The sequence below is a fragment of the Marinobacter sp. L-13 genome, from assembly GCF_056857715.1.
The window spans coordinates 57,304-99,127 of record NZ_JBSXNQ010000047.1 but is presented as its reverse complement, the minus strand read 5'-3'; the positions used below and the strand labels follow the sequence as shown (position 1 = coordinate 99,127).

At 57.5% G+C, this 41,824-nt stretch carries 34 protein-coding genes, 2 tRNA genes and 3 rRNA genes (1 of these 39 cut by a window edge); 27 read left to right on the top strand and 12 right to left on the bottom strand.

Features of this window, described 5'->3' with window-relative positions; translation table 11 throughout:
* From AC13DD_RS07045 to rrf, 6 genes are all read left to right on the top strand, one after another.
* The coding region (locus AC13DD_RS07045; protein ID WP_482931026.1) for a hypothetical protein at nucleotides 1–223 on the top strand (223 nt) is incomplete at its 5' end.
* Between the two features lie 122 nt (nucleotides 224–345).
* Nucleotides 346–1,885: ribosomal RNA gene (locus AC13DD_RS07040) — 16S ribosomal RNA — on the top strand.
* 91 nt (nucleotides 1,886–1,976) lie between these two features.
* Nucleotides 1,977–2,053 (top strand) — tRNA-Ile (locus tag AC13DD_RS07035).
* 122 nt (nucleotides 2,054–2,175) lie between these two features.
* A tRNA-Ala gene (locus AC13DD_RS07030) sits at nucleotides 2,176–2,251 on the top strand.
* 333 nt (nucleotides 2,252–2,584) lie between these two features.
* Nucleotides 2,585–5,476 (top strand): 23S ribosomal RNA (locus AC13DD_RS07025).
* A gap of 99 nt (nucleotides 5,477–5,575) precedes the next feature.
* A 5S ribosomal RNA gene (gene rrf, locus AC13DD_RS07020) occupies nucleotides 5,576–5,690 on the top strand.
* The 16S, 23S and 5S rRNA genes sit together here with 2 tRNA genes alongside, the layout of an rRNA operon.
* 67 nt (nucleotides 5,691–5,757) lie before the next feature.
* Here rrf and AC13DD_RS07015 read toward each other — a convergent pair.
* The 8 genes from AC13DD_RS07015 to AC13DD_RS06980 form a co-directional block, all read right to left on the bottom strand.
* Nucleotides 5,758–6,438 carry a sensor histidine kinase gene (locus AC13DD_RS07015; protein ID WP_008172928.1) on the bottom strand — a complete coding sequence of 227 codons (681 nt, stop codon included), beginning with the start codon at nucleotides 6,436–6,438 and terminating at the stop codon, nucleotides 5,758–5,760.
* Nucleotides 6,435–8,072 (bottom strand): tetratricopeptide repeat-containing response regulator, encoded by a 1,638-nt coding sequence (locus AC13DD_RS07010; protein ID WP_053114897.1) that lies wholly within the window; start codon nucleotides 8,070–8,072, stop codon nucleotides 6,435–6,437. The genes AC13DD_RS07015 and AC13DD_RS07010 overlap by 4 nt, the downstream gene beginning before the upstream one ends.
* A complete protein-coding gene (locus tag AC13DD_RS07005) occupies nucleotides 8,069–11,587 on the bottom strand; it encodes a hybrid sensor histidine kinase/response regulator (protein WP_008172926.1) in 3,519 nt (1,172 codons plus the stop codon). The genes AC13DD_RS07010 and AC13DD_RS07005 overlap by 4 nt, the downstream gene beginning before the upstream one ends.
* 53 nt (nucleotides 11,588–11,640) lie before the next feature.
* Nucleotides 11,641–12,147, bottom strand: a complete 507-nt coding sequence (locus tag AC13DD_RS07000) for a hypothetical protein (RefSeq protein WP_014576695.1) — start codon at nucleotides 12,145–12,147, stop codon at nucleotides 11,641–11,643.
* Between the two features lie 97 nt (nucleotides 12,148–12,244).
* Nucleotides 12,245–14,011 carry a sodium:solute symporter family protein gene (locus AC13DD_RS06995; protein ID WP_092031935.1) on the bottom strand — a complete coding sequence of 589 codons (1,767 nt, stop codon included), beginning with the start codon at nucleotides 14,009–14,011 and terminating at the stop codon, nucleotides 12,245–12,247.
* 6 nt (nucleotides 14,012–14,017) lie between these two features.
* A complete protein-coding gene (locus AC13DD_RS06990; RefSeq protein WP_008172923.1) occupies nucleotides 14,018–14,284 on the bottom strand; it encodes a DUF4212 domain-containing protein in 267 nt (88 codons plus the stop codon).
* A 213-nt stretch (nucleotides 14,285–14,497) separates the two neighbouring features.
* Entirely contained in the window at nucleotides 14,498–15,205 is a 708-nt protein-coding gene (locus AC13DD_RS06985; protein WP_008172922.1) for a 3'-5' exonuclease, read from the bottom strand.
* A 16-nt stretch (nucleotides 15,206–15,221) separates the two neighbouring features.
* Nucleotides 15,222–17,138, bottom strand: coding sequence for a putative nucleotidyltransferase substrate binding domain-containing protein (locus AC13DD_RS06980; RefSeq protein ID WP_482931025.1), 1,917 nt, complete (start codon nucleotides 17,136–17,138; stop codon nucleotides 15,222–15,224).
* 170 nt (nucleotides 17,139–17,308) lie between these two features.
* On the opposite strand from AC13DD_RS06980, the gene smrA reads away from it, so the two are divergent.
* From smrA to AC13DD_RS06935, 9 genes are all read left to right on the top strand, one after another.
* Nucleotides 17,309–17,890: a DNA endonuclease SmrA gene (gene smrA / locus AC13DD_RS06975; protein WP_008172920.1), complete on the top strand. Its 582-nt coding sequence runs from the start codon at nucleotides 17,309–17,311 to the stop codon at nucleotides 17,888–17,890.
* Between the two features lie 63 nt (nucleotides 17,891–17,953).
* Nucleotides 17,954–18,145, top strand: a complete 192-nt coding sequence (locus tag AC13DD_RS06970) for a membrane lipoprotein lipid attachment site-containing protein (protein WP_008172919.1) — start codon at nucleotides 17,954–17,956, stop codon at nucleotides 18,143–18,145.
* A gap of 80 nt (nucleotides 18,146–18,225) precedes the next feature.
* Nucleotides 18,226–18,711 (top strand): (2Fe-2S)-binding protein, encoded by a 486-nt coding sequence (locus tag AC13DD_RS06965; RefSeq protein WP_053114899.1) that lies wholly within the window; start codon nucleotides 18,226–18,228, stop codon nucleotides 18,709–18,711.
* A 1-nt stretch (nucleotide 18,712) separates the two neighbouring features.
* On the top strand, nucleotides 18,713–20,917 hold the full coding sequence (locus tag AC13DD_RS06960; protein ID WP_053114900.1) for a xanthine dehydrogenase family protein molybdopterin-binding subunit: 2,205 nt from the start codon (nucleotides 18,713–18,715) through the stop codon (nucleotides 20,915–20,917).
* Nucleotides 20,910–21,905, top strand: coding sequence for an XdhC family protein (locus AC13DD_RS06955; protein ID WP_227507745.1), 996 nt, complete (start codon nucleotides 20,910–20,912; stop codon nucleotides 21,903–21,905). Before AC13DD_RS06960 ends, AC13DD_RS06955 begins: the two co-directional genes overlap by 8 nt.
* 49 nt (nucleotides 21,906–21,954) lie before the next feature.
* Complete coding sequence (locus tag AC13DD_RS06950; protein ID WP_053114901.1) at nucleotides 21,955–22,581, top strand: methylthioribulose 1-phosphate dehydratase; 627 nt, start codon at nucleotides 21,955–21,957, stop codon at nucleotides 22,579–22,581.
* A complete protein-coding gene (locus AC13DD_RS06945; RefSeq protein ID WP_008172914.1) occupies nucleotides 22,578–23,138 on the top strand; it encodes a 1,2-dihydroxy-3-keto-5-methylthiopentene dioxygenase in 561 nt (186 codons plus the stop codon). Before AC13DD_RS06950 ends, AC13DD_RS06945 begins: the two co-directional genes overlap by 4 nt.
* Nucleotides 23,135–23,827, top strand: a complete 693-nt coding sequence (gene mtnC, locus AC13DD_RS06940; protein WP_053114902.1) for an acireductone synthase — start codon at nucleotides 23,135–23,137, stop codon at nucleotides 23,825–23,827. Before AC13DD_RS06945 ends, mtnC begins: the two co-directional genes overlap by 4 nt.
* 36 nt (nucleotides 23,828–23,863) lie before the next feature.
* Nucleotides 23,864–24,919, top strand: a complete 1,056-nt coding sequence (locus AC13DD_RS06935) for a DUF3080 domain-containing protein (protein WP_482931024.1) — start codon at nucleotides 23,864–23,866, stop codon at nucleotides 24,917–24,919.
* A gap of 7 nt (nucleotides 24,920–24,926) precedes the next feature.
* On the opposite strand, the gene tfpB is transcribed toward AC13DD_RS06935, so the two are convergent.
* From tfpB to arsC, 4 genes are read right to left on the bottom strand one after another with little or no spacing between them, the layout of a single operon-like run.
* Nucleotides 24,927–26,744, bottom strand: a complete 1,818-nt coding sequence (tfpB, locus tag AC13DD_RS06930) for a type IV pilus assembly ATPase TfpB (protein WP_288365776.1) — start codon at nucleotides 26,742–26,744, stop codon at nucleotides 24,927–24,929.
* A gap of 20 nt (nucleotides 26,745–26,764) precedes the next feature.
* Nucleotides 26,765–27,136, bottom strand: a complete 372-nt coding sequence (locus tag AC13DD_RS06925) for a DUF2069 domain-containing protein (protein WP_008172908.1) — start codon at nucleotides 27,134–27,136, stop codon at nucleotides 26,765–26,767.
* 57 nt (nucleotides 27,137–27,193) lie between these two features.
* Nucleotides 27,194–27,799 carry an NAD(P)H:quinone oxidoreductase gene (gene wrbA / locus AC13DD_RS06920; protein WP_008172906.1) on the bottom strand — a complete coding sequence of 202 codons (606 nt, stop codon included), beginning with the start codon at nucleotides 27,797–27,799 and terminating at the stop codon, nucleotides 27,194–27,196.
* A 43-nt stretch (nucleotides 27,800–27,842) separates the two neighbouring features.
* Nucleotides 27,843–28,196 (bottom strand): arsenate reductase (glutaredoxin), encoded by a 354-nt coding sequence (arsC, locus tag AC13DD_RS06915; RefSeq protein ID WP_008172904.1) that lies wholly within the window; start codon nucleotides 28,194–28,196, stop codon nucleotides 27,843–27,845.
* Between the two features lie 68 nt (nucleotides 28,197–28,264).
* Between arsC and AC13DD_RS06910 the strand changes: the two genes are divergently transcribed.
* From AC13DD_RS06910 to surE, 12 genes are all read left to right on the top strand, one after another.
* Entirely contained in the window at nucleotides 28,265–28,732 is a 468-nt protein-coding gene (locus AC13DD_RS06910; RefSeq protein WP_008172901.1) for a TlpA family protein disulfide reductase, read from the top strand.
* A 45-nt stretch (nucleotides 28,733–28,777) separates the two neighbouring features.
* Entirely contained in the window at nucleotides 28,778–32,260 is a 3,483-nt protein-coding gene (dnaE, locus tag AC13DD_RS06905) for a DNA polymerase III subunit alpha (protein WP_459420948.1), read from the top strand.
* Nucleotides 32,261–32,399: 139 nt separating this feature from the next.
* Nucleotides 32,400–33,353 (top strand): acetyl-CoA carboxylase carboxyl transferase subunit alpha, encoded by a 954-nt coding sequence (gene accA / locus AC13DD_RS06900; protein WP_008172897.1) that lies wholly within the window; start codon nucleotides 32,400–32,402, stop codon nucleotides 33,351–33,353.
* Nucleotides 33,337–34,686 (top strand): tRNA lysidine(34) synthetase TilS, encoded by a 1,350-nt coding sequence (gene tilS, locus AC13DD_RS06895; protein WP_482931023.1) that lies wholly within the window; start codon nucleotides 33,337–33,339, stop codon nucleotides 34,684–34,686. Before accA ends, tilS begins: the two co-directional genes overlap by 17 nt.
* 87 nt (nucleotides 34,687–34,773) lie before the next feature.
* Complete coding sequence (locus tag AC13DD_RS06890; RefSeq protein WP_273017868.1) at nucleotides 34,774–36,402, top strand: CTP synthase; 1,629 nt, start codon at nucleotides 34,774–34,776, stop codon at nucleotides 36,400–36,402.
* A gap of 2 nt (nucleotides 36,403–36,404) precedes the next feature.
* Nucleotides 36,405–37,250 (top strand): 3-deoxy-8-phosphooctulonate synthase, encoded by an 846-nt coding sequence (kdsA, locus tag AC13DD_RS06885; RefSeq protein ID WP_482931022.1) that lies wholly within the window; start codon nucleotides 36,405–36,407, stop codon nucleotides 37,248–37,250.
* A 124-nt stretch (nucleotides 37,251–37,374) separates the two neighbouring features.
* A complete protein-coding gene (eno, locus tag AC13DD_RS06880) occupies nucleotides 37,375–38,670 on the top strand; it encodes a phosphopyruvate hydratase (RefSeq protein ID WP_482931021.1) in 1,296 nt (431 codons plus the stop codon).
* Between the two features lie 205 nt (nucleotides 38,671–38,875).
* Nucleotides 38,876–39,148: a septum formation initiator family protein gene (locus tag AC13DD_RS06875; protein ID WP_008172887.1), complete on the top strand. Its 273-nt coding sequence runs from the start codon at nucleotides 38,876–38,878 to the stop codon at nucleotides 39,146–39,148.
* 6 nt (nucleotides 39,149–39,154) lie between these two features.
* Nucleotides 39,155–39,856 carry a 2-C-methyl-D-erythritol 4-phosphate cytidylyltransferase gene (ispD, locus tag AC13DD_RS06870; protein WP_482931020.1) on the top strand — a complete coding sequence of 234 codons (702 nt, stop codon included), beginning with the start codon at nucleotides 39,155–39,157 and terminating at the stop codon, nucleotides 39,854–39,856.
* A gap of 26 nt (nucleotides 39,857–39,882) precedes the next feature.
* Nucleotides 39,883–40,362: a 2-C-methyl-D-erythritol 2,4-cyclodiphosphate synthase gene (gene ispF / locus AC13DD_RS06865; protein WP_482931019.1), complete on the top strand. Its 480-nt coding sequence runs from the start codon at nucleotides 39,883–39,885 to the stop codon at nucleotides 40,360–40,362.
* Complete coding sequence (gene truD, locus AC13DD_RS06860; protein ID WP_482931018.1) at nucleotides 40,359–41,408, top strand: tRNA pseudouridine(13) synthase TruD; 1,050 nt, start codon at nucleotides 40,359–40,361, stop codon at nucleotides 41,406–41,408. Before ispF ends, truD begins: the two co-directional genes overlap by 4 nt.
* 11 nt (nucleotides 41,409–41,419) lie before the next feature.
* Nucleotides 41,420–41,824, top strand: partial view of a 5'/3'-nucleotidase SurE gene (gene surE, locus AC13DD_RS06855; protein ID WP_482931017.1) — the 5' portion only. 366 nt of this gene lie beyond the right edge of the window; only the first 405 of its 771 coding nucleotides appear in the window; its start codon is at nucleotides 41,420–41,422; its stop codon lies beyond the right edge, outside the window.

Here is a 41,824-nt window from a genome sequence, read left to right as displayed (position 1 = left end):
GAAAGCGCTGAAGAAAATGAGTTTCAAAATTCTTCAGAAAGCAGTTGACAGGCAAGCGATTCACTGTAGAATGCGCGCCTCGAAACAAGCAGTAAGCCGGGTCATTTTTCGGCGCTTTCCGGAGACGGAAAACATCGAAAATAAACGGTTGACAAGGCGGCGCTACGATGTAGAATACGCGGCCTTGATTGAGCAACAGCTCAAACGCTCTTTAAAAAGTTGACCAAGTAATTCGTGTGGGCGCTGGCCGAGGTATTTCGGATATGAAATATCAGGACAGTGACTCGTCGAAATTGAGTTTTGTCTTGAGCAAGAATAGAGAATCTTCGGATTCTTGTATGATTTAAACTGAAGAGTTTGATCATGGCTCAGATTGAACGCTGGCGGCAGGCTTAACACATGCAAGTCGAGCGGTAACAGGGGGTGCTTGCACCCCGCTGACGAGCGGCGGACGGGTGAGTAATGCATAGGAAACTGCCCAGTAGTGGGGGATAGCCCGGGGAAACCCGGATTAATACCGCGTACGCCCTTCGGGGGAAAGCAGGGGATCTTCGGACCTTGCGCTATTGGATGTGCCTATGTCGGATTAGCTAGTTGGTGGGGTAAAGGCCTACCAAGGCGACGATCCGTAGCTGGTCTGAGAGGATGATCAGCCACATCGGGACTGAGACACGGCCCGAACTCCTACGGGAGGCAGCAGTGGGGAATATTGGACAATGGGGGCAACCCTGATCCAGCCATGCCGCGTGTGTGAAGAAGGCTTTCGGGTTGTAAAGCACTTTCAGTGAGGAGGAAAACTCTGCGACTAATACTCGTAGGGCTTGACGTTACTCACAGAAGAAGCACCGGCTAACTCCGTGCCAGCAGCCGCGGTAATACGGAGGGTGCAAGCGTTAATCGGAATTACTGGGCGTAAAGCGCGCGTAGGTGGTTTGGTAAGCGAGATGTGAAAGCCCCGGGCTTAACCTGGGAACGGCATTTCGAACTGTCAGGCTAGAGTATGGTAGAGGGTAGTGGAATTTCCTGTGTAGCGGTGAAATGCGTAGATATAGGAAGGAACACCAGTGGCGAAGGCGGCTACCTGGACCAATACTGACACTGAGGTGCGAAAGCGTGGGGAGCAAACAGGATTAGATACCCTGGTAGTCCACGCCGTAAACGATGTCTACTAGCCGTTGGGACTCTTGAAGTCTTAGTGGCGCAGCTAACGCACTAAGTAGACCGCCTGGGGAGTACGGCCGCAAGGTTAAAACTCAAATGAATTGACGGGGGCCCGCACAAGCGGTGGAGCATGTGGTTTAATTCGACGCAACGCGAAGAACCTTACCTGGCCTTGACATGCAGAGAACTTTCCAGAGATGGATTGGTGCCTTCGGGAACTCTGACACAGGTGCTGCATGGCCGTCGTCAGCTCGTGTCGTGAGATGTTGGGTTAAGTCCCGTAACGAGCGCAACCCCTATCCCTAGTTGCTAGCAGTTCGGCTGAGAACTCTAGGGAGACTGCCGGTGACAAACCGGAGGAAGGTGGGGATGACGTCAGGTCATCATGGCCCTTACGGCCAGGGCTACACACGTGCTACAATGGTGCGCACAGAGGGCTGCAAACCCGCGAGGGGGAGCCAATCTCACAAAACGCATCGTAGTCCGGATCGCAGTCTGCAACTCGACTGCGTGAAGTCGGAATCGCTAGTAATCGTGAATCAGAATGTCACGGTGAATACGTTCCCGGGCCTTGTACACACCGCCCGTCACACCATGGGAGTGGATTGCACCAGAAGTGGTTAGTCTAACCTTCGGGAGGACGATCACCACGGTGTGGTTCATGACTGGGGTGAAGTCGTAACAAGGTAGCCGTAGGGGAACCTGCGGCTGGATCACCTCCTTAAACGAAGCCGAACGCTTCGGTCAGAGTCCACACGAATTACTTGGTTAGCTGAATAAAGAGAGCAGATGGGTCGTTGCAGGCCCGTGTTTTTGGGTCTGTAGCTCAGGTGGTTAGAGCGCACCCCTGATAAGGGTGAGGTCGGTGGTTCAAGTCCACCCAGACCCACCAGAATTGCGTGGCTCGTCGTTGCTTCCAAGCTCACGTGCGACTCGCACGCTACGCTTGCAAGCGCCTAGATCCACACAATTCTATAGCTAAGGTTAAACGACCTGGCTTGTGTGGAAGATCGAGGGGCCATAGCTCAGCTGGGAGAGCGCCTGCCTTGCACGCAGGAGGTCGGCGGTTCGATCCCGCCTGGCTCCACCAAAAGCCTGAACGATCGATGCTTACATAACTGACTAACTCCGGTTAGCAGTGTGCAGAAACAAGTGTTTCAACTTGATGAAAAAGTTCGAAGCCCTTCTTTCTGATCACTGGGTCAGATTTGCTCTTTAACAAATTGGACGAGATAGAACACGATTGATGGATTCCATTATCTCCGGAATTCATTGATCAGAGTGATAACGATTTCAAGCGTTATCCGGTGTTGTCGTTGAAGTGGTTGTTCTATTGCTTCAAGTGGCTGTCTCGAAGAAACCCCTGAATCAGGCTTGCCTGGTGAGGAGTGTGGATTCGTGATCAGTTGTCTTGGGGTTATATAGTCAAGCAACTAAGCGCATACGGTGGATGCCTTGGCAGTCAGAGGCGATGAAAGACGTGGAAGCCTGCGATAAGGTTCGGGGAGCTGGCAAACAAGCTGTGATCCGGGCATTTCTGAATGGGGAAACCCACCGACTTTCGGGTCGGTATCTTGCACTGAATACATAGGTGTAAGAGGCGAACCGGGGGAACTGAAACATCTAAGTACCCCGAGGAAAAGAAATCAACCGAGATTCCCTAAGTAGCGGCGAGCGAACGGGGACTAGCCCTTAAGCTAGACAACTGGTAGGAGAAGGCTCTGGAAAGTGCCGCCATAGTGGGTGATAGCCCCGTATCCGAAACCTGAGTCTGGTGAAATCGAGTAGGACGGGACACGTGATATCCTGTCTGAACATGGGGGGACCATCCTCCAAGGCTAAATACTCCTGACTGACCGATAGTGAACCAGTACCGTGAGGGAAAGGCGAAAAGAACCCCTGTGAGGGGAGTGAAATAGATCCTGAAACCGTATGCGTACAAGCAGTCGGAGCGGACTTGTTCCGTGACGGCGTACCTTTTGTATAATGGGTCAGCGACTTATGTTCAGTGGCGAGGTTAACCGTTTAGGGGAGCCGTAGGGAAACCGAGTCTGAATAGGGCGATTTAGTCGCTGGGCATAGACCCGAAACCGGGCGATCTATCCATGAGCAGGTTGAAGGTGCCGTAACAGGCACTGGAGGACCGAACCCACTGTCGTTGAAAAGCCAGGGGATGACTTGTGGATCGGAGTGAAAGGCTAATCAAGCCCGGAGATAGCTGGTTCTCCCCGAAAGCTATTTAGGTAGCGCCTCGGACGAATACCACAGGGGGTAGAGCACTGTTTCGGCTAGGGGGTCATCCCGACTTACCAACCCGATGCAAACTCCGAATACCTGTGAGTACTATCCGGGAGACACACGGCGGGTGCTAACGTCCGTCGTGAAGAGGGAAACAACCCAGACCGCCAGCTAAGGTCCCCAAGTACCAGTTAAGTGGGAAACGATGTGGGAAGGCTCAGACAGCTAGGAGGTTGGCTTAGAAGCAGCCATCCTTTAAAGAAAGCGTAATAGCTCACTAGTCGAGTCGGCCTGCGCGGAAGATGTAACGGGGCTCAAACTGGTCACCGAAGCTGCGGCTGCATACTTTGTATGCGGGGTAGGGGAGCGTTCTGTAAGCCTGCGAAGGTGTGTTGAGAAGCATGCTGGAGGTATCAGAAGTGCGAATGCTGACATGAGTAACGACAATGCGGGTGAAAAACCCGCACGCCGGAAGACCAAGGGTTCCTGCGCAACGCTAATCGGCGCAGGGTGAGTCGGCCCCTAAGGCGAGACCGAAAGGTGTAGTCGATGGGAAACGGGTTAATATTCCCGTACCTTGGATAGCTGCGATGGAGAGACGGAGAAGGCTAGGTGAGCCGGGCGACGGTTGTCCCGGTTTAAGCGAGTAGGGAGTGGACTTAGGCAAATCCGGGTCCACAATCTCGAGACGCGACGACGACTGCTCTTAGAGCGGGAAGTCATTGATGCCCTGCTTCCAGGAAAATCTTCTAAGCTTCAGGCTATTCGAGACCGTACCCCAAACCGACACAGGTGGTCAGGTAGAGAATACCAAGGCGCTTGAGAGAACTCGGGTAAAGGAACTAGGCAAAATGGTGCCGTAACTTCGGGAGAAGGCACGCTGGTGGTAAGTGAAATCCCTGCGGGTGGAGCTGAAGCCAGTCGAAGATACCAGGCCCCTGCGACTGTTTATTAAAAACACAGCACTGTGCAAACACGAAAGTGGACGTATACGGTGTGACGCCTGCCCGGTGCCGGAAGGTTAATTGATGGGGTTAGCGCTTGCGCGAAGCTCTTGATCGAAGCCCCGGTAAACGGCGGCCGTAACTATAACGGTCCTAAGGTAGCGAAATTCCTTGTCGGGTAAGTTCCGACCTGCACGAATGGCGTAACGATGGGGGCGCTGTCTCTACCCGAGACTCAGTGAAATTGAAATCGCCGTGAAGATGCGGTGTATCCGCGGCTAGACGGAAAGACCCCGTGAACCTTTACTATAGCTTCACAGTGAACTTTGAGCATGTTTGTGTAGGATAGCTGGGAGGCTTTGAAGTGGGAACGCCAGTTCTCATGGAGCCAACCTTGAAATACCAGCCTGACATGTTTGAGGTTCTAACTTGGTCCCCTTATCGGGGATGAGGACACTGTGTGGTGGGTAGTTTGACTGGGGCGGTCTCCTCCCAAAGCGTAACGGAGGAGCACAAAGGTGGGCTAAGCATGGTCGGACATCATGCGGTTAGTGTAATGGCACAAGCCCGCTTAACTGCGAGACAGACACGTCGAGCAGGTACGAAAGTAGGTCATAGTGATCCGGTGGTTCTGTATGGAAGGGCCATCGCTCAACGGATAAAAGGTACTCCGGGGATAACAGGCTGATACCGCCCAAGAGTTCACATCGACGGCGGTGTTTGGCACCTCGATGTCGGCTCATCACATCCTGGGGCTGAAGCCGGTCCCAAGGGTATGGCTGTTCGCCATTTAAAGTGGTACGCGAGCTGGGTTTAGAACGTCGTGAGACAGTTCGGTCCCTATCTGCCGTGGACGTTGGAGATTTGAGGAAAGCTGCTCCTAGTACGAGAGGACCGGAGTGGACGAACCTCTGGTGTTCGGGTTGTGACGCCAGTCGCATTGCCCGGTAGCTATGTTCGGACAGGATAACCGCTGAAAGCATCTAAGCGGGAAGCCCCTTCCAAGATGAGATCTCCCTGGACCCTCGAGGTCCCTGAAGAGCCGTTCAAGACCAGGACGTTGATAGGTCGGGTGTGTAAGCGCTGCGAGGCGTTGAGCTAACCGATACTAATTGCTCGTGCGGCTTGACTATATAACACCCAAGACAATTGCGGATAACGCAGAGCCTAACCGCTCAAACGAAATCAACATCACTCAGTTCCTTCTCGTCCCCCAGTGATCAACCGTTTTGCCTGACGACCATAGCGGTCTGGAACCACCTGATCCCATCCCGAACTCAGAAGTGAAACAGACCAGCGCCGATGGTAGTGTGGCGTTGCCCATGTGAGAGTAGGTCATCGTCAGGCTCCTAATACCGAAAACCCCAGCATCCTCGATGCTGGGGTTTTTTATTGCCTTCAGAAAAGACCTGGATCAGGGCAGCCAGATCTCAAACACACCACCACCGAGGCTTCCACCGTTGTGGAGTTTTATCGACCCACTTCGCTTTCCCTCACTGTGCAGTCTGGCAACGGATGAGGCGAAGAACAGCCCGAGGCTGGTACTGCCACTCTTGAAATCAAGGGATTTGAAGTTGAGTGTTCCCGTGTGCTGCATGCTGTCGGGATAGCCCTTGCCATCGTCTTCAACACCGATCACCAGATAACCGTCTCTCTCACCAGCGGTAAGCCGGATTCTGCTGCGGGTATAGCGGATGGCATTGTTGATGGTGTTATTGAGTACACCGGTCAACAGATCCTCGTCGAAAAAGCCGTTTATGTCCTCAGCGTCCACGGAAACATCAATGCCGAGCCCTTGCAGAAGAGGGTTGTGTCTGGCCAGGTGTTCCGAGAGGAAATCCGGCACAAAGTGCTCCTCAATGTGTGCCGAGAGGTTGTTCTCGCCAAGCCGGTAGATACCAAGGAGTTGCACCAGATCGTTGTGCATCCGTTCGGCTTCGTACTGCAAGGTATTGAAGCGGGAAGATTCCCCGAGGCTTTCCTCGTGCTCGCTGCGAAGCTCGTCGAGGGAATTAAGGAGCATGCCAAGCGAGTTCTTCATATCGTGAACGGCTGAGGCAAGCACCATGGAAAAATCGATATTCTGGTCTTTCATACCATCAGCCCCTTCAGTTTTCGTTGTAAGGCGATATAGCGCCGATGTTGGCGGTGTTGCTCCGGCAGTCCTGCAAGGCGATCCAGGCAAGTCTGGCAGCGTTTGAGGAGCTCAGCGTTACCGGGACTGTTGTCATTCTCCTTCATCAGCACCTGAACCAGGTTAAGGTTCAGGGCAGCGTGGTCCGGGACGATTTCCAGAGCCTTTGAAAAGATCTCCACGGCTTCTTGCAGGTTCCCGGCTTCGAACGCTTTTATGCCATCCCGGTTGAGGGTTCGGGCTTTGATTTTCTGCCGGAACCCTACGGGCTCATCAAGGAGGCTTTCAATCTTCTGAAGTATGTCAGGCTCGTTGCTGAACCGCTCTGACATCTCTCGTAATAGCGCTTTGGCGTCGCTTTCATGTCCGAGTCGAAACAGGGTCTTGGCGTAATCAAGACCCGTTGCGGCATCCAGGGCTGCGGCATTGTCGAGTTTCGGTCTGATCCTCTCGAGGATTTCGGTCGCCTCTTTATCCTGACTCTGTCCCGCATAAACCCGGCACTGGACGATCTGGCTCCGCAAACTGATACCTTCCTCGGCCTCGAATCGTTTTTCCATCTTCTTGAGAACGGTCAGTGCTTCCCTGGCTTTTTCTTTGCCTTCTTCTTCAAGATTGCCCTCGCTGAGGTCGGAAAGTGCCTGGCCCAAGGCGAGGTAATGCTCTGAATTGTCGTGAATCGAGTGGGTGCCAAGCTCTATTGTGCGCTGCCAGGCCTCGGATGATGTTTCGAGATCTTGGTTGGAGCCGGCCAGCTGTGCAAGATGCTTTTGCCGAAGTAGGGCATTGGGGGAATGCTCTATGGCTTTCTCCAGTACCTGCTGTGCCTGTGTCGGCCGGCCCTGCCGTTCGAACCCCTCTGCCAGAAGGTCATAGGCCTCCATGTAGTCCGGATGATTTGCAATAAGCTCTCGCAGGCCTTCAACAGCCTGGTCGAAGCTTCGATTGGCGAGCAGGACTTTGCAGCGTCCGAGCCTTGCCCAGGACAATTCCCGTTGTGCAAGAACGTCATCGAAGGTTTTGAGCGCGTGCGCCAGGTCCCCGAGCTGGAAATACAGGTCGCCCAGGGTTTTCATTAACCAGGTCTTGTAACGTGGCTGCCGGGGCAGCATTTGGAGACAGAGCGAAATGGCTTCCGGGTAGTTTTCCCGGTCGATTTCCCGATTGATGGGCATGAGTGTGTTGCGCTGGCTGATCAGGGCGCTAAGACGTTTCTCGAGTACAGCCCGGTTGATGGGCTTGGTCAGATAGGCATCGGGCTGGTACTCCCTCGCCCCCATGACCATTTCCTTGGAAGTCTCCGCTGTTACCATGAGGAACAGGGATGAGCGCTTCAGTAATTTTTTATACCGGAGGTCCTCGAGGATATGCTGGCCATTCTTGCCCTCTCCCAGGTTGAAGTCGCACAACACGACATCCACGTGATTGTAGGTACAGTGCTGGATGGCCTGACTGGCATTGGAGACCAGCTCGATAGAGTCAGCGCCACAACTGCGCAACATCTGGCGAATGGACAACCGGAAATTTTCGAAGTCATCGATCACGAGATAGTTGAGTTTGCCGAAAGGATTGGCGTCCGCTTTGGTGTCGGTCATGAGCGCTTCTGTTTCAGTAGCTTGTTAACCAGTGCCCTCAGTGCAGCCGGTTTCACCGGTTTGTAGAGAATCTGGTAGCCCCGGTTGATGGCATCCTCCCGAACTTCAGGCGCCATATAACCGGTGATGAGTATGCCCGGGATGTTGGCATTAAGAGCACCGCGAATGCTGTCCATGGCATCGAGGCCGTTCTTGTTATCATCTAGCTGATAATCGGCAAGTATAATATCAGGCCGATTCCCTTCCAGTTTTTCCATGGCGTCTTCCAGGCTTTCGGCGGCCGTTACGTCACATTTCCAGTTCCCAAGCAACGCGACCATGCCCTGCAGGATAGCCGGATCGTTATCGATGCACAGGAAATGCAGGCCTCCGAGGTTGGATACCCTGCGTGAGCCCGATGCGGGCTTGGCAGCGGTGGTCTCGTTCTGTTCCGGAGCCGCTGTTGGCACGGTGATACCGAAGACACTGCCTCGGCCCTGGACGGAATGGACGCTGACCGGGTGGTTCAGCATGCCGCTGATACGGTCAACGATGGCGAGACCGAGCCCCAGGCCCTTTTTATCCCGGCCATGCTGAAACCGACGAAATTCCTCGAAAATGTGTGCCAGCTGGTCCTCGGGTATACCGGGACCGGTATCCCAGACTTCTATACGAATATAGCCTTTCAGACGCCGGCACCCGAGCAGAATCTTGCCTTCCGGCGTGTAACGTATGGCGTTGGACAGGAAATTCTGGACCACACGACGCAGCAATTTGGAATCGGATCGGATCCAGGCCGTGCTGGGCACAACGTGCAGCTCCAGGTTCTGGTCCTTGGCGATTGCTGAAAAGTCGGTTGCCAGGTGGCGCATGATCTCGTTCACGGGGAAGACCCCGATATCGGGCTCCAACGCACCCGCGTCCAGCTTTGAAATATCCAGCAGGGTGCTGATGATTTCCTCGGCAGCCCCGAGAGAGCTGTCGATGTGGTCCACGAGATCTTTCATCTCGCCGTCATCTGCTTTCCCGGCGAGAGCAGAGGTAAACAGTCTGGCTGCGTTCAGGGGCTGGAGAAGGTCGTGGCTGGCAGAGGCTAGGAAGCGTGTCTTGCTCTGGTTCGCCTGTTCTGCCACCGATTTGGCCTTCAGCATCTGCTCATTGATGACCTGAAGCTCCTGGGTGCGCTCCTTGACCCGCTGCTCGAGGTAGATGTTGGTCTCCTTGAGGGCCTGCTCGGTTCTGCGCATGGCCGTGATGTCCTGGAACGTGGTGACATAGCCACCACCAGGTATCGGGCTGCCATCGATGCGTAACACCGTACCATCCGGTCTCTGGCGCTCGTAGGACATCGGCCGTCCCTCCCGCATGCTCGTGCAGCGATCGACGACGATCTCATCAATCCGGCGGGCAGATAGATTGGCATTGGTAAGGTTATAGCGCATCAGATCTTCAACAGGCCGACCGACCCTGACGAAGCCCTTCGGGTAGGTGAACAGTTCCAGATATCGGTGGTTCCAGACCACCAGTTGCTGCTGGTGGTTAACCACAGACACGCCCAGACTGATATTTTCAATCGCTGACTGGAGCAACTCCCGGCTGAAGGTCATGGCCTGGGACGCTTCGTCGACGATGCTGACCACATCCTCGATCTGCATGTCCCGGCCGGTGAGGGTCGATTCCAGGACCACCCTGGCGGTGGAGGCGCCGATCACCGAGGCCAGTTGGCGCTCGATGTATTTCATCAGGTGCGCCGATGCCGGGCGGTGCGGGTGCAAACGGATGGCGTTGCGGCGTTCGTAATTCCGGAAAATGGTTTCCGAGCGTTCTTCACCCATGAACCGGTCGGTTAGCGCCTGGAGGTCGGATGTCAGTATTTCGCCCTGCCAGCTCTGATGCTGCGCGGTCTCCGCTTTGGGCTGCGGATCGTGGAAGAAGGAGGCAATCTGGATCTTCTCTCGGACACGTTGACGGGTCAGCATCGAAAGTACGATGTACACCAAAGTGTTGATGCCGAGGCTCCAGATAATGCCGTGACTGGTCTGGTCCAGCTCGGACCCGAACAGGGCAGTGGGGCGCGTCCAGTTCAGTCCCCAGATTCCCTGCTCAATCAGTGTGTCGTTGACCCAACCGGTGGTGGCCAGTGCCGGCAGTAGCAGGGTGTAACACCACATCAGGAAACCAAGGCCAAGGCCCCAGACGGCGCCCATGTAATTGCCCCGGCGCCAGATAATGCCGCCTACCAGCGCCGGCCCGAACTGCGCCGCTGCCGCAAATGACAGCAGGCCGAAGGCCGTCAGGCTGTAGTCTTCGCCGGCCATCCGATAAAAACCATAGGCGGTGAGCAGCACCACAAAGATAGCGACCCGGCGGATACTCAGGAGCAGGTAGCTGAGGTCCGTGCGCCGGTTCATGCCTGGTCGGAAAAATTTCAGCAGGGCCGGCATGATGATCTCGTTGCTGACCATGGTGGCAATCGCCACTGAGCACACGATTACCATGGCTGCAGCCGCTGACCCGCCACCGAGGAACGCCAGTATGGCCAGCCATTCCTCGCCTGCCATGATCGGCAGCTGCAGTATCAGGATGTCAGGATTTCCAGCAGAGGCCTCGGGCGACAGCAGGCCCGCAGCGGCAATAGGAAGCACAAAGGCGCTGGCTACGATCAGGTAGATCGGCATAGCCCAGCGGGCAATCTCGAAGTCCCGATGATCGGTATTTTCAACCACCATGACATGAAATTGCCGGGGCAGGCAGATGATCGCGAGCATGGCAATGAGTGTCTGGGTAATGAATGCCGGCGCTTCGATACCATCGGTGGTCAGGGTGCCGATCAGGTCGGCGTCCCGAGCCCGTTCAAACAGATCGCCAAACCCGCCATAGAGCCCGTAGCCAACGAACAGCCCCACAGCGACGAAAGCCACGAGCTTGATCAGTGATTCGAAGGCCACGGCCTGGATCATGCCCCGATGATGCTCGGTGGATTCCAGGTGTCGGGTACCGAACAGAACGGTAAAGACCGCCAGGGCAAGGGTGATGTACCACGCGGAGTCACTCCAGGCCGCCGTGCTCAGCTCTTCATAGCCTGTTCCGGTAGCCGAGAGCACGTTGAAGCCCATTGCAATGGCTTTCAGTTGCAACGCAATGTAGGGAACACTGCCGATCAGGGCAAAGGTTGCAATCATTGCGGCCAGGAGCTGGGATTTGCCATACCGGGAGGCGATGAAGTCGGCAATGGAGGTACTGTTATTGCGCTTGCTGATATAGATGATCCGGCGCAGCAAGGGCGCACCGAACACGAAGACCAGCAAGGGCCCGAGGTAGATGGGGAGAAACCCCAGACCCTCCTGGGTGGCGCGTCCAACGGCGCCGTAGAAAGTCCAGGAGGTGAAGTAGACTGCCAGGGAGAGTGCGTATATGTGCGTGCGTGCCAGGCGCCTGCGATATAACCCGGGGTGTTTGTCGCCGGCCCAGGCGATCACGAACAGGATCGAGATGTAGGTGATGGAAATGAGGACCAGCAGCCAGGCACTAATCATGGTTACGCGTTCCCGACAGTATCAGCAGGTTGGTGCATCACGCTAACGAGTTATCACTCGGCGCAGACGGTTTCATACAGGGGGTCTCCGGGCTCGAGCAGTTTAAGGTTATCCACTCGCGGGCTTCCGTCAGATCCCAGAGGTACCAGTTCCCGGGTCGCACAGTTAATGATGTGAACGCGATGAGAAACCGCGTCTGTCATCTTCTGCTCGAAGCGATAGAGGGTAAACCGGACGATGTCTTCGCTGCTGGTATCACGGCTGATACTTTTGGTGTCGACCGTGGAAAATGCGGTGACGTAAGGGAGCACGAAGGTCCATGGGCGCCACAGGATGCCGTCGGATTCGGTGCTCACAACCACCGCTTCGTCCGGCAGACGTGCTTCTTTCTGGTCGAACCAGGTGTATTCCATGTAAATGAGATAGCCGAGCATGCCCGCGCCGGCAAAAACGGGGATGATCCACTTCGGGGCTTTGTTTCGAGTGGCGGCGCGAATACCCAGTGCAATACCGGCAGCGCCAAGGCCGCAAACTACAGTAGCGACAAATGTCCAGAACATATTATGACTTCCTCAAAAAAGAACGGGCTTCCTCATTGAGGAAGCCCGTTCAGTATCAACCTGTCAGTTCATCGAACAAATCAGGCTGAGATGTTGCTTAGTGGTCTTGAGCCTGACCGGCACCACGTGGGTAACGGACGCTTTCAACCAGTTCCTGAATCTCAACGGGCGGTTCTTCAGTTGCGTTGGATACAATGAAGGCTACCGCAAAGTTGACGATTGCACCAACCGCGCCGATTGACAGGGGGGAGATGCCCAGCACCCAGTTTTCAGGAGTGTCTGGCAGGTTAGCTGTACCCGGGATGAACAGCCAGCCCTTGTACACGAAGATGTATACCAGGGTGAACGTCAGACCGCTCAGCATACCAGCGATGGCACCGGTATTGTTCACGCGCTTGGAGAAGATGCCCATCATCAGCGCCGGGAACAGGGATGCTGCCGCGATACCGAAGGCCAGGGCAACGACCTGTGCCGCAAAGCCTGGAGGGTTCGCCCCAAGGTAGGTGGCAACAACGATCGCAACGGCCATCGATATCCGTGCTGCGAGCAGCTCGCCTTTCTCCGAAATCGCCGGATTAATGGAACCCTTGATCAGGTCGTGACTGACCGCCGAGGAGATCGCCAGCAACAGACCGGCCGCTGTGGACAGTGCTGCTGCGAGACCACCCGCTGCGATCAGACCGATGACCCAGCCTGGCAGGTTGGCGATTTCCGGGTTGGCCAGTACCAGGATATCCCGGTTAACGACCAGCTCATTGCCGTTCCAGCCGCGGGCTTCAGCCGTAGGCGCGAAGGCTTCGCTGTCGTTGTAAAGCTGGATACGGCCGTCTTCGTTCTTGTCGGTGAACTGGATAAGACCAGTTACTTCCCACTCCTTGATCCAGTTCGGACGCTCATCGTACTGGATGGGCTCCGCTGAGGTGCCGTCCGGGTAGATGGTGGTCATCAGGTTCAAGCGAGCCATGGAAGCAACCGCCGGCGCAGTCAGGTACAGCAGGGCGATGAATACCAGAGCCCAGCCTGCGGACCAGCGTGCGTCAGCCACCTTGGGTACGGTGAAGAAGCGGATGATAACGTGTGGCAGGCCTGCAGTACCGATCATCAGCGACAGGGTAAACAGAACCATGTTCAGTTTGTTGTCGATATCGGCGGTGTACTCATTGAAGCCGAGGTCGGTGATAACCTGGTTCAGCTTGCTGAGGATCGGCATGCCGGAATCCACGTGAGTCGAGAACAGACCCAGACCTGGAATCGGGTTACCGGTCAGCTGCAGAGAGATGAACACAGCAGGAATGGTGTAGGCAATGATCAGCACGCAGTACTGTGCCACCTGGGTGTAGGTGATACCCTTCATGCCACCCATAACTGCGTAGATGAAGACCACGACAGCCGCGATCATGAGGCCAACGGTGGAATCAACTTCCAGGAAGCGGGAGAAGGCAACACCAGCACCAGCCATCTGGCCGATAACGTAGGTAACAGACGCTACGATCAGGCAGATAACCGCTACGAGGCGGGCGTTCTTGCTGTAGAAACGGTCGCCGATAAACTCGGGAACCGTAAACTTGCCAAACTTCCGCAGGTACGGAGCCAGCAGCATGGCCAGCAGAACGTAACCGCCAGTCCAGCCCATGAGGAAGGTGGAGTTGGCGTAGCCACCGGCAGCAATCAGACCTGCCATGGAGATAAACGATGCCGCGGACATCCAGTCGGCGCCGATTGCTGCGCCGTTGGTGATCGGATGAACACCGCCGCCGGCAACGTAGAAGTCACTCGTGCTTCCGGCCTTGGCCCAGATAGCAATTGCGATGTAGAGGAGGAATGAGCCCCCTACGAAAATGATGTTAATGGCAAATTGGCTCATTCGTTCTTACTCCTCGTGCACGCCGAATTTTTCATCGATCTTGTTCATGCGCCACGCGTAGTGGAAGATCAGAGCGATGAACGTGAGGATGGAACCTTGCTGGGCAAACCAGAAGCCCAGATCAGTACCACCAATCGGAATACCGGCAAGCATCGGACGGAGCAGAATTGCAAAGCCGTAAGATACCAGGGCCCAGACTATCAGGCTCCCGAATATCAGGCGCAGATTCGCCTTCCAGTACGCTTCAGCATCGTAGCTATGACCTGCTGACATAGGATCACTCCTGTTTTGTTGTTGTGGAGGTTGGGTGGGTTTTTGGTGAGGCACTTCTGTTAGAGAATTTATTATTCATATAAGTACTTCTCCGACTAGTTGTCCCTACTGACTTTACTGGTCAAGCGATTTATAGATATTGGCAAAAGGTCTAATTCTCAGTAATTTGGCGTGACGTCGGTCTATAAATGCGATGTTCCGCCAGGCATCGATTCAGAAACGATGCATGTTTTGCAGGCGCCGATGGTAATGGAGCTTGTCGTAAAGCCCTTTGAGAGTTTTTACCCCTTCCGACCGCGCCTTATTAAGTGCGACCAGGGTAAGTTCGGCTGTAGCGAGAGCATCGGAAGCGGCGTGGTGACGTTCGCTGACTTCAAGGCCGAAATAATCGGCCCAGTTGTCGAGTCCTTTGCCACCGGTCTTGGTGTTTGGAAAAAATGCAGGCATCAAGTCGGCCACGTCCATCCAGGTATGAGGCTGGGTATAGCCAAGCTGCGCCTTCAGGGTCTTTTCCAGAAATTTTTGATCGAACGCCGAGTGGTAGGCCAGGATAGGGTCGCCGTTCATCCACTCAAGAAGATAAAGAAGGGCATCCTCGATTTCGTGCCCCTGGGTCAGCGCCTCGGGCCCGATCCCGTGAATGAGCACGGTTTCGCGGATGTCGAGCTCCGGACGCCTGAGGATCAGGTCGAACTGGTCGCCCAGATGGATAATGCCGCCGCGGATGGCGACGGCCCCGATAGCGATCACCTCGTCCTTGGAGGGGTTCAGTCCCGTGGTTTCAAGATCCAGCACGATCAGACGGCAGTCCGTAAGCAACTGTTCTCCTGGCGTTTTCGGGTTGGGCAGATTGCCAGGATCGTGGCTGCCGATTTTTCCGCCCCGGCGATGCTCAATCCATTGTTTGATCTGTTCCAGCATGTCTCGCGCCTGAAGGTCAGAGTTGGTAGGTAACTTCGAGTTTTTGTTGCAACCGCTGCGCCTGCCTGAAAGATTCCCGCAGGATTCGACGGTCGAGTGGGTTCAGATCGTCGGGATCGATGTAGTTGGTGAGCTCCTCTCCCTTTGCCAGCATTTCCTGGTGGGCCCGCATGCGGATCGCCTGGATCAGGCTATAACCTTCCTTCCAGGCGTTGGCATCTTTCGGATCGAAGACGCCCTTTTTCGCCAGCTCATCCATGCGCTCCAGCGTGTTCGCTGTCTCAACGCCATTCGCCAGGGCGAAAACCCGCATTGCCTCAACAAACGGCGCCAGGCCCTGACGCTTGAGGTCCAGTGAGTGCTTGTTGCCCTCGGATATATAGCGGAAATTGCGGAACATGGTGAGCGGCGGCTTCCGCTGGAACGCATTCCCGGCAAGCATTTTCTGGAACAGGGCGTTTTTCCGGATCCGCGTGAGGATCTTGTCCAGAAGATCGTTCAGCGGCTCGGTTGGACCGTAGATAGCCCTCATATCAAGAAAAATTGAGGAATACACCAGGTTCTGGGGTGTGGAGGCATCAATGAACCGGATAAACCAGTCGTCCCACTCCTTGTCGCTCAGGCAGAGTTTCGGGTTACTGGCCATGATGTTGCCCTTGCACAGGGTGAAGCCACATTCGGCCAGTTCGTCGTTTACCTTTCGCGCAAAGGGCAACAGCTTTTCCCGGACCTGTTCGGCGGTCATCCCTTCCGGCGTCTGGAACAGTATGCCGTTGTCCTGGTCGGTCAGCAGGGTCTGCTCCTGGCGGCCCTCGCTGCCAAACGTCAGCCAGGTGAAGGGAATGCCCGGGTCGTTCTTCTTGATGTTCAGTTCCAGGACCCGTCTGACGGTTACATCATTGAGCGTGGTGATGATCTTGACCACCTGCCCGGAGTCGGCGCCGTGGGCGAGCATCGCATCCACCAGGCGTGATACGTCTGTTCGCAGGCTGACCAGGGTGCGCAGGTGGGTGGCCGTGCCAATGGTGCGGGCAAGGTTTACCAGGTCCACGCGCTGCAGGGAGAACAGGTCTCGTTCCGAAACCACGCCAATCAGTTTACGATCATCGTCGATGACGCAAAGATGCGCAAAATGATGCTCCGCCATCAGCATGGCAGCTTCGAACGCATCCGCATGGGAGGGAAGGCAGCAGGGATTCTTGGTCATTACCTGCTGTATGGGCGTATCCAGGGGGCCGGTGCCCTCGGCGATCATGGTGCGAAGGTCCCGCAGTGTGAAAATGCCGGTCGGGATACGGTTTTCATCGGTAACGATAATGCTGCCGACGTTGTTTTCGTGCATTCGGGCCACGGCTTTACGCACCGGCAGATCGGGCGAGCAGACAATCGGATTGCGCAGGGCATAGCGTTCAAGTGGCGTATCGAGGGACGTGCTGGACCCGATTGAGGCCATGGCACTTGACTGTATGCGCCGGTTCACCTGATCGAGCAGGCTGCTGACGCCCCGCAGGCAAAAATCCCGGAACGGTTCGCTTTCAGCGAAGAGTGTAACGAACGCTGTCTGCCCGATGCTGAGGCAGAAGGTGTCGCCGTCTGCCCGATGCAGGGTTCTGGTTGGCCGTTCGCCGATCATGGCGGCGAGGGGAAAGCACTCGCCCTGGCTGATTTCGAAGGTCGTTTCCGTGCGGTCTTCTTTGTCGTTGTGGCGTTCGCCACGAATCCGCCCCTGTTTGACCACGTAGAATCGTTTAACGACATCCTGATCCGGAGACAGCACGATATCGCCATCGGCGTAGAACTGGATGGAGGCGTTCTCCGCGAAATGCGCAAGATGGGAGTCATCCATGCTGGAGAAAGGCGCGTGTTCCCGCAAAAACGTCATGATGGCGCGGATGTTCTGCGGGCGGTCATTTTCCTGGTGCGCTGAGGCCATGTCCGTCGTCACTCGCTGGTTATTATTGTCCGTCTGAAGTGTAGTGTAGCCAAAGCATCTGTTGCCCTACGATTTTGGTCGCAATAAGTCTGACATAGATCAGTTTTCTTTAAGGCCGGTTACCCAGGTGGTAAAGTCGGTCTCTGAAACAGGTCATTAATTGTAACGCCATGACTACCAAAGAAGAGCGCCTCAGCTTCCTTGAGGAAATGAAAGACGTCCGGCGTATCCGCAAGCCCAACCGGGCCGAGGTGACAACGCCCCGGGAACTGACGCCAGGTCATCTGGAACGTCAGCGGGCGGCTGTTGAAAAGCCCGCGCGGGACACCAATCCCCTGACTTCCGACATGGTAGAGCCGCTTACGGCCCACGATATCCTGAGCTGGCAGCGGCCAGGCATCCAGCACGGCGTATTTCGAAAGCTCCGGCTGGGCCAGTATCCGATCGAAGCGCGCCTTGATCTGCACCGTATGACCGTTGAGCAGTCCCGTCGCGAAGTCTTCAGGTTCATCGGTGATTGCGTGCGCTATGGCCTGCGGTCGGTCATCATTCTTCATGGCAAGGGCGAGCGTAATCCTGATGGTATCGCCCAGTTGAAAAGCTACCTCGCCAAATGGTTGCCGGAGCTGGACGATGTCCTGGCCTTTCATTCGGCCCAGAAACACCATGGTGGTACGGGGGCTGTTTATGTCATGGTGCGAAAGAGTGACCGGGATAAGCAGCATAATCGTGAACTCCACGGCAGCCGTTAGGGCTGCCAATCCCAGGTATTCCTTAACACGAGCCGCGGTGGCGGCTGAACGGAGGTTATCGTCGTGAAAAAAGCTGTATTGGTTGTATTCGCCGTACTGGCACTGGCGGGCTGTAAGGATCGAGTTATCTGGAACGACAACGGCAAGGTTGAAGAGGCCACAACGGATCGGGAGGTCTGGGACTCAAACGGCAAGATGGAGTCCGGCGAACGCAAGATCTGGGTTAACAAGGATGGCGAAGAAGTCGTCAGATAGGACTCTGGTATCTGCCATAGGGGTAGCGACAATAATAAATCCGGAAACAACACCGGAGACAGGTAAAGGAGAGGGTTGGGATGGCCGTGAGCCTGACAGTCAATGGCGACGAGCGGTCGCTGAACATTGAAGGGGATACGCCTCTTCTATGGGTATTGCGTGATGAGCTGGGGCTCAAGGGAACTAAATTCGGTTGCGGCGCGGGCCTCTGTGGTGCCTGCACAGTTCACCTGAACGGGCAGCCTGTGCGCTCCTGCTCGACACCGGTCGAAATGGCCGCGGGTGGTGATGTGGTTACGATTGAAGGCCTGGGGGAGGGAAGTCGTCTTCATGCACTGCAGGATGCCTGGATAGAACACGGCGTTCCTCAATGCGGCTACTGCCAGTCGGGCCAGATCATGAGTGCGGCCCACCTTCTGGCCAGCAATCCGGCGCCTTCACGTGAGGAAATTGTTGCGGCCATGACAGGCAATCTTTGCCGATGCGGCACCTACTCGCGGATCATTGCAGCCGTGGAATCCGTCGTCGCTGATACGTCAGACGGCGCTCAGGGAGGGGCCGCATAACATGGCGATGAATCGACGAAATTTCCTCAAGGTCAGTGCCGGGGCCTCCGGGAGCCTCATGGTTTCAATAACGTTGCCGGGCTGCGCGGGAATCCAGACGGGGTATGAGCCGGACACGGGCGAATGGCGTCCCGATGCCTGGCTGGAACTGACTGCCGATGATGAAGTCTTCTTCACCCTGGCCCGGGTCGAAATGGGGCAAGGAACTTACACCGGGTTGACCACTTTGATTGCCGAAGAGCTGGAAATCCAGCCGGAGCGGATCACCCCACGCTTTGCACCTGTGGCGCCGGAGTATCGAAATCCTCTGTACAAGCTGCAACTGACAGGCGGTAGCACCAGTGTTGCGACCAGTTGGGAGCCGCTTCGAACGGCCGGAGCGGAAGCCCGGCAAATGCTGGTTATGGCGGCAGCACGTGTATGGAACGTCGAAGCAACCGAATGTCGCGCCAGTGAAGGCAGGGTGGTGCACCCGAACGGTATCGACTCCATGGCCTATGGCCAGTTGGTTGAGTTGGCCGCCAAAGAAGTGCTGCGTGGTGACATAGCGCTCAAGCCGCAGAGCGAATGGAAATACATTGGCAAGCAGCGAGGCAAACTCGATGCCCGGGCGAAGTCCACGGGAACCGCAGTTTACGGGATTGATGTCGATCTTCCGGACATGGTGTACGGCGTTGTTTCACGCTCTCCCCGACGCGGCGGCCGCGTTCGGGACTTCAACGCTGATCAGGTCCGTGCAATGACGGGTGTGCTTGATGTTTTTGAGATCGAGCGTGGCGTGGCCGTTGTTGCCGACAAATACTGGCGTGCCCGGAAGGCTCAGGACGCGCTCAAGATAGACTGGGATTTTTCGGATGCCGTGTCTCTGTCTACGGGCGACGTGTTCGACTCCTACCGCGCCGCCGCCGATGACGATCCCGGAGAGTCCGAGCGTAGTGAGGGCAGTTTTGCCAGTGCCATGGAGGAGGGCGACCGGGTGGTGGAAGCGGAATATGCCCAGCCCTACCTGGCCCACGCGACATTGGAGCCCATGAATGCCACGGCCTGGTACCGAGAGGACGGCATGGAGGTGTGGGCCCCTACACAGGCGCCGGACCTTGGCCGGATAGCAGCAGCCCGGGTGACCAATCTTGGCCCCGACGATATCACTATCAATACGACCTTTCTCGGCGGCGGTTTTGGCCGTCGACTGACTCAGGACTATATCGAAGAAGCGGCGGCAGTGGCCTATCGGGTCGGACGGCCGGTTAAGGTCATCTGGTCCCGTGAAGAGGACACCCGTCACGATCTCTATCGCCCTGCCATGCTGCACCGTATGAAAGCCAGCTTCGCGGGCAGCGAGCTGACAGGCTGGCATCACCAGATTGTTGGTCCTCAGATCCTGGACTGGTATGTCCGCAATGCGGCGCCTGCCCAGTATCCGTGGGCTCCAAAGTTCATGTACGACACTTTGGGCAGTGTCGGCCTGATGGCCGAAGGCATTGTGACGCCGAAGGATTTCTCCGCAATCGAGGGTGCCATCGAGTATCCGTACCGGGTGTCCAACGTTGATATCCGTCATACCCACACCGATCCCGGCATTCCGATTACCTGGTGGCGTTCGGTAGGTTTTTCCCACAACGGGTTTGCCGTCGAAACTTTCATGGACGAACTTGCCCATGAGGCAGGTGAGGATCCTTACCAGTTCCGTCGTCGCCTTATTGCCCACGAGCCGAGGCACCTTGAAGTGCTTGACCGGGTTGCCAGGCTGGCCGACTGGCAGTCGCCTGTGCCAGAAGGGCGGGCCCGGGGGCTCGCCCTGTTCCGGAGTTTCGGAACGTACGTTGCCCAGGTGGTGGAAGCCGGAGTCGAGAATGGTGCGATCCGGGTATACAAGGTCACCTGTTCGGTGGACTGCGGCCAGGTCGTTAACCCCCGTATCGTGGAGGACCAGATCGAGGGCGGTATCCTGTTTGGGCTGACCGCGGCACTTTATGGAGAAATCACGCTGGAGAATGGCGAGGTCCAGCAGAGCAATTTCCACGACTACCCCCTAATGAGGCAGTACGAGCGTCCTGAGGTATTGGTGGATATTGTTGCAAGCAGCGAGTCGCCGACCGGAGTCGGCGAGCCTGGCGTGCCGCCGGTGATCCCGGCCCTGGGTAATGCCCTGTTTGCGCTCAATGGAAAGCGGCAGCGTAGCCTGCCATTGAGAGCCAATGCCTGATTCAAGCGTCGCCTATTCGGTCGCTACTGGCCACCAGACCGTATTAGACAGAATGTCTCACTGGCTGGCGGAAGGTCAGAGAGCCTGGCTTTGCACCATAGTGGACACCTGGGGCTCCTCGCCGCGTCCGGTCGGCTCCTGGCTGGCGATTGCAGAATCCGGTCACTGGAGCGGGTCGGTGTCCGGTGGCTGTCTGGAAGAGGATCTGCTCCGGCGCACAGCGGAAGACGGGCCGGAACATCCGGTTTTCGTTGATTATGGAATCACCGATGATGACCGGGATCATTTCCAGCTGCCTTGCGGTGGCCGGATACGGCTTCTGATTGAACCCTTCCGGGGCCAGATGGGTCTCGATCACGTTCAGGCATTGGCGGCTGCCTTGCGCGATCGCGAACCGGTGGTTCGTCGCGTGCCGATAAACGGGGCTCCGACGCTGGAGCATTCTGTCTCCCGGGCCGGTAACGCGGTCCACTTCGACGGTGAACAGCTTCTTCATGCTTTGCAGCCCGAGTGCCGGCTGTTGCTGATCGGTGCGGGCGAAGTCGCCCGTTACGTTTTTGAATTCGCGACCGCGGCGGATTTTGCTGTCACCCTCTGTGAGCCGAGGGAGGCCTTCGCCGCCGGCTGGAGTTTTGAAGGGATTCCCCTGGACCGGCGCCTGCCCGATGATCTGATTTCGACACAGTTTGGCGACGCCTGGTCCGGTATTCTGGCCCTCGCCCATGATCCGCGCATCGACGATATGGGGTTGCTTGCAGCTCTTCACTCCAGTGCCTTTTACATAGGCGCAATGGGGTCGAAAAGAACTTCGGAAGCCCGGCGGGAACGATTGGCATCTCTGGGGCTTGAAAAAGAGGCACTCGAACGCCTGCGAGCTCCCATTGGTGTTGATATTCCGAGCAAGACACCGGCAGAAATTGCTGTCTCCATTGTCGCCGATCTGATTGCCGCACGGCATCATTTGCGAGGAGCTGGTTCGTCCCTATAATGGCGCCCATGGGAGTGTCCCAAGCGCTCTGAAACCCGGGAGAGAACTCGTGTTTGATGTAACCCGATACGCCGTCGCCGCGGATGCGATTGTGCAAGCCGGTCGATTCCTGTACCAGCAGGGTTGGTCGCCCGCAACCAGCAGTAACTATTCTGCCCGCATCGATGCCGAACACATCGCCATTACTGTTTCAGGCCGTCACAAGGGGCAGCTGGGGGCGGGTGATGTCATGGTGGTCGATCTGGCCGGCCGGCCGGTACAGAGCGACTGTCGCTCCTCTGCAGAAACAAGGCTGCATACGGTGCTGTATGAGGTCTTTCCCGAGGTGGGCGCGGTTCTGCATACCCACTCGGTGAAGGCAACGGTGCTCAGTCGTCTGCTTGAGCCCGGCCAGCCACTGGCGCTGGAAGGCTATGAGCTGCAGAAGGCGTTTACCGGCGTTGAGACCCACGAATCAGTCCTGACGGTTCCGGTGTTCGACAACACCCAGGACATCGACGCGTTGGCGGAGCAAACTCGCGAATGGTTCCGGGAGCATCCGGAACAGCCAGGCTACCTGATTCGTGGCCATGGCCTGTACACCTGGGGCAAAACCATGGCCGATTGCCTGCGCCATGTCGAGGCCTTTGAATTCCTGTTTGAATGTGAGCTTGAAACCATGAGGGTTCGCCCATGACTACCCTGAGTATTTTCGACCAGAGCCAGCCCGAAAAGGCACGCAAAGTGACCGGGAATCCTGAAGAAATACGGGAGCTTCTGGCCCGCCACGGTGTGCGCTATGAGCAGTGGCCAACGAAAGATCTGCCGGCTGACGCATCCCAGGAAGACATCCTTGAGGCCTACAGCGAGGAAGTCTCGAAACTGAAGCACGAATGTGGTTTTCAGACCGCGGATGTGATCAGCCTGAACCCGGACAATCCGCAGAAAGACGCGTTCCGGCAAAAGTTTCTGGATGAGCACACCCACAGTGAAGACGAAGTTCGTTTCTTTGTCCGTGGCCAGGGCCTGTTTTACCTGCACTTCGGCAACGAGGTTTTCGCCGTGCTGTGCCAGAAAAACGATCTGATCAGTGTGCCCGATGGCACTCGTCACTGGTTTGATATGGGCCCGGAGCCTGCGTTTACCTGCATTCGCCTGTTCACCAACCCCGAGGGCTGGGTGGCGGACTTTACCGGTGAAGACATCGCCGGTCGCCTGCCTCGCTATGAGGCGCTGGCAGGAGCGGCCGAATGATCCGGGTTGTGCTCACGGATATCGAAGGCACCACCAGCTCTATTTCGTTTGTGCACGATGTCCTGTTTCCCTATGCCAGCGAGCACCTGCCGCGTTTTGTCCGTGAACAGCATCAGGACAGCCCGGCTGTGTCTGAGCAACTGGACGCAGTGGCCGAGGTTTCAGGCGTTGCGCGTGAGGATGTCGAAGGGCTGATCCAAGTGCTTGAAACCTGGATCAGGGAAGACCGCAAGGAAACCTCTCTTAAGACGCTGCAGGGCATGGTCTGGGAGCAGGGATATCAGCAGGGAGAGCTGAAAGGTCACATCTATGCTGACGCAGCCGACTACCTTCAACGCTGGCATGATCGGGGGCTGCGTTTGTTCGTATATTCATCAGGTTCGGTGAAAGCCCAGAAGCTGATTTTCGGTTTTACCACGGAAGGCGATTTTACGCCGTTTTTCTCGGGCTATTTCGATACCCGTATCGGTGGCAAGAAAGAGACCGTTTCATACCGGAATATTCTGTCTGAGTTGGGCGTCGAGGCCTGCACGGTGCTGTTCCTGTCTGATGTGGAAGCTGAACTGGAGGCAGCCGAGGAAGCCGGCATGCAAACTGCCTGGCTTGTTCGCGAGGGAGATCTGCCGGAAACCGAACGTTTCGTTGCCAGTGATTTTGCGGAGGTCGATACCCTGCTGCAAAAGCGCTAGGCCCAGGGCTTTTTAACGCCATCGCAGGAGGAATGAATGCCCGGGACCGGAATTTGCAGAATCTTTGCGCCGGTTCTCGCCGTGCTTATTGCCGGTTGCGACCCGTTCTCGGATGCGCGTCCCATGATGGACGAGTATGTGGAGCGGGTGGCCCGCGTGTTGGAAGCCGATCCCGAGTTTTCTGACATTCCCTCCGCCAGCCAGCTTCCCCGCCGCCGTGACCGTGTGCTGACCATGCCCGAACTGGACATGGGAATGCTCGATTTTCTATCGCTCTACGGCTGTGAACTCCAGTACGTTGTTGGTGAGAAAAACTCGGTGATGGGGCGGGTTATGCAGCCCCTGAACCGCCTTCGTTATGAAATCCGGTTTATCGAAGCGGCCAGGGACTGTCTGCCGGATATAGAAGATGAGGAGTTCGCCGAAGAGCTTGTCGGTGGTATCGAGAGCAAGCTTGAATCCCTGCCCATTGCTATCTGGAATGCCACCTGGGGCGTCGAAGAAATCGAAAAGCTGTTTACCCTGGCCAAGGGCTACTATCCCGTCGCGCCAGAGGGCAATCCGGTGTCTGATCTCGCCCTTGATATCGACAGCCTGAACGCAGCAGTGGCCCGTTTGTACTCTGAAGATCTGGCGGTTTCCCTCGACTTTGCCGGCGACGTTCATCAGCGCTGGCAGGCAGAATACCGCGCCGGTCAGTTGATCAACAGTGCGCTTCTTCTGACTGCAAGGCTGAAGGACGGGACGGCATTGCTCAAGCAGAGAATTGAAGGCAAGCCTCTGTGTATTAACGGCCAGCCGAACAACCAGTCGGATATTGTTCAGAGTATGTTTTTCAGTGTTTATATCGAAAAGATCCAACCCTATATGAGCACTGTGACCCAGGGACGGGTGGCGCTCATCGAGCCGTTCGAGCAGTTGGCGGAAATGCAGCGGGCGGTCATGCCAGAAAGTTTCGCCGGCTGGTATGAGCGGCATCTCTCACAGAGCGCCGAGGCCAGCCTGTGGCGGGAACTGGACGTGGCCATGATGGCCCACACCAAAGCCTGGCAGGAATTACTGGGCCAGTGCGGATTGCGCCCGGGAGCCTGACCCTCATTCAGCGCTGGCTTTCCGGCGTCACCCTCAGAATCTCTTCCACCGTTGTCTGGCCGGCGGCCACTTTCTGTGCACCACTCAAGCGCAGGGATTTCATGCCTTCCTTGTAGGCATCCAGCCTCAGCTGCTCCAGCTCGCAATGGTCGGTGATCTGTCTGAGCAATGCGCCAGATAGCGTCATGATTTCGTACACGCCTGCACGCCCAAGATAACCGGTGTTCCGGCACTCCAGGCACCCCACAGGCTGATAGAACTGCTTGGGAACGGGCGCTTTCCAGGGCCGGGTGAGAGTTTGCCAGGCCTGCTCATCAGCGGGGCCAGGGGATTTGCAGTGAGGGCAGAGCGTTCGGGCAAGCCGTTGTGCCATCACGCCCAGTACCGTGGCCCGAATCAGGTAAGGCGGAATGCCCAGTTCCATCATCCGGGTGATCGCACTCGGAGCGTCGTTGGTATGCAGGGTCGAGAGCACCAGATGGCCAGTGAGGGCGGCCTGAACCGCCATTTCCGCCGTTTCCAGATCGCGGATCTCGCCGATCATGATGATATCCGGGTCCTGACGCAGCAGCGCCCTTACGCCGGCTGCAAAGGTCAGGTCGATATTGGTCTGAACCTGCATCTGGTTGAACGCCGGCTCCACCATTTCGATGGGATCCTCGATGGTGCAGACGTTTAGCTCGGGCGATGCAATCTGTTTCAGGGTCGAATACAGGGTCGTGGTCTTGCCGGAACCAGTGGGCCCGGTGACAAGGACGATGCCGTGTGGGCGGGATGTGATTTCCTGCCAGCGCTGGCGGTCTTCCTTGCCGAATCCCAGTTGCTCGTAGGACTTCAAAAGCACGTCTGGATCAAAGATCCGCATGACCATCTTTTCGCCAAAGGCAGTCGGCATGGTGGCCAGACGCAGTTCCACCTCCCGGTTGTCGGGTTTGCGGGTCTTGATACGACCGTCCTGGGGGCGGCGTTTTTCCGCCACATTCAGGCGACCGAGGATCTTGAGGCGACTGGTCACCGCCACGCCTACATGCTCGGGGAACTCATAAACGTTGTGCAGAACGCCGTCGATCCGGAACCGGACCTGGGTGACCGTGCGGCGGGGCTCGATGTGAATATCCGAGGCGCGCTGGTCGAAGGCGTACTGCAGCAACCAATCGACAATCTTGACGACGTGCTGGTCATTGGCGTCCGGGTGTTCGCTGGCGCCAAGATCGAGCAGCTGCTCGAAATTCTGGTTGCCGGCAACACCCGGGCCCTGGCTGCCGCTGGCCTTGCTGACGGAATTGGCGAGCTGGTAGAACTCCACGGTGTACCGGCGGATATCCTCGGGATTGGCGACAACTCGCCGGATATCCTTGCGAACGGCCTGTTGAAGGTTCTGCACCCAATCGCTCTTGAAAGGTTCTGCGCTGGCGATCAGCACCTCATCGGCGCCGATCTCAACGGCCAGGATGCCATGGCGCTGCGCAAAGGCGTAAGACATCACCCGGGCAATGGCGGGTGTGTCGATCTTGAGGGGATCAATATGGTAATAGGGTTGCCCCGCCCAGTCGGCCAGCCAGTGAGTCAGCCGATCCAGATCCAGGGTACGACCGCTCTTCTGGCTGGTCAGCGCGGCAATCGCCACCAGTTCCAGCGGGTGGCGCCTGCCTTTCTGTCCGTCGCCGGTTGCCGCGCCCAGGTTGGCCGACAACACCCGCTCTGCGTCTTCCTGGCTGATTTCCCCGCTGGTAACAAGCGCGGTGCAAACATCTCTCAGGGTCAGGGTACTTCTGGGCGGCGCGGGTGGCCGCTGCACCGTTCCGGAGTTGCTTGTGTCAGCCATAGAGGGTCAGTTCCAGGTCTTCAGGGTGTGTTTCCGTCTGCCACCGGCCGGTTCACCTTCAGGTGAATCATGGCAACAGTGAACAACAGGAAGGTCAGTACCGTCAAAATGACCGGCCCCGGGGCGCCTTCGCTCAGCCATGCCGAAACAACGGCCTGAGTGAAGTAGAAGATCACCACGAAGGACATCCAGATATAGCCCCGATTGTGACCGCGAAAGACCGTGACCGCAAAGGGCAGAAGCGGGACCAGTTTCACCGCCAGCATCAGGGGTATTGAAACACCCTCGACGGGAGCCGGGTAGAACGTGGTAATCAGCAGGGTGGCAAGCACGCCGATGTAAAGGGCGATCGTCGCCCGCACAGTGATGCGGGCCTTCGGGTTGTTCAGCATAGTGTGTTCCGGAGTCGGTAAGTGTAAAGCAAAGTACGTCCTGCGCCCGGTCGCGTATCAGTCAGCGAGTTTCAGCGCCAGTCGCGCCAGACGTTCGCCGAAGGCCTGGCACAGGGCTTTCTCATGCGTGCTCAGGGGTTGCTGTTCGCCGGTTCCGGCCCAGTGGGTAGGGCCGTAGGGTGTGCCACCGGTGTCCGTTTCGCCGAGACTCTTCTCCGAGTAGGGGAGACCACAGACCACCATGCCATGATGCAGCAGCGGCATCATCATGGTCATGAGAGTCGTTTCCTGCCCGCCATGGAGGCTGCCGGTAGAGGTAAACGCGCCCGCCGGTTTGCCTTCCAGGGTTCCGCTCAGCCAGAGGTCGCCGGTCGTGTCGAGGAAATGCTTCAGGGGCGCTGCCATGTTGCCAAAGCGGGTGGGGCTGCCGATGGCCAGGCCGGCGCAATTTGCGAGATCGGATTTGCTGGCGTAAGGCGCTCCAGAGTCCGGAACTGCGGGCAGGGACGCTTCCGTGTCCGGTGAAACCGGCGGTACCGCCCGCAACCTCGCTTCCATGCCTGTTACCCGGGCCACGCCACGACCAATCTGGCTGGCCAGCTCCGCAGTCTGGCCTGTGCGGCTGTAAAATAGCACGAGAACATAGGGCAATTGATCGGACATCTTCAGAGATCCTTCTGATCTGGCTGGAGGAGATTGTTGGGCGTTACAGGATCGAGAGAACGTTTTCCGGTGGCCGGCCAAGTGCTGCTTTGCCGTTGGCGGTCACAATCGGTCGTTCAATCAGTTTCGGTGTTGCTACCATCGCGGCGATGAGTTGTTCGTCGCTCAGGTCGGGGCTGTTCAGGCCCTGTTCTTTATACTCTTTTTCTTTCGTGCGCATCAGTTCGCGGGGGCGAAGATCCAGTGCGTTCAGGATATCCTTGAGCTCCTGCTCTGTCGGTGGTGTTTCCAGGTAGCGTATAATCTCTGGCTCAATTCCCCGTTCGGTAAGCAGTTCAAGGGTTTGGCGGGATTTCGAGCAGCGAGGGTTGTGGAAAATCCGGGTGGGTTCTGTCATCTTCGTGCCTGATTGTCTGAATGGAGTCCACGATTTCTGTGGCCGGTAGTCTAACAGGAGGTTTTCCAGTGCAGTACCCTGATTCTGTCCGTAGGCGTTCCGGCCTGCATGTTCTGGCCGTGGCGCTGCTCATTCTGGCGATGTCCGGCTGCCAGAAAATCGAGCTTGAGCGGGCAGAAGGCACAAAACTGAACTGGGACACCTTGCGCGGCCAGTGGGTGTTGGTTAACTACTGGGCGGAATGGTGCAAACCGTGCCTCGAAGAAATTCCCGAGCTCAATGAGCTGGACAAGGCGCCCGACATTACCGTACTAGCCGTCAATTTTGATGGGGTGCGGGGCGACGCATTGGTCGAACTGGGCGAGCGTATGGGGATTGAATTTACCATGCTGGCGGACGATCCAGGGCCGGGGTTCGGCTGGAAGTTACCGGTCGCGCTGCCTGCCACTTTTCTGGTTAATCCGGGCGGCGATCTGGTCGAGACCCGTTTTGGACCCCAGACCGAAGAAGAACTCCGGGCCGTGATCGGCGGTTGAGCCGGCCGCCCCAACTGAATTACACAGCAGGAATAACCTGACGTTATGTCGCAGACTTTTGTACACCTCCGCGTCCATTCCGAATACTCCATGGTGGATGGCCTGGTCAGGGTTAAACCGCTGATAAAGCGCGTTGCCGAGCTGGGCATGCCGGCTGTTGGCCTTACCGAGCAATCCAACATGTGCTCGCTGGTTCGCTTTTACAAGGCGGCCATGGGCGCGGGCGTCAAACCCATCATTGGCGCCGATCTGTGGCTGGAAAATCCCGACGAGCCCGAGAATCCGTTCCGCATCACGCTGTTGGCGCGAGATAACGACGGTTATCTCAACCTCACCGAAATCATTTCCCTGGGGTATACCGAGGGGCAGCGGTTTGGCAAGCCGATCATCCAGCGCAAATGGCTTGAGGCTCGGCCGAACGGTTTGATTGCGCTCTCTGGTTCGAGAATGGGCGATGTGGGCAAGGCTTTGATGGCGGGCAAACCGGAATTGGCCCGCGAGCGCGCCCGTTACTGGATGGATTTGTACCCGGATAGCTACTACCTCGAGTTACAGCGCACCGGTCGTCCAGGAGACGAAGACTGCCTGCACCTGAGTGTTGAGCTGGCCGGTGCTCTTGGCCTTCCGGTGGTTGCCACTAACGATGTTCACTTCCTGGAGGCGGAAGACTTTGAGGCTCACGAGGCCAGGGTCTGTATTGGTGAGAGTCGTACCCTGGATGATCCGCGCCGTGATCGCCGGTTCAGTGACCAGCAGTACCTGCGCAGCGCCGATGAGATGATCGAGCTGTTCAGCGACATCCCGGAAGCAATCGAGAACACCGTGGAGATTGCCCGGCGTTGCTCGGTGAAGGTTCGGATGGGTGAGTATTTCCTGCCCAATTACCCGATTCCCGATGGCATGACCATGGACGACTATTTCCGGAAGGTCTCCGAGGAGGGGCTGGAAGAGCGGCTGGCCAAGACCCTCAGCAAGGACGATCCGGAATACGATGCCAAACGCGAGGCCTACTACAAGCGCCTGAACTTCGAGCTGGATATCATCATCCAGATGGGGTTCCCGGGCTACTTCCTGATCGTGATGGACTTCATCAAGTGGGCCAAGAACAACGGTGTGCCCGTGGGGCCAGGCCGGGGTTCCGGTGCCGGCTCGCTGGTGGCCTACGCCCAGCTGATTACTGACCTGGATCCACTAGAGTATGACTTGCTGTTCGAGCGTTTCCTGAACCCGGAACGGGTCTCCATGCCCGACTTTGACGTCGACTTCTGCATGGAAGGCCGGGACAGGGTAATCGAGTACACCGCCCAGAAGTACGGGCGAGAGGCGGTGTCGCAGATCATTACCTTCGGCACCATGGCGGCGAAGGCGGTTGTGCGGGACGTTGCCCGGGTTCAGGGCAAATCCTACGGTCTGGCTGACAAGCTGTCCAAAATGATCCCGTTCGAGCCGGGCATGACCCTGGAGAAGGCTCTGGAGCAGGAGCCACAGCTGGTCGAGTTTCTCGAGAACGACGAGGAAGCCCAGGAAATCTGGGAAATGGCCCTGAAGCTCGAGGGCGTGTGCCGGAACGCCGGTAAACACGCCGGCGGCGTGGTGATCGCGCCCACCAAGATCACCGATTTTTCGCCCCTGTACTGCGACGACGAGGGCGGAAGCCTGGTGACCCAGTTCGACAAGGGCGACGTGGAAGACGCCGGGCTGGTGAAGTTCGACTTCCTGGGCCTGCGGACGCTCACGATCATCAAGTGGGCGCTGAACATGATCAATCCGCGCCGGGAAAAGAAGGGCATGCAGCCGCTCGACATCAACGAGATTCCGCTGGATGACGTGCCCTCGTTCGACATGCTCAAAAAAGCGGAAACCACGGCGGTGTTCCAGCTGGAATCCCGGGGCATGAAGGACCTGATTCGCCGTCTGCAGCCAGACTCACTGGAAGACATGATCGCCCTCGTGGCCCTGTTCCGGCCGGGGCCGCTGCAATCGGGCATGGTGGACGACTTTATCGACCGTAAGCACGGCCGCCAACCCATGTCCTTCCCGCATCCGGATTACCAGTATGAAGGCCTGAAGCCGGTTCTGGAGCCCACCTACGGGGTTATCCTGTACCAGGAGCAGGTCATGCAGATCGCCCAGGTGATGGCCGGTTATACCCTTGGTAATGCGGACATGCTGCGGCGCGCCATGGGTAAGAAAAAGCCCGAGGAAATGGCCAAGCAGAAGCAGTTTTTCCTGGATGGCTGTGAGCAGAACGGGATCAACACGACCCTGGCCGAAAACATCTTTGACCTGGTAGAGAAGTTTGCCGGCTACGGCTTCAACAAATCCCACTCCGCCGCCTATGCACTGGTGTCCTACCAGACACTCTGGCTGAAAGCCCATTACCCGGCAGAATTCATGGCCGCGGTACTGACTGCCGATATGCAGAACACCGACAAGGTGGTCACGCTGGTAGAAGAGTGCCGGAACATGAAGCTGGATCTTCTGGTGCCTGACGTCAGCCGCTCGGAATACACTTTTACCGTCAACGACGAGGGCCAGATTGTGTATGGCCTCGGTGCGATTAAAGGCCTGGGCGAGGGCCCGATCCAGAGCATCGTCGAAGGGCGTGGTGATGGCGAGCCCTATCAGGATATTTTCGATTTTTGCCGACGCATTGACCTGAAAAAGGTCAACAAGCGCGCCATGGAAGCACTGATCCGGTGCGGCGCCATGGACAAGCTTGGCGCCAGCCGGGCTCAGTTGATGGCCAGCATCGATAAGGCCGTGCAGCAGGCCGGCCAGCAATCCCGTAACGAATCCGTTGGCATGATGGATATGTTCGGTGAAATGCTCGAGGCGGGCGACGGTGGCGATCCCTACGAGGATGTGGCCGGCGTGCGCGAGTGGCCCGAGAAGCAGCGCCTGAAGGGTGAGAAAGACACGCTGGGGCTGTACCTGACCGGCCACCCGTTTGATGAATACGAGAAAGAGGTTCGGCGGTTTGTCCGCTCCTCCATTGCCGATCTGAAGCCGAACAAGTCTCCCCAGCGCGTCGCCGGGTTGGTGGTTGCCCAGCGCACCATGAAAACCCGCACCGGTTCCACCATGTGTTTCATTACGCTGGATGACAGGAGCGCGCGGATAGAGGCGACCCTGTTCTCGGAAGCCTTCTTTGAAAATCGGGAGCTGTTGCAATCTGACCAGGTGATTGTGGTGGAAGGTCAGGTGAGCCACGACGACTATTCCGGCCAGATGAAGATGCGGGTGAGTTCAGTGATGGATGTCGCGAGTGCTCGCCAGCAGTTCAGTCGTGGGTTGAAGCTCAACCTGCACGCCGATCAGCTGCAGAACGGACTGCTGGAGAAACTGGACACCACCCTGAGGCCGTTCCGCTGTGATGGCAGTCCGGTCTGGATTGAGTACAGCAGCCCCGAGGCGTCCACCCGGATCGAGCTGGGTGAATCCTGGCGGGTGCAGCCGGATGACAACCTGCTACTGGAGCTCCGTTACCTCGTAGGCGACCAGTCGGTAGAACTGGTCTATGATTGAGTAAGCTGAAAATTAAAAGTTTGTCAGATAGCGGACTCATACCAATGTCCGCTTTAGCCACTGACCGGGCGCTGCTATCTTTGTGTAAATTCTGGTTTGGCGGAGCATTTTCCCGCCTGGCAAAAAATGATGGAACATCATGAACCCTAACTATCTGGATTTCGAACAGCCAATCGCCGACCTGGAAGCCAAGATTGAAGAGCTTCGGATGGTTGGCAATGACACCGACATCAATATCACCGACGAGATCACCCGGCTGAAGAAAAAGAGCGTCAGCCTCACAGAGAGCATTTTCTCCGATCTCAAACCCTGGGACGTTGCCCGACTGGCTCGCCATCCCCGCAGGCCCTACACCCTGGACTACATCGAATCCATGTTTGAGGATTTCGATGAACTGCACGGCGATCGCCGTTATGCAGACGACCTGGCGATCGTAGGGGGTACTGCCCGGCTGGACGACAAGCCGGTGATGGTGATTGGTCATCAGAAGGGCCGGGAAGTACGGGACAAGGTCAAGCGTAACTTCGGTATGCCCCGTCCGGAGGGCTATCGCAAGGCCCTGCGGCTGATGGAAATGGCCGAGCGGTTCAAGATGCCCATTCTCACGTTCATCGACACGCCGGGTGCCTATCCCGGCATTGGTGCGGAAGAGCGTGGGCAGAGCGAGGCCATTGCCTTCAACCTGGCCGTGATGTCCCGCCTCAAGACACCCATTATCTCCACGGTGATCGGTGAGGGCGGTTCCGGTGGCGCGTTGGCCATCGGTGTCTGTGACCAGCTGAACATGCTGCAGTATTCCACCTACGCGGTGATTTCCCCAGAGGGCTGTGCGTCGATCCTCTGGAAAAGTGCCGAATACGCTGCCCAGGCGGCGGAGGCCATGGGTGTTACGGCTGACCGGCTCAAAGATCTGGGGCTGGCGGATAACGTGGTAACCGAGCCCCTCGGCGGTGCTCACCGCAACCCTGAAAAAATGTCGGAATCCCTCAAAGAGGTTCTGGCGAAAGGCGTCGCTGAGCTCAGCCGCCTGCCACTGGATGAGCTGGTATCCCGCCGCTACGAGCGGCTGACCCGCTATGACACCGGGCGCTGAGCCCGGTTCAGGATTCCGCTGGCCGGAGGCCCTGTGTGCCCCGGTCAGAGAACTCCCCGATCACACCCGTCTTTGGGTCGCCCTGAGCGGCGGCCTCGATTCCACCCTGTTATTGCACCTGGCAGCCCACTGCCATGGCTGTTCCGGCGCTGTCCGGGCGATCCATATCAATCATCAGCTTCAACCCAATGCATCGGATACCGAGTCGTTTTGTCGCGGTGAATGTGAGCGACTTGGCGTGCCGCTTGTGGTTGAGCGGGTAACCGTCGATGGTGGCCGTAGCTCGGGTGCGGGTATAGAGGAAGCCGCCCGCAAGGCCCGCTATGCCGCCCTCGAGGCGCTGGTCGGGAAGGGCGACCTGGTCTTGATGGCTCACCATGGGGATGACCAGGCGGAAACCGTTCTGTTCCGGATGCTCAGGGGCAGCGGTGTGGCCGGGCTCGCGGGCATGCCGGCCAGTCGTGAGCTGGGCACCGCGACCCTCGTCCGGCCCCTGCTCGGGTTTGAGAGGGCCGAACTCGAGCGCTGGGCCCGGGTCGCTGGCCTGTCATGGGTTGATGACCCCAGCAATACCGACCAGCGATTTGACCGGAATTTCCTCCGTCACACTGTGTTGCCGCTCTTGCGGGATCGCTGGCCGGGGTTGAATCGCAGGCTGCGGCACACGGCGGAATCCTGTGGCGAGAGCGAAGCGCTGAACCGCAAGCTGGCCGCTTTGCAGTGGCAGGCAATCGGCGGCGACCAGGACCGTCTCCCCGTTAATGGCCTGAAAACACTGCCTCTGGCGGAGCAGAAGAATCTGGTCCGTTGGTGGGCACGGGAACGCGGGTTTCATGCGCCCACCCCTGGTGACTGGCAGCAGGTCATTCGGGACCTGCTGTTTGCCGCAGAGGATCGGGAGCCGGAGTTCCGGTCCGACGGTTTCAGTCTGCGGCGTTTCCAGGGTGATCTTTGCCTGGTTCCCGACCGCGGCCCGTTACCGGATGCTCCGGTCGATCTCGAGCCGGGGGAGGGCGTGGCGTGGGGAGAGTGGTCCCTCAGGTTGGAATCTGTCGTTACCCCGGAACAGTCGTTGCCGCCAATACGGATATTTACGAGGCAGGGTGGCGAGCGGGTCCGTTTCCGTCCCGATGGGCCGTCCCGTTCGCTCAAGAAATGGCTGCAGGAAGTCGGCGTTCCACCCTGGGAAAGGGCCCGTCTGCCGCTGGTTTTCGCGGGTTCAGAGGGCGCAGCAGAGCTCATTGCCATTGGCGATTTATGGTGTTCTGAACAATACTCGGGAGGCGCCCATGCCGCCGGTTGGCGGCTGGTCATAGAGCGGGAATGTGATTGAGTCAATGGGGCCTTTCTGGTAGTCTGGCGTCCCATCTTGAGATGACAATCTCCCTCCTTCACCGAACCAGACAATCACGGAATCTGCATGACGCGTTATATTTTCGTCACCGGCGGTGTCGTGTCCTCCTTGGGGAAAGGTATCGCATCAGCCTCTCTGGCTGCGATCCTCGAGGCACGCGGCCTGAAGGTCACTATTCTCAAGCTGGACCCGTACATCAACGTGGACCCCGGCACCATGAGCCCGTTCCAGCACGGTGAGGTTTTTGTCACCGAGGATGGCGCGGAAACAGACCTCGATCTGGGCCACTACGAGCGCTTCATCCGCTCCCCGATGAGCAAGCGCAACAACTTCACCACCGGTCGGGTGTACGAGGAAGTAATCCGCAAGGAGCGCCGTGGCGACTACCTGGGGGGAACTGTGCAGGTAATCCCCCACATCACTGACGAGATCAAGCGCCGGGTCGTTGAAGGTGCTGCTGGCGCCGACGTAGCGCTGATCGAGATTGGTGGCACGGTAGGCGATATTGAATCCCTGCCGTTCCTAGAAGCCTGCCGCCAACTGAAGGTTGAAGTCGGTCCCCAGCGTGCACTTTTCATGCACCTGACCCTGGTTCCGTACATTGCCACTGCGGGTGAGATCAAGACCAAGCCCACCCAGCACTCGGTCAAGGAAATGCGCTCTATCGGCCTGCAGCCGGATATCCTGCTGTGCCGCTCCGAGCACGAGGTGGACGCCAGTTCACGTCGCAAGATTGCCCTGTTCACCAACGTCGAAGAGCGGGCCGTTATTCCTCTCCAGGATGCCAAATCCATTTACGCCATTCCTCGCATGCTCTATGAGCATGGCCTGGATCAGCTCGTTATCGAACGATTCGGCCTGGATGCACGTCCTGCGGACCTCAGTGAGTGGGACAACGTTGTTGAATCACTGATGAATCCCGAGCAGGAAGTGACCATTGCCATGGTTGGCAAGTACATGGAGCTTCTCGACGCGTACAAGTCGCTGATCGAATCCCTGCTGCACGCCGGCATCAAGACCCGCACCAAGGTCAATATCAACTACATCGATTCCGAAGACATCGAGCGTGATGGCACCGGTGCGCTGGCCAGTGCCGACGCGATTCTGGTGCCGGGCGGTTTCGGTGAGCGCGGCGTGGAAGGCAAGATCCGCACGGTTCAGTATGCCCGTGAGAACAAGGTGCCTTACCTTGGCATCTGCCTGGGTATGCAGGTTGCTGTAATTGAATACGCGCGGAACGTGGCCGGCCTGACCGACGCTCATAGCACAGAATTCCGCGAGCACACGCCGGAGCCGGTGGTGGGCCTGATCACCGAATGGCTGGATTCCACCGGAGAGCGCGAAGAGCGTACGGAAGAATCTGATCTTGGCGGGACCATGCGTCTCGGCGCCCAGGATTGCGTGCTTACCGAAGGTTCCACCATTGCCAACTGCTATGGCAAGAAAACCATTCGCGAGCGTCATCGCCATCGTTACGAGGTCAACAACCACTTCCTGCCAAAGTTGGAAGAGGCCGGTCTTCAGATCTCAGGTCGTTCGACCGATGGTCGTCTGGTCGAAGTGGTTGAAGCGCCGGATCATCCCTGGTTTGTCGCCTGTCAGTTCCATCCGGAATTTACTTCCACGCCCAGGGACGGCCACCCGTTGTTCAAAGGCTTTGTTGAGGCAGCACTGGCCTGCAAGAAGGAATCCTGAGTATGGCGCAGAGCACCGTAAACGTTTCGGGAATCGACGTCGCCAACCACAAGCCATTTGTGCTCTTTGGTGGCATGAACGTCCTCGAGTCGCCGGAACTGGCCATGGAAGTGGCCGAGGCTTATGTTGAAGCCACCGGCAATCTCGGTATCCCCTACGTTTTCAAGGCGTCTTTTGATAAGGCCAACCGCTCGTCGGTGAATTCCTTCCGCGGCCCCGGCCTGGAGAAAGGTCTTCAGATGCTGGCGGACATCAAGAGCAAGTTCGGTGTTCCCATTATTTCGGACGTCCACGAGCCGGCCCAGGCTGCTCCGGCAGCCGAAGTCTGTGACATCATCCAGCTGCCGGCTTTCCTGAGCCGCCAGACGGACCTGGTGGTCGCCATGGCGAAAACCGGTGCGGTGATCAACATCAAGAAGGCCCAGTTCCTGGCTCCCCAGGAAATGAAGCACATCATCACCAAGTGCGAGGAAGCCGGCAACGACAAGGTGATCCTGTGTGAGCGGGGCAGCAGCTTCGGTTACAACAACCTGGTTGTCGACATGCTGGGCTTTGGCATCATGAAGGCCATGAACGTGCCGGTGATGTTCGACGTGACCCACTCCCTGCAGATGCCGGGCGGACGAGCCGATTCCGCCGGCGGCCGCAGGGCCCAGGTGACGGATCTGGCTCTGGCAGGTATGTCCCAGGGCCTGGCCGGCCTGTTCCTGGAAGCCCATCCGGACCCGGACAAGGCCAAATGCGATGGCCCCTGCGCTTTGCGGCTCAGTCAGTTGGAGCCCTTCCTGCAGCGGGTGAAAGCTGTGGATGACCTGGTAAAGAGTTTTAAACCTATCGACACCGCCTGATTGGCGGTGTTGGCGTTTTACGCGGACTATGGGAGCGAGCGGGAACGGCCCTGCGAAAATGTAGAGGGCCGTTCCCTCTCGCTCTGACTCCCAAATTTGAACATGAACTTGGAGACAGAGAAGAATGACCAAGATTGCCAACATCAAGGGCCGTGAGGTTCTGGATTCCCGCGGTAACCCGACTGTCGAAGCAGACGTTATCCTCGAAGACGGAACGGTGGGCAGTGCTTGTGCGCCGTCAGGTGCGTCTACCGGTTCCCGCGAAGCGCTGGAACTGCGTGACGGTGACGCCTCCCGCTACCTTGGCAAAGGTGTTCTGAAGGCTGTGGAAGCCGTGAACAGCAAGATCCGTGATGCACTGGTAGGCAAAGATGCAGCTGATCAGCGTGCTCTGGATCAGATCATGCTGGACCTCGACGGTACCGAGAACAAGGCCAACCTGGGCGCCAACGCAATTCTGGCGGTTTCCCTGGCGGCGGCCAAGGCTGCAGCTATCTCCCTGGGCAAGCCGCTGTATGCGCACATTGCAGACATCAACGGTACCTCCGGCGAGTTTTCCATGCCGGTGCCGATGATGAACATCCTGAACGGTGGCGAGCACGCGGATAACAACGTTGATATCCAGGAGTTCATGGTTCAGCCGGTTTCCGCCAAGAGCTTCTCTGAAGCCCTTCGTGTTGGCGCGGAGATTTTTCACAGCCTGAAGAAAGTGCTGAAGGCCCAGGGCCTGAACACGGCGGTGGGTGACGAGGGCGGTTTTGCTCCCAACCTGCCCTCCAACGAAGCCGCACTGGCAGTGATTCAAGAAGCGGTCGAGAAGGCCGGTTACAAGCTGGGTACCGATGTGACGCTGGCCCTGGACTGTGCGTCTTCCGAATTCTACAAAGATGGCCAGTACCAGCTGTCCGGTGAAGGCAAGAGCTTCGATTCCGAAGGCTTTGCCGATTACCTGGCAGGTCTGTGTGAGCGATATCCGATTGTCTCCATTGAAGACGGCATGGACGAGAGCGACTGGGATGGCTGGAAGGTGCTGACCGACAAACTGGGCGCCAAGGTTCAACTGGTTGGTGACGACCTGTTTGTGACCAACACCAAAATCCTGAAGCAGGGTATCGAGAAGGGCGTGGGTAACTCCATCCTGATCAAGTTCAACCAGATCGGCAGCCTGAGCGAAACCCTCGATGCCATCAAGATGGCCCAGGATGCCGGTTTCACCGCCGTGATTTCACATCGTTCCGGTGAAACCGAGGACACCACCATTGCCGATCTGGCGGTGGCGACCTGCGCCGGCCAGATCAAGACCGGTTCCCTGTGCCGCTCGGATCGTGTTGCCAAGTACAACCAGCTGCTGCGCATCGAAGAAGCGCTGGACGGTAAGGCGCCTTACCGCGGCCTGAGCGAGATCAAAGGGCAGGGCTGATCGACTGATCCCACCGGTTCTGGCAGAGTGTCTGGCCGGTAATTGGCGAAAAACTGTTAAGGCCATCGTGTTCTGGGCGAAATTCCGGACATGATGGCCTTTTTGTACAGGCAGTTAGAAGAATTTGTTGCTAATCTACTCTAAGGTCTATACTCAACGTCCGGCGTTGGTATTTTGATTGATTGAATTTTGAACGGAATCGGCAATGAAGTTGCTCTGGACCTTAATGGTGGTTGTGATTCTCCTGCTGCAGGTGCGCCTGTGGGTCGGGGAGGGCAGCTTTGCGCAGGTATGGGCTCTGGAGCAGTCCATTGCCGAGCAACGTGAAGAAAATGCCGAGCTGGCTACCCGCAATGAACGTCTCTATGCGGAAGTCAGAAATCTGCGTAACGAGCAGGGCGCCGTTGAAGAACGGGCCAGAATGAACCTCGGCCTGATAAGAGACGACGAGACCTTTTTCCTGGTTGTTGAAAACTGATTGTCTATGCCTTCCCCGAGACTCTGGCTGATTGTTCCTGCCGCCGGCATCGGCCAGCGTATGCAGGCTGAGCAACCGAAACAGTACCTTCGGATTGGCGAGCGTTTCATTCTCGACATCACCCTTTCCCGACTCATGGATTCCGCGCCTTTTTCCGGCTGCATGGTGCCATTGCACCCGGCCGACCATTGGTGGCCGGATACCGAAGCCAGCGGCGATAGCCGAATCCAGACCTGTACCGGCGGTTCCGAAAGAGCTGGTTCGGTGTTGTCGGCGCTGCACGCCATGGCGGAACAGGTGAAAGATGACGACTGGGTTCTGGTGCACGATGCGGCGAGGCCCTGCCTTCACATCCGGGATCTTTCCAATCTGATTGACCGGCTCTACAGCCATCCTGTCGGGGGGCTGCTTGCCTCGCCGGTTGCCGACACTTTAAAGAAAGCCGGTACTGCTGAGCTTACGGAAGTGATTGAGACCGTTGATCGCAGGGGGTTGTGGCGGGCTCTGACGCCCCAGATGTTTCGCTACCGTGTTCTTGTTGATTCTCTGGAGGCAGCCCTTGCCCGAGAGCTTCCGGTGACCGATGAGTCCTCCGCGGTGGAGTTTTCCGGTAACATGCCGGTGCTGGTCGAAGGGCGGCCGGACAATATCAAGATCACCGTGCCCGCAGATCTGGCACTGGCAGGCTTCATTCTGAGCCAATTCTGAACTTTCGGAGTGTTCCGGAGCACATTATGCGTATTGGTCAGGGCTTCGATGTCCACGCCTTCTGCGAAGGCGACTCTGTGATTATTGGCGGCGTAAACATTCCGCATTCCCACGGGCTCAAGGCTCATTCTGATGGTGATGTCCTGCTGCATGCGTTGGCAGATGCATTGCTGGGCGCTGCCGCGCTTGGCGATATCGGGCATTTCTTCCCGGACACCAGTGACGAGTGGGCAGGGGCCGACAGCAGGGACCTTTTGCGTCGGGTTGTGAACCGGGTCCGGGACGAGGGCTTCTCCGTCGTTAACGTGGATACCACAATCATTGCCCAGGCTCCCAAGATGGCACCCCATATTGATGCCATCCGTTTGAACATTGCCGAAGATCTGGGCGTGCCGGCCAGTCGTGTCAGCGTGAAAGCCACCACCACGGAAAAGCTGGGTTTTACGGGGCGCGGGGAAGGCATTGCCTGCCAGGCGATCTGCCTGCTTGAACCGGTGGAATCTTGAGCAACTGGCGCCTTGACTGGCCAACCTCCGGCGGCGGTCGTATTGCCTCTGGCCGCCTGAAAACCGCCCCGGGCGATTTCATTGTCGACGAATTGCTGGAGCTGCCGGAGGGCAGCCCGGCCGTCGAGGGAGAGGTAATCGCAGGCACTGGCGAGCATCTTTGTTTGAAACTGGAGAAAGTGGGTGATAACACAGAGTATGTTGCCCGCGAATTGGCCAGGATCGCCGGGTGTCGTCACTTTGATGTCGGTTTCTGTGGGCTCAAGGATAGGCATGCTGTGACCCGCCAGTGGTTCAGTCTGTACCGTCCCGGAAACGAGGATCAGGACAACGCTCTGATCCGGGAGATTGGCCTGCGCTGGCCGGTTCTGGCGGTTTCGCGGCAGGCGCGGAAATTGCGGCGCGGGGAGCACAGGGGTAATGGCTTCACGATTACCCTGAGGGCCGTCTCCGGTGAGCACCAGGTTATTGACCGAGCGCTGGAGCGTCTGGGCGATATTGGGGCTCCAAACTACTTTGGCCCCCAACGGTTTGGCAATGATGGCGCTAACCTTGACCGTGCGGTGCATCTCGATCCCGCTACCCTGAACCGACGTGGCCGGTCCGGTGGAAAAGGCCGGGGTGGCAAAAAGCGAGCTGGCAGCGACGGCTCGAAAAACGTATTGTATTTTTCGGCAGCGCGCTCCTGGCTGTTCAATGAGGTGCTGGCAGCTCGGGTAGACGATGGCAGCTGGGCCGAGTCAGGAGCGACAGGTCCACTGTGGGGTGACGGCGGCACCACTGCTTGCGGGCCCCCGGAAACCTTCGAGCGGGGCATTGTCGCGCAAACCCCGGAACTGGCCGCCCTGTTTTCGGTCACCCGGATGAAACCGGAGCGAAGGCCATTGGCGGTAAAACCGGAGAGCCTCTCCTGGCAGTGGGTCGCTGAGGACTGTCTGGAGCTGGCGTTTTTTCTTTCGCCCGGCCAGTACGCGACAACGATTTTGAGTGATATTTTCGAGCTTGAGGACATGAGCCTCGGCCGACACAACGAACAACAAGGCTAGCGGAGAACACTGTGCGTATTCTGTTGTCGAATGATGACGGCGTTCATTCACCGGGGCTTATAGCCCTGTTTGATGGCTTAAAAGGACTGGGTGAGCTTGAGGTCGTGGCGCCTGACCGGGATCACAGCGGCGCCAGTAACGCCCTGACGCTCAATCGCCCCCTGACGGTTGAGGAACATCCCAACGGTTTTCGTTCGGTCGATGGAACACCGACCGACTGCGTCCATCTGGCGGTGAACGGATTGTTCCGTGAGCCGTTCGACAGGGTGGTGTCGGGTATCAACACCCACGCCAACCTAGGCGACGACATTATCTACTCCGGTACCGTTGCTGCGGCAACCGAGGGTCGCCACCTCGGACTTCCCGCCATTGCCGTCTCCCTTGTCAACGATGGCCACTTTCACTACGAGACCGCC

Coding starts and splice junctions, on each gene's coding strand:
- AC13DD_RS07015 (WP_008172928.1), bottom strand. CDS start 6,438: ATGAAAGACCAGAATATCGATTTTTCCATGGTGCTTGCCTCAGCCGTT.
- AC13DD_RS07010 (WP_053114897.1), bottom strand. CDS start 8,072: ATGACCGACACCAAAGCGGACGCCAATCCTTTCGGCAAACTCAACTAT.
- AC13DD_RS07005 (WP_008172926.1), bottom strand. CDS start 11,587: ATGATTAGTGCCTGGCTGCTGGTCCTCATTTCCATCACCTACATCTCG.
- AC13DD_RS07000 (WP_014576695.1), bottom strand. CDS start 12,147: ATGTTCTGGACATTTGTCGCTACTGTAGTTTGCGGCCTTGGCGCTGCC.
- AC13DD_RS06995 (WP_092031935.1), bottom strand. CDS start 14,011: ATGAGCCAATTTGCCATTAACATCATTTTCGTAGGGGGCTCATTCCTC.
- AC13DD_RS06990 (WP_008172923.1), bottom strand. CDS start 14,284: ATGTCAGCAGGTCATAGCTACGATGCTGAAGCGTACTGGAAGGCGAAT.
- AC13DD_RS06985 (WP_008172922.1), bottom strand. CDS start 15,205: ATGCTGGAACAGATCAAACAATGGATTGAGCATCGCCGGGGCGGAAAA.
- AC13DD_RS06980 (WP_482931025.1), bottom strand. CDS start 17,138: ATGGCCTCAGCGCACCAGGAAAATGACCGCCCGCAGAACATCCGCGCC.
- smrA (WP_008172920.1), top strand. CDS start 17,309: ATGACTACCAAAGAAGAGCGCCTCAGCTTCCTTGAGGAAATGAAAGAC.
- AC13DD_RS06965 (WP_053114899.1), top strand. CDS start 18,226: ATGGCCGTGAGCCTGACAGTCAATGGCGACGAGCGGTCGCTGAACATT.
- AC13DD_RS06960 (WP_053114900.1), top strand. CDS start 18,713: ATGGCGATGAATCGACGAAATTTCCTCAAGGTCAGTGCCGGGGCCTCC.
- AC13DD_RS06955 (WP_227507745.1), top strand. CDS start 20,910: ATGCCTGATTCAAGCGTCGCCTATTCGGTCGCTACTGGCCACCAGACC.
- AC13DD_RS06945 (WP_008172914.1), top strand. CDS start 22,578: ATGACTACCCTGAGTATTTTCGACCAGAGCCAGCCCGAAAAGGCACGC.
- mtnC (WP_053114902.1), top strand. CDS start 23,135: ATGATCCGGGTTGTGCTCACGGATATCGAAGGCACCACCAGCTCTATT.
- AC13DD_RS06935 (WP_482931024.1), top strand. CDS start 23,864: ATGCCCGGGACCGGAATTTGCAGAATCTTTGCGCCGGTTCTCGCCGTG.
- tfpB (WP_288365776.1), bottom strand. CDS start 26,744: ATGGCTGACACAAGCAACTCCGGAACGGTGCAGCGGCCACCCGCGCCG.
- AC13DD_RS06925 (WP_008172908.1), bottom strand. CDS start 27,136: ATGCTGAACAACCCGAAGGCCCGCATCACTGTGCGGGCGACGATCGCC.
- wrbA (WP_008172906.1), bottom strand. CDS start 27,799: ATGTCCGATCAATTGCCCTATGTTCTCGTGCTATTTTACAGCCGCACA.
- arsC (WP_008172904.1), bottom strand. CDS start 28,196: ATGACAGAACCCACCCGGATTTTCCACAACCCTCGCTGCTCGAAATCC.
- dnaE (WP_459420948.1), top strand. CDS start 28,778: ATGTCGCAGACTTTTGTACACCTCCGCGTCCATTCCGAATACTCCATG.
- accA (WP_008172897.1), top strand. CDS start 32,400: ATGAACCCTAACTATCTGGATTTCGAACAGCCAATCGCCGACCTGGAA.
- tilS (WP_482931023.1), top strand. CDS start 33,337: ATGACACCGGGCGCTGAGCCCGGTTCAGGATTCCGCTGGCCGGAGGCC.
- AC13DD_RS06890 (WP_273017868.1), top strand. CDS start 34,774: ATGACGCGTTATATTTTCGTCACCGGCGGTGTCGTGTCCTCCTTGGGG.
- kdsA (WP_482931022.1), top strand. CDS start 36,405: ATGGCGCAGAGCACCGTAAACGTTTCGGGAATCGACGTCGCCAACCAC.
- eno (WP_482931021.1), top strand. CDS start 37,375: ATGACCAAGATTGCCAACATCAAGGGCCGTGAGGTTCTGGATTCCCGC.
- AC13DD_RS06875 (WP_008172887.1), top strand. CDS start 38,876: ATGAAGTTGCTCTGGACCTTAATGGTGGTTGTGATTCTCCTGCTGCAG.
- ispD (WP_482931020.1), top strand. CDS start 39,155: ATGCCTTCCCCGAGACTCTGGCTGATTGTTCCTGCCGCCGGCATCGGC.
- ispF (WP_482931019.1), top strand. CDS start 39,883: ATGCGTATTGGTCAGGGCTTCGATGTCCACGCCTTCTGCGAAGGCGAC.